Consider the following 44,593-nt stretch of genomic DNA (forward strand, 5'->3'; position numbering starts at 1 on the left):
TGTTTTCGACTCTTATAATATAGATGACGATTTTGAAAACGATTTTTCAAAATATAACTCCGAACAATTTTGGGATAATTTCGACTATAACAAATACAAAACCAAAATTCAAGAACTTGCTGCTGAATTTTCAATGTACGAAATTGACGAAAATTTCGTAACAATTAAGGCGGGTGAATTATATAGCCCTAGATACTACAATTTTGACACTGACAATATTGAATTAACGGTGGAATTTGACAAAGTCAAATTATTAGAAAATTTAGATAAAAATGATTTTAATACGTTTTTGAAAGAAAATTATAGTTATTATGACGGCTTTTACTCGTTTACAGCCAATAACTTTGACGAGTGGTACATTGACTACAAAGACGAAAAAGAAACGGCTATCGGGGCTTTGTTAACGTATTTGTTTAAAGACTCAGAATATCAAGAAAGTTTTAATTTATACGTTTATGAAAATATCGGTTTTTACTCAGACTTTTACATTAACTAAAAATTTATAAAAAATGGAATACATCATCTGGGGACAAACAAACCCGCAAGAACCAGAAAAAATACTTTGTACAAAGGTAGAAAATAAACTAATAACGGATAAAACACAAGCCGAAAAAACTTTGTTTGGTATTTGAATGGTAAAGAGTGGAACGGAAATTTAATAGATATTAATTAATTATGAAATTAAAAGATATTCACAGCAATATAGACGAATCAATTTGGCTATTAAAACAATCTAGTGAATTTGAAACTTTAGCAAGTTTTAAAGAGAAAGTTAAAGAACTTGAAAGTATAAATTTGAAGCGTATGGAGTTAACCTTAAAACAGTTTGGCAAATTGCAAGATTCTAAAAAAGAATTTTTAGACCTTAATAATATTTTAGATATTGAAATTTCAAACATAGATAATCCAATTGCAAAAGCTAATATGCTAAAAACAAAATTTAAAACGTTAAAAATTATTCTTGAAATCGAAAAACAAATTAATAATATATGAATAAAGAAAGAATAATACGATTATATCTCGATTATGTTAATAATTTTATAAGCGTTGACAATTGGCGAGAGTACCACAATTTAACAAAATTAGAAAGCAACTATATATTAAAAAAAGGCAAAAGATTATGCAAGTAAAAAACCCTATAAAAAATACTAAGTTAGTAAGTAAAAAGTATTTTATTGAAGCGTTAAAAATTAGATTTGGATTAACAATTGATAAAGATAGTATTAATAAATATATTGATAATTTCAATTGTAACTCTCACACATATAACGAGGTAAGCCCAAAAGTATTTACAGTCACTTTTAAAGATAGTTTTGGATTTAGCTGGTCTAATACTCAAGGGTGGTTCTATAAAGAACATACAGAGCCAAAGAGTTTATTATTTAAAGAGTTTAAAGAGTTTATAAACTCACATACTTTTATAATTGATAAACACTTTTATGTATGAACTCAGTTAATAGTAAAGTAATACTTAAGAAACTTAACCGTTTAAATAATGTAAACAAATATGCTTATAATTTAGTTATTGATATAAGTAACGGACAAACGGAAATACAACCAGTATATAAAGTCCCCGACAAATTGACTGTTATTGATATATATGATGAACTTATAAGTATATTAATCAAATTAAACATTAACTTTGTAGTTGAGAATAATGCACCACGAAAGGGGCGGATAGGTATAAAAGTAATTATAAAAACTAAAATAGTTAACATACATTGTATGTTAGCTAAAAAAGCTAACACAAATGGAAACAATACAACAAAAATACCAACGATTAAGGGAGGAATTAAGGGCGGAAACGCAAGAGAATTTAATCTTAGCAAAGAAAATATACCTCAAACAATTTGAAATTGATAACAATTTAAACGAAGTTTAATTTATAATAGGAGAACAACTTATAAAATTAACAACAAAATAGGACAACTTTAAACCACGTTAACAGCGTGGTTTTTTTATGCGCAATCGTAGCAAAGTCAGGCGGTGCAAGGCTTTTAGTAGGGTTTAAATGTGGTAAGGGTTGACAAAAACATACAACGACAAAAACCAAAATGTACGCGCGCCCTTAATTACAATTTTGAAGCGAAAACCTTTAAAAGGTTACATTTTATAAGGTTTTACCCTTAAAAGGGTTGCATTTTGTAAGGTTTTACCCTGAAGCGAACACCTCTGAAGCGGGTAACCTTTGCCCTCTTTCCTTTGAAGCGGGTAAATTTTGTAAGAATTTACCTTTGAAGCGATAGCCCCGATAAGGTATAATTTTGTAAGAACCCGAACAAATTAACCCCGATAAGGTATAAAAGTAGCAGCCAATTGCCTTTTTAAAGGTTAAATTAGTACCCCCTACCCCATCGAGATTTGAGAGGAGAGGGGCTTATGACCCCCTATAAAAATTTTTACCACTAAAATACTATTAAGTTATTAACACTTTATTAACAGCAGTTAGTTAAGTTTACTTAATTAACTGAAATCAAATCAATATTTGTAGGAAGATTTTTCCTACATTTTAAAAATAGTTCAGTACACATTAATGTTTCATTAACACTTTTTGCAACGCATTTTAGGTTAAAAATATGTTCTTCAAGACCAAAATCAATGATGACTACTTCTTTTTATCTTTTCCAACTTTAGTTATAAAATACACTAAAAAAGCTATTCTATTTATTTTCAGTACTTTAGCTTTTTAGACAGTACGCATTACGTTGACAATTTGCGTTTTTTAGGGACACCCCCCTTGCTTTTTATATTTTTTAGGGGGGTGTCCCCTAAAATCCACTTTCAATGTAGTAAATGTGTACTTTATATATTTATTTATTTTGTATTAAAAAAAAGAGTATATTTGTAGCAGTAACAATATTATAATTATGGTTTATTCTGAATTAGAGAAGAAAGAGAAAATTGATTTAATAATTGATTTAATAGAAGAAGGTGGTTCTATTCGTTCTATTTTAAGACGACCTGATACTGTTGGTAATAAAACATTTTATACTTGGTTAGAAGCATCTGAGGAATTACAGGAGCGTTATAAAGCTGCTACTAAGAAGAGAGCTGATAATATCTTTGAAGAGTTATTGGAAATTGCTGATAAGCAGTCAGCAGATATGGAAATTAATGAACGTGGCGAACAAGTAATTAATCATAATGTTATCAATCGCTCAAGACTACAGATTGATACTCGTAAATGGATGTTAGGTAAATTGAACCCTACTAAATATGGCGATAAGTTAGATGTAACTTCAGGAGGAGATAAACTTCAAGCTGTGCCAATTGTAGGAATGAAAATTCTGAATGAAGAATAAACAAATAAGTTTAAATGTTCGTGGTAATGTTAAGCAGCTTCAAGCTGTTAAGTATTGGATAGATGATACTACGATTGACATTGCCTACGGAGGCTCAAAAGGAAGCGGAAAGAGTTTCTTGGGGTGTTCACTCATTTGTGCCGATGCACTTATGTACCCAGGGACTCATTACTTCATTGCTAGAAAGACACTGACTGACTTAAGAAAGTTTACAATTCCATCAGTTCACGAGATATTAGATATTTGGGGAATAGGGAAAGAGTACTACAAGTACAACGGTCAGGACAACTACTTCCATTTTCATAATGGATCTAAAATATTTTTATTAGATGCTAAGTACCAACCGTCAGATCCGAACTATATGCGTTTTGGTTCGATGCAGATGACAAGAGGTTGGATTGAAGAAGCTGGAGAGTTTGAGTTAGAGTGTAAGAATAACTTACAGGCTTCTATTGGTCGTTGGAAGAATAAAGAATATAACTTAGCTCCGAAATTACTTCAAACGTGTAACCCTTCTAAGAATTATTTATACAAGGATTACTACAAGTTAAACTTGGAGAATACACTTCCATTTTACAGAAAGTTTATTCAAGCATTACCAAGTGATAATAAGACATTGCCGAAAGAATACATTCCCAATTTGATTAATATCTTATCACCAAATGAAATTCAACGTTTGGTGTATGGGAATTGGGAGTTTGATGATAACCCGTATGCGTTATTTGATTATCAAGATATTTTAGGATTATATACCAATGAGTTTGTTAAGCCTACAGAGGATAGATATATCACAGCAGATATTGCTTATACTGGAGCAGATAAATTTGTGATTATGGTATGGGCTGGATTTGTAGTTGTTAAGATTATTGCTATTGATAAAATTGACGATACAATGGTTAGTAAGAAGATAAATGATTTGAGGATTCAATACCGAGTACCGCTTAAAAATGTGATTTATGATGCTGATGGACTGCAAACCTTTACAAGAAACTCTTCTAAGAGTGGTAATTTAGTAGGAGCTGTAGGATTTCATAATAATGGGGTTCCAGTTCGAATATTAGGAAAGAAAGAGAACTTCAAGAATTTAAAAGCTCAGGTGTACGAATTTTTCGCACAACAAGTTAAAGACTCAAAGGTATTTATTCAAGACACTTCTTTTAGAAAGCAAGTGATTGAAGAGCTGGAGCAAATAAATAAAAATCCAATGCTTGATGATGGTAAATATACATTAGAGCCTAAGAGTAAAGTAAGAGAAAGATTAGGAAGGTCTCCTGATTTTGCTGATGCTTTAGCGATGCGATTCTATTTTGAATTGAAAGGAAGACCTAAGGTAATGATTAGGTGGTAACCTATATAAATTTTCATAATGACGAATATCGTAATTATGTTAATATTTTTTAGTAAATTTGTAGCTTTAAACATAGAAAAATGATTTTCAACACTGACCAAGAAGCGATTGATGCTATCAAAGCCAATCTAAAAATAAACGAAGAGTTCCTTGAAATGCGTGAAAGCTCTGATGAGTTAAAGGCATTAGTAAATGGAGATGACTTTATCGAAGAACTTATCTGTAAGATTGATGGGATTGAAAGCGATAAAAAAGCCTTGGCTAGAGAAAAGTATAGTCGAAGTATTAAAGATTTATTTGAGAGATTGTTTCAACCTATTGATAATATTTACTATGCTACTGGTGGAGTTAAAGACTATGATATTTTAAATGAAAGTATTAAAACTGAGTTCATAAAAAAGATTGCAAGCATTAGAGATAATAAACCACTCTCGGAATGGGTACAGAAAAATGCGATAAAATTAATGAATACTGATCCTAATGGATTGATATTTTTAGAATATACCACAACTCCCACTGTTGACATTTATCCAACTTATAAGTCTATCGAGAAGATTAGATACTACGAATCTAATGGTCAATTAGTGGAGTTTGTGATATTTGAACCAAAGACTAAAGATGGAAGAACATTTTGGAGAATTGTTGATGATTTAAATGATAAAGTATTTGAGCAGATTGGAATGGACTTTGTACTTATTCCTGAATTGTCATTTGAGCATCCATTCGGTCAAACTCCAGCTTTAATCTGTTCTAATATTCAAATACCAGGAGAAGAGGAGAAGTTATCAGCTATTGACGGAATAATTGATGCAGCAAAAGAATATGCTAGAGATCAATCATTTTTGACATTATATAAAATTTATAAGGGAAATCCTATATTTTGGAAGTATGTTCAGTACTGTGGCGAATGTGCTGGAACAGGAAAAAGTGCTGAAGGAAGCTGTTCAGTTTGTAACGGTCACGGTAAGATGGTATCAAAGAATGATGTTACAGATGTTGTTGAGTTACCAGTTCCTGATAGTACAGATGCTCCAATTATTGCGCCTAATATCGCTGGGTTTATATCTCCAGACTTAGATGTTTGGAAACAGTACAATGAAGAGCTTGGAAAATTAGAAGAAAGTATCTATAAAACGCACTGGGGAACATTCTACGGAGTAAGTAAAAACACTGGAAGTATTAAAACAGCTACTGAGGTAATGTTTGATAAACAGCCAATGGAGAATAAACTAAATATGTATGCTGACTTTGTGGAGTATATTGAGTGGAAAATTTCAGAATGGATATTGAATTTTTACGATACAACTAAAGATAAAAATGAAAGTAGAATTACTATCAATTTAGGTCGTAGATATATTATTGAAAGTTATGATACTTTGTTAGAGCGTTATGAAAATGCAGTGAAGTTACAAGATAATAGCGTAGTGCTTGATAAATTATTTGGAGAGTATTTAGGAGCTAAATATAGAAATAATCCTATTGATTTGCATATCAATTTATTGAAAGCGAAATTAGAGCCATACTTGCATTTGAATTTAACAGATGTTATTGCTATCTTTGGACAAGAAGAAGCGCAAAGAAAAGTATTATTTAATAAATGGTGGAAGACCGTTACTGATTACTACAAATCAGAAGAAGAATTGAATACTGAGTTTAATGCTTGGTTCGAGATAAATAAGAAACCTATATCAACACCTACTGCTTAGTAGGTGTTATAACAGATTTATTTAATAACTAAAAACAAAAGAAATGATTGAAACACAAATGGCAGTTTACAAACTGCACAAATTAGCACGTTCAGGTAGTGGATTTGATTTAGCAGTACGTCTTGGATTGGAAAGAGACTTACACGTTGTTCAAACCGAATATGCAAATCAAGTAAATGCGCATTCACAAATGAATGGTTTATACTACGAGAAAGATGAAAGAGCTACTAAGTTATACTTAGAGAAAAAACCTTTTAAAATGGTAAAAGAGTATGTAGAATATGTTGAAGTAAAAGATGAAGAGATTATAACAGAAGAAATCGTGCTTCCAACTATCAAAGATACTACAAAATCTATCGAACAAGAATCACTTCCTAAGACAAGAGATGAGTTAGCTAAAATTTATGAGAAAAAATCAGGAAAAAAAGCTAAACCAATGTGGGGTATCAATAAATTAACTCAAGAACTAGAACTTTTAAAACAATAAGGAAATGGCAGTAGAAAATTTAAATGAAATTGAAACAAGTTTAGGATTAGAGCCTGGTAAACTATCAGAAATGATTACTTCAGAAGAATCTCATACAATTGATTTATCTGAAAGAATTATCCTACCAAAAGAAACGTATGAAGAGCGTATCTCTAATTTGAAAAAAGAAGCAGCTACAGCAGCTATTGAAATTGCAGTTAAAGAGCAAAGAAATGCACTTGGATTAGAATTTCAAGGTAAGACTATTGAGAATTTGGTTAATGCAATTAAAGTTAAAGTAGAGACTGATAGTAAAATTGAGCCTGAAGAAAAGTATAAGAACTTAAAGTCTGATTTTGAGAAGTTACAAAGTAATTTAGTTGAAAAAGAGAATGAGTTTACTACTTTTAAAACAAATATTGAAAGACAAAACTCTTTAGCTGAAATTAAGAATGAATTTACTAAGTATGTTCCTGACAATACATTAGTTTCTAAATCAACTATTTTTGTAGAAGCTAAAGAAAAAGGATTTAGCTTTGAAAAAGAAGATGGAAGAGTAGTTATTAAAGATGCAATGGGTAATGTGATCAAAAATGATAGTACATTATCTCCAGTATCGGTTAAAGAATGGGTTACTGAGTTTGTTACTCCATATTTACCAACTGCTACAGGTGGAAGTGGTAAAAAAGATGAACCAGGAGGAGCTAAAACTGGAAGTTTAGAAGCATTTATGAAAGAAGCTGAAAAACAAGGATGGAATGCCTCTCAACAAAATGAAGAGATGGCAAAAAGAATTGCTAATGGAACTTTAAAATTGTAATATGAAAAAGATATTAGAATTTTTACTATCTTTATTCTTTAGTAAAGAAGCTATAGCACTTGTAAGACAAGAGGCTGCTCATAATGGAAGAACTGCATTAACTAGATATGAAAACAAAAAATATTTGTCTAAATTTCAAACTAAAAAAAGGTACAGAAAAGTACCATCTGTCTAAGTTATGGGTCTAATCAAAGGTTACTCGCAAAAAAGCATCTCAAAAAATATCAAAACTGAGATGAAACACGGAAAAAGCCAACGTCAAAGTGTAGCAATCGCCCTGTCTATTGCTCGTGAAGCAAAAAAGAAAAAGAAATAATCTTAAAGCCTTACATAATTGTGAGGCTTTTTTTTTATTATATTTGTATTTCCATTCTTTCTATAACATTTTTTTTGATTAACCTACAAAATCTATTTTTGTAGGTTTTTTATTTTGCATTAATTATTTTTGTATATTTGCTGACAATGGCGGTATGCTACAAAGAAATTAGTCGGTATGACAACAAAAAATAGTAAAAAATATAATTAACTTTTTAAAATTACAAAATTATGGCGAATCGTGCCTCTTCAAATTTGGTTAAGGCTCAAGCTAGACTGCTTGGTGCTTTTCAATCATCTGAATTAAGATTCAGATACCCAGCTACTTATTTAGCTCTTAAAGCAATGTCTCCAGTTATGTTCCCTAATTACTCTGAATTGAGATTAAGAGAAGATAGAACTGTTGAAACTAACTTCGCTGCTCGTTCATCTCGTGCATTAGGAAGTGCAAGAACTCATAACCATACTGGTGTTAAAGGAGATACTGCAATTCTTACTCCAACTTGGGCAAGCTATACAGACAAATTTAATATGTCTTTGAAACAAGCTGACAAATCTTTGTATAATGCTGATGAGCAAATGTTTCAAGAAATTTCTAATGTAGTTGCTAACTTTATGGAAGGTTATGAAACTGCTGCTACAGCTTACTTGTTTAACAACCGTTCAGGAGTTTCTGCTGCTACAGCTTATGGAACTTTTGATGCTACAAATGATACTTTTGAAATTGGAGAAGCTAATCAAGATACAGCTATTCAAATTACTAAAATTGCAATGGATGCTAACAAATATGTTGGCGCTATGAAAGTTTTCTGTGATTCAGTTTCATTTGCTAAGTTTGAAAAACAAGCTGCTCAAGGTGTTTCTAATGCTACTAATTTATCTTTCCAATTTAATGGTGTAACTTTTGTTCACTCTGTAGAATTAGGTGCTTTAGCTGTTGCTTTGGATGCAACTTACACTAAAGGATTTTGGATTGTAGTTCCTGATGGAACTGTAGCTACATTGCCTTGGATTCCAAAACAAAATAGAGAAGGTGTTGTAACTACTGTTGCTAATTATTCTAGCTTGTTAAACCCAGTTGATGCTGAGTCTTATGCTGTACATACTTATGAAGTAGGTGCTGATGATTCTGCTAATAATGGTTATACTCAAGACGTAGTTACTCAATATGAAGTATCTCAAGATTTAGCTTTCGTTAAAGCTCCTTTAACTGCTGCTGGAGAAACTACTATTCAAGCGTTTGCAATCGTAGCATAATAAATGGTTAATATCAATAAAATACAAACAGCTTTGTTAGGTGTTGTAGGGTTTAAACAACCTTACAACCCTAACTATGCTATTGTAGATAGTGCGAATCAATTAAGTAGCTCAGGGTACTTTGTAACGGATAATCCGTATGCAAAGATTGAGTATATAAAAGATAATCAAGATTATTTGCAAATAAGTAATACTGATTTCAATCTTTTTCTTAAAGATTTAAAGAAATCTGCAATTTCAAATGTATGTAATCAAGTTTTTAATGAATTTGATTTTATTGATAGAACTTTACTTTACAAAAATGCTTCTAATAAAGAACATTTAGAGACTGTACAAGATGCGTTTGTAGGTTATAGAATTAGAGTAACTAAAGATAATGATGTTGCATTCAAAATTAATCGAGTTTTACTTGATTTTCAAGGTGGAGGAGATATTGAATTATTTCTTTGGAATACAGCTAAAAAAGCTGCTATATTCTCTAAGATAATTACTATAACTACAGATCATCAAGAAGAAATTCTTGATTGGGCAATTGATAACTCTGGTTCTACTTATAAGGGAGAATACTATTTAGGATATAATACAGCAACTACATTTACTACTCCATTTAAAAGAGATTGGAATGCAGGTAATGTATTGAGTCATCCTACTAATTTAGAGATTTATCCTATTAAAGTTTTAGGGCATAATACTGATTTGTTATTTGATTTAACAAAGATTCAAGGAATGGGCGAATCAAATGGTCTTAACTTTGATATTACAGTATATGATGACTATACTGATTTTGTGATTAATAATAAAATGTTATTTGCAAGAGCAATTCAATTAGATGCAATTATCAATTGTATTCAATTGTATTTATCATCTTTGAGAAGTAATTCAAACCAGGCTCACTCTGCTCAATTGTATGAAAAAATTATGATTGAATTAGAAGGAACATCTGCTGGAAGTATCGTAAATGTAGTTGGATTAAAAAATCAATTAGTTGGCGAAATTGCTACTATCAGAAGTGAAATTCAAAAGATGAGAATGGGATTTAAAAAAGCGAATCAAATTTTAGTATCAACATTACTATAATGGCAAATAATTTAAAGATAAACCCAATAGGCTTAGATGCAGTAATAGCTAAAATACAAGTAAAATTGTATAATAAGCTAACTACTTTATGGGGAGTAACTTTAGATGGTTATCCAAGATGTTATGAAATTAAAAGAGATAAAAAAACAACTATCGAGCATTTTGTAAATGCTAATGACTATGTTTCTTTAATTCACGTTGATAATAATAAATTCTTTTTTTTAAATAAAAAAGATTACAAACAAAATAGTAATAGAGCTTTTGATACTGAAGTAGAATTATATTTTATTTTAAATGTAAAAGAGTGTAAGGGTTCTATCAATCATCGTGCAGATGAGGAGGTTAGATTAGATGTAATGAATATTTTATCTACAATTGGAAATATAGGAATTGATACTGTAATTTCTACTGGTATAGAGAGTGTTTTCAAAGGATATGATTATCGATTTACTGATGATATGCAACCATACCATTGTTTTAAAATAACAATGTCTGTGAATGATTTTAAACTAAATCAAACAAACTGTAATGGCGAGTAAAAAAAGAAAAACTAATGTTGAAGAGCTAAGCTCTAACATTAAACTTGAAGTAACTGAAAATACAATAGTAGGAATGGGAGATCCTAATCCTAGTTTTAAATTAGAAGTTAAACAAGAGTTCAGTATATTGAAATCATTTACCTTAGATAAGCATTATCATATAGGAGATATAATTTTATTATCTGACAAAAGAGTAATTAAAGAATTAAAAATAAATAAATACATTAAATAAAGATGGCATTAATAGACCAATTAAACGTAGTAGCTTGTTCTCAAGGAGATTTGTTAGGAACTGGTATGGAAGGTTGTACTTTTGACTGGAATAGAGTAGCAACAATTGAATTGTCTCCAAGAGGTTATGCTTACACTGCTGAGCAAAACTTAGCTAACATTAAAGAAGGACAACAAAAAGGAGACTTGATTATCTTACAAGGTATCAAATCTTTTGCTTTAGTTCCTGTAGATCCAAATATCAATACTGCTGATGGTTCAGGTTATAAAACTGTAACTGGAGAGATGCCGTATGAGTATGATGTAATGTTTGATAACAATGGTGTAAACTATTGGAAAGCATTGCGTATGTTAAACTCAAAAGACCGTTATAATGTAGCTTTTTATGATATTGAAGGTAATAAAATCTTCACTCAAAATAAAGCTGGAGTTGTAAAAGGATTTGGAGTAAAAATGTTGTTCGTAGGACAATATAAAGGTAAAGAAGGAAATAATCCTGCTGAGGTTAAAATGCAATTGCAGTTAGCTGATTTTTCAGAAATGGAAAGACAGTCTTGGATTTCTGGAGACACTTTAGATTTCTCTGCTGAAAGTGACTTAGAAGGTGTTAATGATGTTAACCTAATCGCTAGTCCTTTAGCTATTGGAGCAACTGAATTAGTGGTTTCTGCTTTATTGTTAGATAAATCTCACTTTGTTGATGGATTATTAGCATCTAATTTTATCGTTAAGAAAAATAATGTAGCAGTTGCTATTTCTGGAGCTGTAGCTGATTCTAACGCTAAGACTTATACGCTTACTATTCCAGCGGCTGAAGCTGCTACATATACTGTAAGTACTTGGGATGCTACTTTAAGCACTCCAATTATTTTAAGTGCTGGAAGTGGATTGCTTTACAAATCTAATATCGCTACCGTAATCGGAGACTAATCAAATAGATTAATAAACTAAAGACCGTAATATTCTTACGGTCTTTTTTTATATCTTTGTATTTATGGCAGGCACTGTTAGTGATTATATGGAACGATTAATTCGAGTTCAATCTCAACTTGGGAATGAAGTCGATGATATTATTGTTAGTAAGGAAGAGCAGATATTAAATCTAAATAGAGAAGATCAATTATTTAACAAAGGAATTGATATAAATGGTTCGTTATTAGGTAAATATAGAAATACATTAAATGGAAGTGGAAGAGGTTATCCTAAAACAGCTGGAGACCCATTTAATTTTTATGATACTGGAAGTTTATTTAGTAATTTTAGTTTATTATCACAAGGAAATGCTAATAAAGTAGTTATTAATAACTCAGATAGTAAGGTAAACTTACTAACTACTAAGTATGGAGATTTTATAGGGCTTACTGAAGAAAATAAATATAGATTGAATTACGAGATAATATATCCTGAATTAATGGCATTTATAAAACAATACTTATAGAAATGGGAGTACCTTATAAAAACGGAAAAGAAACAATTGAATACTACGAAAGTATTAAAGAATTAATATTATGGTCTTGGGATAGATATTTAGCTACAAAAGATAATAATTTTTTTATAGTTGGATATGATGGAAGGCAGCCTAAAATAATTAATGAAAAATTAATTTCCTTAGAAAAACAACTTCAAGATGAGTATTTTATAGAAGTTGATGATAGAGATTTTAATAAGAAGATAGAGAAGTGGATGAAGATAGACAATCTTCAAACAAAATATACGGTAATTAATATGATGCTTGATAGAATGTGGATAGGATTTCCTGATTCACAAATGGATATTAGAGCTGCCTATATTAATAAATTGAATAGATTAGGATTTAAAATGTCTCTTATTAATACTGCTATTGGAGATGCTGAAGAAATACTTCGCATTAGAGAGGAATTGAAAGGCATTATAACACAAATAAAAATAATTAAGGATGAACTAAAGACAGATGCAGTTGTAGAGCATAGAAGCCTTAATTTACAGCTTAAAATTATGTCTAAAGCAATGGAGTTTGGGTTTCAATTAAATCCTAAGGAATTAACTGTTTCTGAATGGATTGAATTATGTAAAGAACTTAAAACTTTATCGCAAAAGAATTAAAATAATCACTACATTTGTAATGTTAAAGGATTAACACTCGGGGATTGATGTAATATACGTCAATCCCCTTTTTAAATTAAAAGATTATGGCAGATAATAGTATAGATTTAGTAGTAAGTAAGGTTGCCTTTGAGCAACTTGATAGATTACTTAACGAGATAAAATTAGCAGATGCAGCAATTACAGCATTAAATGAAAATGCAGGAAAGGCTAAAGCTACTCCAAGTGGTGCTGAAGGTAATGCTGCTGCAAATGCTGCACTCGTTGCTCAAATGAAAGCACTTACTGCTGAGATTGATAAGCAAGCAGCTCAAATTCAGAAATTATCAGAAGCTAAAAAGGCATACAATAGAGAAGTAACTCAAGATTCCGTAAATCAAACTATAAAAAATCAAAAACTAAGAGAGGAATTTAAAGCTACTAGTGACCAAATTGATAACTATCAAAGACTTGATGCTGCTTATAAAAAAGCAGTAAAATCAGCTCAAGATTTAGGAGCGCAATATGGAGCTAATAGTAAGCAATTTTTGACTGCTGCTAACGCTGCTAAAGAACTCGATAGCAAATTAAAGGCTATTGACGGGGCTGTTGGTAAATATGGAAGAAATGTAGGTAATTATGCTAGTGGATGGAATGGATTAGCTAACTCAGTTAATCAATTAACTCGTGAAGCTCCTGCGTTTGCAAATAGTTTGAATACTGGGTTTATGGCATTATCTAATAATATTCCTATATTAGCTGATGAAATTAATAATTTAAAAATAAAAAATGAAGAGTTAGCAGCGAGTGGTAAACCCACGTTATCTGTTACTCAATCTCTTATAAGCGCATTTTTCAGTTGGCAAACCGCTCTTTCCGTTGGTGTTACTTTATTAACTGTTTATGGCGGTAAATTATTAGAATATATTTTTAACACTAATGGTGCTAAAGAATCTACAGACAGATTAACAAAATCGTTAAAAGATAAAGAAGACCAATTAACTAAAAATATTAAACAAATAGAATATGAGGGAGAAATAGACCTTCAGATTGCTAGAAAAAGAGGTGCGTCTGATAAAGAATTATTAGATATAAAAAGAAAAACTGGTGTTCAATTAGTGAATGAATACGAAAAGAATTATGATGAAATAATTAAAAAAATTGATTCTTTTGATAGATATGAAGCATTAAGAGCTGAAGATAAAGGAAAAGCTCTTTTATTTTTACAAAAAAAATATAATGGAGATATAGTAAAGGCTAGAGATGAATATATTAGACGTGAAAAAGCTTATACTAAAGAAAATAGAGATTTATTAGTAGAAGAAAGAAAAAAATTATTAGAAAAACTTAAAAATCAAAATGATAAAAATATATTAGATGAATTAACTAATGAAGCTGATTTAGCTAATAAGAAAACTAAAATAAGAAGAGAGAGATTAACTTTAGACTTTACTGAACAAAAGTCTTTAGCTGCCTTACGAGTTGCTGAATATGAAAAAGAAAAGCAATTAATAGTTGATAAATTAAATGCGTATAAGATTTCTTCAGTAGAGAAATTAGCTTTAGAACAAGAGTTACAAGATAAAACTTATGATGTTTTAGTAAAACAATTTGAAAAAGAAAAAATTATTGCGCAAGAAAGAGGAGATAAAGATAAAGAAAGAAATGATTTACAATTAAAAAATAGTCAAAAAACATCTAAGGATTATGCTTTACATAAATCAAATATTGCCGCAATTGATAATAGAGTCAATAATGAAATAGCTACTGCTCAAGCTAATCTTGATACTAAAAAAGAAACTCAAAATGCTGAGTCAGCTAAAAGAATTGCTGCTTTCAATGCTAAAATGAATGAGCAAAACTTAAATTTAAGAATTGCTTATTTAGATAAAGAAATTGCTGCTAATAAATTAATAATTGATGATGCTGTAAAAGGACAGCATCAAACTTTTGATGATAGACAAAAGGCTTTTAATACTTATATGGTAGAAACTAAGTTGAAAATTGAAGCTGAAAAACAACTAAAATTAGCTCAAGCAACTGATCCTAAAGAAAGAGCAATAATTGAAGAGCATTATAAAGCTATAGCAGCCGCTTTAGATAATATTAAATCTCCAGCTGATAATGCTAATGAAGCTATGAGACAATTAGCAATATCATTTGCTGAAACTTTCTCTTCTTCATCTATATCTCCTACTTTTTTAAAAATGTTTGAAGGAGATAATTCTTTATTTAAGAGAATACAAAAAGGTTCTGCATTTACTAAGGAGTCTTGGATGGCAGATACTAATCAAATAATGGAGGCTACGCAAGAGATGTACAATTTTATATCAAATGCTTCTCAAGAAAATTTTAATGCAGAATATGCTCGTTTAGAAAAGCAAAAAGAAGTAGCTCTTACATTTACTGGAGATAGTGAAAGTGCCAAAGCTAAAGTTCAAGAGGATTATGATAAAAGAAGAAAACAAATAGCCGAAAGAGAATTTAAAGCCAAGAAACAACAATCTATGGTTAATATTGCTATTGATACTGCTCAAGCTATTATTGGAGCTATAGCTTTATCTCCTTTAACATTAGGTATGCCTTGGGCTGCGGCAATTGCTGCATTAGGTGCAGTTCAGTTAGGTGTCGTTGCGGCTCAGGAAATTCCTCAATATTTTGAAGGTACTGATAACCATCCTGGAGGACTAGCCTTAATTAATGACGGCAAAGGAGCTAACTTTAAAGAGACGGTTGTAACTCCTGATGGTAAGGTAAGACAATTTAGCGGAAGAGATGTAGTAATTGATGCTCCTGCTGGAACACAAGTATTTACACACGACCAATGGAATAATGAATTGAATACAATGATGAGAGAGAAAGGTATTTCAATGTCTAATTCATTCACTAGTAAAAGCGGTTTAACATATCAAGAAATGGACTCTATTATTGCTAAACATTTCTCTAAAATTACAACGCAATCGACTACTATAGATAAGAATGGTTTTAATACCTTTGTATCAAACGGAAATAGCAAAACAATTAGAAACCAATCTCGCTATTCGGGTACGGGATTTTCAGTATAAACTATGGGAGAAATATTTTATTTAGACTTTAAAAATGATAATAGTGGAAAAGTTCAAATTGATGAACCAATTGGTTATGCAGAAATGGATTTCAATTTGCAGCAAAAAGATAAAGGATATGGTAGAGATATATCTTTTTCTGGCGGAGAGGCGCAGTTTAATTTCGTTGACTATAGAACTCATTATTTGGATAAGTTACTTTATTTCAATCATTTTTACGGATTTGAAAGTAAAGTAGATTTAATTATTAGTCAAGAAGGCTATGATGATGTTATAGCTGAACTTGATTTTGCTTCTGCAATAACTGATGAGTTTCAGTATTTTAAATGTAAAGTAATTCAACAATCTTCTCTTCAAATTATAAAGAGAAGAAAATCAGTTAAGGTAGATTTATTTAGTAATAAAGATATTGATGGAAATCCTATTATGCCATTAGTTCCTGAGAATATGTTACTTTTAAATAAGCCTACTTTTCAAACATCAATTTGGCAACAAACAAGCCAATATGATTTTGGATTACGCTCTACTGCTACTGAGAAATATTTTATTAATCCAGCTCAGAATATTACACAATCTGATATAGATGGTACTGAGACTCCATTTGATATTGAACAGCAAGATTTTGAAGGAATGCAGTATTTAGAGGCAACTACTAATCTTAAAAAGATAACTATTAAATTGAATGGTTGTAGCGGTATTATATCTCGTGATACTGATAATGGAGGTACTGGATATATTGCTTTTCAATTAGTAGTTGCTTATGGAGCTACATTTGGAAACTTTAGAGAAGAAAAAATATTAACTTCTGCACTTATAGAAGCTAGTCATCCTTATTATTCGTTACCACATACAGATTATACGGTAACTATCGATAATATGGATAGAGGTGATAAATTATGGATTGGATATTATTTTAGATTAGAGGAAACCTCGTTATTTGGTAGATTAGAAGCTTTTGGATATATGAACTTAGAATCTATTAAGATAACTGCTGAGTCATCTTCTTATAACTCTATAACTCCATCGTTTCGATTAATTGATGTAATGAAACAAGTAGTTAAATCTACTTCAGGTTTAGAAGTGACTGCTCCTCGTTTTGAAGCTGGAGGAGAGTTCTATAATAACAGATTAATCAATGGTAATTTTCTTAGAAATGCTTTGTATAATACTGATGGAACTAAAAAGCCTTTCTATATTTCATTAGAAGATATTGAGAAGTCAATTACTGAAATGAATGCTGATCACGAGATAAATTCTAATGGAGATATTTTCTTTGGTATTGAAGATGATTTTTATACAACTTATGAGTCAGGATTCTTTGATAATACACAATTCTCAGAAATGACTAAGATATTTAATCCTCGTTTCTCTGTTAATGAATTTTCATATAGTTATAAGAACTTCCAAGCATTAAAAGAAAATGAAGAATTAAACTCAGCTGATAATATTCACGGAGAGTCTAAATATGTCTTTACTAATAAGATGGTAGAGAATAAAAAAGAAGTTTCTATAGAGTGGGTTCGTGACGCATTTTTAATTGAATCAAATAGACGTAAAGCAATTGAAGTATCTACTGATACTGCTTCTCAAAATGACGATACTATATTTGCTATTGATACGATAAATACAGTAGGAGATATGGAATTTACTGAATCTTCATTTCTACAACATTCCTTTGATGCAAATACTAATAAATTAATACTTAGAAGTAATGGAGAAGTAAATTTTAGAGCATTAGGTATTTTCCCTGGTAGTAACTTTAGTATTTTAGCTCCTGATAATAATGCGGGTAATTATACTGTAGAAGCAAATGCAAAATCTCAAGGATCTACTATTAATGATATTGTATCAAATACTTCTTTATTATTAATACGAACTTCTCCAGGTATTATTGGAGATAATAATAATGGAGAGCGAGTTACTAAATATATTTATCGATTAGATGATGCTGTAGTTCCTTTTACTAATTATACGAATCAAGAATTTAGTTCTATAGCAAATCTAAATGCTTCTGAAAAATATAGTAATCTACGTTATTCTATAGGTAGAAATATTAATACCTATTATCAATCATACTTGGCTACTTGTAATTTGTATCATAAAACAGATACAATAAAAAATACTTGGTATAAGAATAATGGAAAATGTATTACAACTTATAGAGGTGTTACTATAGAAGAGAGTAAATCATTTGTTCCTATTAATCCAATATTATCTCCATTTATGTATGATAATATTGTATTTGCTAATGTAGAATTTACTGATTTTATTGCTTTACAAAATAGTATTAGAAGTTATAGAGGATATATTAGAACAATTGATAATAATAATAGAGTGATTAAGGTATATCCTATCACTATGAAATATGAGATATTAAGTAAAGAATTAACTATAAAGGCAGAAGAGAAATACGAGCCACGAACGATGACTATTAATACTTCAGCTCCATTTATTTTAATCAATAATGAAACGTATGTAAATAAAATTGATTGGGAGTTACGAGATAATAAGGTATTTATTTTTGATAAGAGAAGACAATTATTATATAATGGAGTATTTTTCAATAACGTATCTATTAATGGAGCATTAACAGATGATGTAGTAGAGTTCAAAAATCGTATGAAATTGCTTGAATAAATTTAGTATATTTGTAAGAATATGACACAGCCAATAATTAACATATATAGAACAACCGAAGAAGCTTTTTATTTTGAAAATAGTCAAATGAATCGCTTCTATTCTTTCAATGGAGTACAATTACTTCCGTTTAACGAAACTAAGTATGTTCAAGTAACAAATACCCCTAATGGTATTAATTTAGAAGATTGGATTGTATATGTTGTTGATATGTGTACGGGAGTAAAAACAGATATTACTCCTTCGTTTTTAGTTCAGTCTTTAACTAATTCAGATAATGGAGATCCTCAATTTTATTGGTCATTAACTAATGTTCAGTATGATTTTGGAATGAATTTGATTTACTTAGAGATACATCAATCTTTAGGAGAAACATTTTATTCAACACCATTTTTACTAACAAATGAAGAAGTCGAAAAAACAACACAGTTCCATTACAAAACTAAAAGAACAGATACTTTTCAAAGCATTGGTTTTCAGACTTGGTTTAGACAGAATACAAAACAAACTGAACTTACAACATATTATGAAGCTTCTACGAAGCATACTGTAACACAGGCAGTTAAGACTAATAAAATCTCTAAGTTTGTTTCTGAAATTATGGAAGTTGAGCAGTTAATAGCTTTGACTGATGTTTTAGAGAATCCTTATTTATATATTAATAAAGTAAGAGCTTCACTATATGAAGCTATAGAAATACCTGAGGTAACATCACAAGAGAATTTTGGAAGTATTAAATTTAATGTATCATTTAATCATAATGATATTTTCGCTGGAGATTATGTTACTCCAGCTACTCCAATTGTCCCTGATTACTCATCATCACATTATTCATTAATAGACTATTATACATTATGACACCATCAGAAATAAGAGCGTTAATTAGCTCAAACTTAGCAGATAATTCAGCTATTACAGCAGTTAAACATAGAGCAGTAGAGAATGAACTTATTAATTACTCTGAAGGGGTAAGTACTCAGGTTGAAGCATTATCTACAGCATTTTTAGCAACATTGCCTAAGAATATAGGATGGGTTGGTAATTTTAATCCTGGTAGTTCAACTACTTTAACTTTTGGAGGTAATGTAACTAATGCTGTTATAGCAAATGTTGCTGAGTCTATTATTTCAGTGACAGTACTTAACGCTATGCCTTCTATGAATTATTTAGTAAAAGGATATGTAGAGAGTATGGGTGGATTATCTGAAGATAATACAGTTGGAGCAGTAGTATTTAAAAAAATAAGTACTTCTCAATTTCAAATATCTACTGGAGAATTTGATAATGAAAATCAGAATTTAAAAATACATTTAGAAGTAAAATCTTTAGACTAATATGGCAAATTTACTATTAATAGAAAAACAACCTGGCGGTTATTTTAAGTTTACTTTAAATGGAGACTCAGCTAACGCTGTAACCTCTATTCAAAATGACTTACTTGCCGTAGGAAATCAACTTCATTTCAAAACTGGTAATGGAGCTAATATTATTAAAGAGCAATTTATTTATCCTGAAGATGTCACTATTATAGCTGGAGGTACTTATACCTTCACTACAGTAGCGCAAGTATGGACTAAATTAATTGATATTGATTACTTTGCTTGGTTAGGTACTGGAGGTAGCGGAATAATTGATAGATTTAGCGAATTAATTGATACGTTTCAATACGTTGGAAATGCTGGTAAAGCAGTAGTAGTTGATAATTCAGAATTAAAGTTAGTTCCAGTTACTCTTCACAACGTAAGTACATTTACTGAATTGACCGATACTCCTGATGCGTTAGTACCTAACAAAATGGTAGTAGTTAATACTACTGGAGATGCACTTATTTTACAGGATCAGCCAACTCCTCCTGAGAACTTTTTGAACTCAGTAGGATATTTTGATTATAATGATTTAGTTACGCAAACAACTCCTTTAACGGCGGTTGCGAATGTACCATTAAAATTAACGAATGATACTGCTGGAGCTAATACAAATACATCACAAAATCCGTATGGAGTTTCCTATGTTTGGGATACTACTACGAATCAGTTTCACTTTGCTGAATTATCAATTGGAGATACGATTGATATTAGAGTTCACGTTCAAGTAACTACTACAGCTGCAAATCAAAAAATAAGTTTAAAAGCTAAATTTGGTATAGGATCAGCTTATCAATTTGAAAACTCTATTTATTCAGGACAGTTTAAAACTGCTGGATTAAATGAGATTAGTTTTGTAGCACCATTTTATATCGGTTCAACATTAATTAGAGATTATCCTGCTGAATTAACATTAATTACTGATGCAGGAGCTGCTGTAAAAGTAGATGGTTGGTATGTGCGAATTTTACGAAAAAATATTAATATAATTACAGTTGATTATACTGTTCCTGACGCTACTACTTCCGTTAAAGGAATTGTTCGTTTAGGCGGAGATTTAGGCGGGACTGCAAATACTCCAACCGTACCAGAGTTAGCTAATAAAGTTTCTAATACAAGAACTGTAGGAACAACTGCTCCATTATTAGGCGGAGGTACGTTAAATGGGGACTTAACATTGAGTATTCCTCAAGCTAATTCAATTGACTCAGGGTATTTATCCTTTGGAGATTGGACTCATTTTAATGAAGCTTATAATGATAAGGTAGTAAGTATTGCGGTAAGTGGAACTACTACTAAAACATTGACTATCACTCAGCAAGATGGTGGTACTTTAACTACATCTTGGACTGATATTAATACAGATGCTATAACTTCAGTATTTGGAAGAACTGGAGATGTAGTTTCTGCTAATGGAGATTATACCACTTCTCAAGTTACTGAGGGTACAAATTTATACTATACAAACACTCGTGTTTCAGCTAATACTGATGTAGCAGCTAATACAGTAGCTCGTCATAATGCTGTAACTTTAGGAACTGCAAATGGATTATCATTAAGTACTCAAGTATTATCTTTAGGATTAGCAAGTGGTTCAGCTAATGGTGCTTTAAGCTCTACCGATTGGAATACATTTAATAATAAACAATCAGCTTTAGGATACACTGCTGCTAATGATGCAAATGTAGTTCATTTAACTGGAGCTGAAACTATTACTGGTACTAAATCATTTAATAGTACAACTGGTATTGGTATTCGCTCAAATAATAGCGGTTCAAGTTATGGTATTTATAGCGATAATAGTTCAACAGGAGTTGGAATGTATGTTGCAAATAGTGGTTCAGGTAAAGGATTTCAAGTAGCTAATGCTTTAGGTTCTTTTGGTAATTTATTTGAAGGTTCATATAATGGTACGATAGGATTTTCAGTTGCTTATGATGGTCAGGTAAACACTCAAAAATTAGTTACTAATTTATTGCAAGTATCTACATTTGGTGCAGGTATGGCTTATAGTGATTCTTCGGGTAATGTTGGAACTTTAACAGGAACTTCAAATAGTTTAACTTATTGGAGTAGTGCAAGTACAATCGGAAGTTTATCTACATCAACCTATCCATCATTAACTGAATTAAGTTATGTTAAGGGAGTTACAAGTTCAATACAAACACAATTAAATAGTAAACAAGCTACTTTAACCAATCCAATTACAGGAACAGGAACAACAAACTACCTATCTAAATTTACAGGAACTGGAACTTTAGGAAATAGTTTAATTTATGATAATGGTACTAACGTAGGTATAGGGACTACGAGTCCTAACAATCTTTTAACACTAAATTCAAGCGGTGCTGCTGGAGATTCAACATCAATTGGTTTATTTAGCACTTTTAGCCAATCTACTAATAGAAATTGGTCAATTGGATTAAACTTATACGCTTACGGAGATTTTGCTATAAGAACAGGTAGCACACTAAATGGTAATCCTGATACGACAAGATTTTTAATTAACCCATCAGGCAACGTAGGTATAGGTACAACTTCACCAAGTGAGAAATTAGAAGTTCAAAGTGGTGCTGCAGGTGCTAAAATTAAAGTAAGTAATTCAGGCGGTGGTTATGCAAGTTTAGAATGTTCTTCAAATGCTACTTCTGTGGCTCAATTAAATTTTACAAATCAATTATCATTAATCGGTGGCAACGTAGGAATTGGGACTACGAGTCCTATTGAAAAATTAGAAGTAATTACAGGAGGAGCATTTACTAATATATATGCTGGAGCTAACGGAAATGGGTCTGCTGGTATAGCATTTTCAACAGATAATAGAGCAAACACTTGGTTTGTTGGGTCAAGAAAAGATGCAGTTGGTGGGTCAATTGGTACTGACAGATTTAACTTATTATATGGAACTAATTCTATACTAACAGCTACAACATCAGGCAACGTAGGAATAGGTACTACAAGTCCAAATTATAAATTATCTGTGTTGTCTGCTAATAATGTTTCTTGGTTAGAAGACACAAGTGGAGCCAGCGGAGCTACATTTATTTTGTTTTCAGCACCAGGAAATACAGGAATAGGTAGTATTTCTAGAGTTGGTACTACTTCTGCAATAGCTTATAACTCAACGTCAGACTATCGTCTAAAGGAAGATTTGAAACCGATAAATGGATTAGAAAAAATATCAAAAATAAAGGTTTATGATTTTAAGTGGAAAAACCATACAGATAGAATGGATGGAGTTATTGCTCACGAATTACAAGAAGTAGTACCTTATGCAGTAACAGGAGAAAAAGACGCAGAACAAATGCAATCAGTTGATTACTCTAAATTAGTACCTATTTTAGTACAATCAATACAAGAACTAAAAGCAGAAATAGAAATTTTAAAAAACAAATAATATGATAAATTTTGAATGGAATATCAATCCAATGGATTGCATTATTGATGATGATGGAATGATAAATATTATTCAAACAGTTCACTGGAGATTAATAGGAACAGACGAGAACGGAATTAGCAGTGATGTTTATGGAGCACAAAGTTTTCCTAAACCAAGCGAAGGGGGTTTTATCCCTTTTGAAGAATTAACAAAAGAAATAGTTGTTAGTTGGTTAGAAGCTACTTTAGATGTTCCAGCTTTAGAAAAAAATATTGAAGATGCTATTTATTTAATTAATAATCCAGTAATGGTTCAGTTAACAATAAATTAGTATCTTTGTAATTATAACTAAAAAAAATTATTATGAAATTAGATTTGAACTTTGATTTAAAAGACTTAAATGGACAAGTAATTGAAAATGCTAATGTTGGTAAATTAATCGCTAATACGTTAATCTCAGAAACAAAAGGAGACGCTTTGAAGTATTGGGATTGGGCAAACAAATTAAACAATGGTAAAGTATTGGATATTGATTTATCTGATGCTGAAGTATTAAAAAACTTCATTAAACAACACGAAGGATTTACAGTTTTATTAAAAGCTCAAATTCTGCCTCTATTTAAGTAATGAAGTATTTGAATTACATATTTGCTTCATTAATTCTATTATTCGTACCTATCTACGGCTTATTAATAGCTGTAGGTAGTGCGATATTCTTAGATACCTTTACAGGTATTTTCAAATCAGTAAAATTAAATGGGTGGAAATCTATCAGAAGCCGACCACTATCCAATGTAATATCAAAAATGGCACTATACGAAATATGTATAGTTTTTTTGTTTCTAATTGATAAATTTGTCTTGAATGAATTTGTTAAACACGCATTTGGATTTGATTTTATGTTTACTAAAATATGTTCTATTACTTTAATATTTGTTGAATTGGTTTCTATTAAAGAGAATATTGAAGAAACTTTTAAAATAGATATTTGGCAATTACTTAAAAAAGCATTCAATAGAGCAAAAGAAATAAAAGCAGATTTCAATGAAATTAAATGATAAAGGTTACGATTTAATTAAGAAGTTTGAAGGGTATTCAGATAAACCATATAAATGTCCCGCTGGGATTCCTACTATTGGATATGGTAATACTTATTACCCTAACGGAGTAAAGGTCAAATTAACTGATAAGCCAATTACTAAAGAATATGCAAATGAAATATTAGCTTTTATAGCTGATAATTTCGCTAAAGACGTATTAAAAGTTGTTAAATCTAATATATCGGTTAATCAATTAAACGCTTTAACTGCTTTTGCTTATAATTTAGGAATGACTAATTTTAGAAATAGTAGTTTATTAAAGTTGGTTAATCATAATCCAAATGATGCTAACATTGCTAAAGAGTTTCTTAAATGGAATAAAGCAAATGGAAAAGTATTGAATGGTTTAACTAATAGAAGAATCGCTGAGTCAGCATTATACTTCACAAAATGAAAAAAGACATAATACTTGGATGTTTATTACTATTAATAACTTCTTGTGCTTCAAGAAAAGTTAATATTGTAAAAACTGACACAAAAATTACATTAGACTCTACTGCTATTGTAAAAACCGATAGTACTTTTACAATTAATAATAATATAGTTCTAACAAACAATTCTGAGGAATTAGAAATTAGCCCAGTATCTGATACGGTTCCAATGATTGTGAATGGAGTATCATATAAAGGAGCTATTTTGAAGTATAAAAAACAGCGTAGTACTTATGTAGATACTTCTAAAAAAGTAGTTGCTAAGACTATTTTTAAACAAGATATTAAGAAAAAAACTACAACAACGATTAAAAAGGATAAGGTTATCGATAAGAAAGCAAACTATTTTGTATATCTTTGGTTATTACTTATTCCAATTGGTATGTATATCTATAGACAAATAAAGTTATGGCTGTAAAACAAACAAGCACAGAGAAAAAGACTAAAGTTAAGGTTAGCAGACCTGGTATCCACGCAAAATCGGGTTCGTCTAAATTAAAGACAAGTAAGAACTATAAAAAACCCTATGCTGGTGGGGGAAGGTAAACTATGAGATACAGAATTAACAGAAACATCGCATTGCAATTAGGTTTAACACCAAATAAATCTAATCGGTATAGAATTGACCAAGAAACTGAGAAGAGGTATTTAGAACTTACCCAAGACTCAACAACCAACTCTAATAATTATAAATCTAAAGGACACTTTACTGCTATTGCAGATGATGGTAGTTTGATGGATATTGAAGCCTATTGCGAACATTATGCTTTGGATTATACTAAGATTAGAAGTTGGAAACTAATTACTCATACTGCTATTCCATTTTATAACGTAGTATTTTATGAGAACTTCAAAGAAGAAAAAGATTCTTTTAGAGAAGACTTGATTAAAGACTTACAGCAATACTCTCCTAAGTTTCCAAAATTAGAACGTATTGAGAATAATGATAGCTATCTATTAGTTATTGATCCAGCCGATATTCATATAGGTAAATTAGCTTCGGCTTTTGAAACTGGAGAATCTTATAATAACCAAATTGCAGTACAACGAGTACTCAGTGGCGTTCGTGGTATTTTAGAGAAAGTATCATCATTTAAAATTGATAAAATTCTATTTATTGGTGGTAATGATATTCTACATATTGATAATCCTAAACGAACTACTACAAGTGGAACTCCTCAAGATACTGATGGAATGTGGCATTCTAATTTTTTAATTGCTAAACAATTATATGTTGACACCTTAGAGATGCTATTATCTGTAGCAGATGTACATTTTACATTTAATCCAAGCAATCACGACTATATGAATGGATTCTTCTTAGCACAAGTAATCGAAGCTTATTTCAAGAATTGTGAGAATATTACATTTGACTGCTCTATTGCGCATCGTAAAGGATTTAGGTATCATAATAATTTAATTGGCACTACTCACGGAGATGGAGCAAAACAAGACTTGCTTCCACTATTAATGGCTCAAGAATTTCCAATTGAATGGAGTCAAACCAAACATCGATATATTTATACGCACCACGTTCATCATAAAACCTCTAAAGATTATATTGGAATTACGGTAGAGAGTTTGAGAAGTCCAAGCGGAACTGATAGTTGGCATTCTAGAAATGGCTATCAACACGCACCTAAAGCAGTAGAAGCATTTTTACATTGTAAAACTCACGGACAAATCGCCCGAATTTCCCATCTTTTTATCGCAATAATATCAATAATGCTTTGGTAAATATTTAAAGAAAAAAAAACAACACGAGTGTTATTTAATTTATTATCTTTGAATGTTTCATAAGTTTTTTCTGGTTCTTTCGGATCGACCCCTATCTCAAGTAGGGGTCTTTCTTTTTATAACACATTTATAAATGTGTTATTCAATGTCAATTCTATGTCCGTAGCGTTTTTCAAACACTACATCCATTGTTTCTTAGATTCTAATAATTTAATATAATCTTCTTTGATAATAATCGCCTCTTCTAATCGTTTCTTAATTAATTCTATCATATCTTCGTCTCTTTCAACGATAATTGTGTGATGATATACTTTACCGTCTAACTCTAAATAGTTGAAGAAATAAGCTCTTTTACGACATGTAGCTAACATTTGCATCTGCATTTGAGCGATATATACTTTATCGATATTTTCTTCAGCTACTAATCTAAAGAATTTCTTTCCTTTAGGGCATTTAATCTCTAAAACGGCATCATCATCTACTAATCCATCAGGAGATGCTCCTGCGTGCTCTCCGTAAGCGAAAAATGTGCAGTTTTGTACTTTAAGATTTGGATGTACCTCAACAAATTTAGCAAAAGCAGTTGGTTCTAAATCTATACCACGTTGCATATCTTTGGATGTAAATCCTTCTTCTACCTCTCCAAATAATTGTTCAATTGCTCTTTCCACAGCGTATGTTTCTCCAGTTAGTCCTAATCCTTTAATTCCTAGTAAGTCATTAATCTTACTGGCTGTAAATTTCCCATACCTATCTTTGTACCACTCTTCGCTGCGTTGCTCAGATTGTTTAGGCTGAAATGTGTCATAAACTACTTCTTTCCTCATAACTTTTAATTTCTTGTTTAATAATATCCTTAATTACTGGTTCTTTAATGGAATCGGAGAAGTTCTTGATGTGCTCAATCACTCTTCTAAGCTCATTCACTTCTTGGTGTAAATTATGAACTTTTGCTTCTAATCTATGTACTTCGTTACTCATTATGTAAATATTTAATACTACAAATTAACACATTATAGATTAAACCTGCAAATATCTATGTTATTTATAATGAGTATAAATAGGTAATAACTATTGCGAGAGTAAAATATTATCTTTTACTTTGTCAAATGAAAAATGCAGAAATAAGTCAAATACTACGCTACTGTGGTGTCAAAGAACATCGCTTGTGGGATTTACCTCGCCCTAAATGGACTGAGGATGATTTTAATGAACTAAAACAAATATTATGGAACTACGAGTCAGAGAGATTATCAGAAGAGAAACAGGACTTGATATAACTGAGAAATGTAGGCGGGAAGAATATGTAGAACTACGAGCTTTGTATTATACCGTACTAAAAGAAATGGGTTATAGTTATTGCCGAATAGCACGAACAGTTGGTAAACAACACGGAACAGTAATTCACGGGTTAAATCACTACAAGAATATCAATTCAAGTAAAATAAATAAACTAGAACAATTAATTATTAAAGAACTATTATGAAACAGTATTTATGTATTAAAGAATATGCTACATTATCAGGAGATATAGCATATAAAGAGGGTAAAATTTATGATTTAGATAAGAATAATAGATTAGTATCTGAAATATCTTATATTGCCTTAAAAAAAGGAACTCTATTTTTTAAAGAAAATTTTAAAAAGCATAAACCATTAAAATCATTTGGAGGCAATGGGTTGTATGAACTACCTCAATCTAACTTACGTGCAAATGGGATGTGGACGGGAGAAGTCATAACTGGATTGGGAAAGGTACAAACTAATGACCCTATTGTTTATTCAGTAATTACTAAATTCCAACAAAGATCTGCTATTGGTATTGAAAAGTATGGAACTACTTTAGCTGATAATAATACAGATGACTTTCTAACTCATGCGATTGAAGAAAGTATGGATTTTATTTTGTATTTGCATAAGATAAAAGCTATTTTAAAGAAAAAAGGTCTTACTAAACTAGAAGAAATATAATGAAAAATAGCGTAGAATTATTAGGATATTATGGTTCAGACCAAATCCACGCACAATCAGCTTGGACTTCAACTTCAAGAGATTTAACCGAAGAGAAGGTCAATAGAATACCAAATCTATTAAATATGTTGGCATCGGAAGGACATCATACTCCATTCGAGAAGAGTCAATTACATTTCTTAGTTACGGTAGACCAAGCTACACATATTCATTTACTCAAACATAGGATTGGTGTTTCTATTAATGGAGAAAGTGCTAGGTATAAGGAATTGAAAGAAGATAAGGCTTATTTACCAAAAGATTGGGAAGGTATAGATGTTGAAGGTCAAAACTTTGATTGGTTAACTGAACTTAAAATATTTACAAGGACAAGCAATATGTTGTATCATAAATGTCTTGAAGATTTAACACCAATACTAGGTCGTAAAAGAGCAAAAGAATCAGCTAGGTTTTTCAAGACTATGAATAGTCAGATTACATTGGATATTTCATTCAATTGGAGGAGTTTTGCATACTTTCAAGGATTAAGAAATTCGGAACATGCACAAGTTGAGGTTAGAGAATTAGCTCAAGAGATGTTAGAGTTGGTTAAGAACATTGAAGGAAATCCATTTGAACACACAATTAAAGCGTTTAAACTATGAAACTATTACCTAAAGAACATTATTCCACGGCACAAATAGCAGATATGGCTCGTATAAGCGTATCATCTGCTAAGGAGCGAATCAGACGATTAGAGATATTCCCTGATTTTATAAAAGGAAAAGCTAGGTATTTTAATGCTGAGAAAGTACAATGTATTATATCTCAGATAAAATACTACAAAAAAACTTATTATTTAATACTAGAATCAAAAATGAATTATGATAACTAAATTTGAACAAGAATTTGGATATGTACTATCCGATAATAATAGATTACCCTATACTTCACTTATTAAGAAGTATTTTGTAGAGCGTATGTATGCTGAAGGATATTCTAAAATAGCTATAGCCGATAAGTTTAGCTTAAAGCGAGATACCATTAATAAGATATTAGCTACAGAAAAATGTATTCATTATAAGCGTATTGCTGAATTAATAAGTAATCACAATGTAATTACATTTAATCAGGAATATCCATACATTAAGCCTGAAAAGATTGAAGTTGAAAAGACAGCTACTCGCTTCTCATTATTTGAAACAATTGCTATACTTAGAAAAGACCCTAAGTGCCGATTATGGAATAAGCAATTTAATACATTTACTAATAAAGATTGGTTAAAAATTAATAAGATATATGAAACAAAGTCCGCTCCAGCGTATAATTAAAGTAATGAACTATTACTACAGACAAGGCGCAAATAAAGAATCAGTAAATAACGTATATAGAAACATTTTAAAAAAGAAGTATGAAATACAGAAAACTAGAACAATTAGTAATTAATTGGGCAGATGAGAAAGGAATATTTGATAAAGGCACTCCAACTGGTCAAGCACTTAAAACATTAGAAGAGTGTAATGAACTTATCGATGCTATTGATAAAGAAGATAGAGAAGAGATTATTGATGCTCTGGGAGATATTCTAGTAACTATAATTATCCAGGCAGAAATGCAAGGATTAAGATTAGAAAATTGTCTTGAAAGTGCATACAATGTGATTGCTAAACGTACAGGTAAAATGGTAGATGGACAATTTTGTAAAGAATAATTTGGTAGTTCCAAATAAAGTATTACTTTTACCATATTACAGAGGTAAGGATTGAGCCTCTTCATTTCAATCCATAAATACATTATATTATGAGTTCAAATAGAACAAAGGCTTTTAGCCAACCGTTATCAAACCCAGCAAAAAGATTTCTTGAGTGGAAGTCAAATGACAAATGTTTCTCTTACTATGATAAAGAGAAAAAAGAAAATATTTTAGTTCAATTACCTTTTAAATTCTTAGTCCTAGACCAACTCCACACCGTAAGTGGATGGAATGATGCAACATCAAGTGGTATTTATTCTAATGAGGTTAAGTTTATCTCTAAACAAGTAATGACTGTTAAGCCATTTAAAGGAAATGAGATTGCTAAAGGATTATATGCTGACATTAAGGATAAAGTTAAGAATGCTGGTGGGCATTATGTTAAGTCTATTTACATTATGTTAGAAGATGGAACATTAGCTAATATCCAATTAAAGGGATCTGCTGTTCAGCAATGGGGAGAATTTACTAATAAAACTTTATCAAGACTTCCTGAGGAATGGGTTGTAGTAGATAAAGCTGTAGAAGGTAAAAAAGGAGCTGTTAAGTTCACAACTCCAGGGTTTACATTTGGAGGCTCTCTAAGTGATGAACAAGCCAACCAAGCTGATTTAGTATTCGATGAGTTAGAAACGTACTTAAAAGCGTATCTAATTAAAGAAGAAGCGCCAGTTGAAGTAGCTGACTTAGACCAAGCTAATGTTGAAGAAGACGATTTAGACTTCATTTAATCAATAAATAACACAACTTATTAAACCCTATCTAATGGTAGGGTTTTTTAATACTCATAAAGATTTATCTTTATGAGGGCTACGTGATAATTTATTATTACGTAAGCTATGCGTCAAAATGACACAGTACACATTTCGTTGACTTTTTGCATTTTTTAGGGACACCCCCCTTTAAAATGTAAAAACAATAGGGGTGTCTCTCAAAAACCACTTTTCTCAACGTAATGCGTACTTTTATTTAGATACATTATAAATAGATAAAAGAGTATTGTGTATTTAAAAAAGAGTATATACCTTTACAGGGTAATTATTTAATTAATATAAAAGAAAAAAACTATGAATGTATTATCATTATTTGATGGCATAAGTGCTGGTCAATTGGCTTTAGAGAAAGCTGGAATTAAAGTATCAAACTATTACGTATCTGAAGTGGATAAGTTTGCTATTCAGATAACAACTAAAAACTTTCCAAACACAATACAACTTGGAGACGTAACTAAATGGAGAAATTGGGATATTGACTTTTCTTCAATTAATTTAGTAATCGGAGGAAGTCCTTGTCAAGGATTTAGTTTTGCTGGTAAGCAATTAAACTTTAAAGATGAAAGAAGTAAACTCTTCTTTGATTATGTGGATATATTAAACCATATTAAATCATTAAATCCAAATGTAAAATTTTTACTTGAAAATGTAAGAATGAAACAAGAATATCAAGATGTAATATCTGAATATTTAGGAGTTAAACCAATAGTTATTAATAGCTCTTTAGTTTCAGCTCAAAATAGAGTTCGATATTACTGGACTAATATTGAAAATATTGAGCAACCTGAAGATAAAGAGATAGTATTGAAAGATATAATATATGAATTTGTTGAAGATAAATATTATTTAACAGCAAAGTCTATTGATTATATGTGTAGATTAAGAAATGGAAAACCTAGATGGGAATATCATAAAAATCCATTAGATGGTAAATCAGCATGTCTTACAGCTAATATGTATAAAGGAATTCCTTATGGAGTATTAAGAATACCTGAAGCGACAAAAAAAGGATTTGTAGAGTTAAATGAAAATGAAGGGATAGATCTTACTTTTATCGGTTCAAAAACTAGAAGAGGTAGATTAATGAAAGATAAATCTAATTGTCTTACCGCTGCAAATTATGATTATTGTTGGTATGATGGATATATTTGTAGAAAATTAACTCCAATTGAATGTGAAAGACTACAAACTTTTCCTGATAATTATACCGAAGGAGTTAGTGATACTCAAAGATTTAAGGCATTAGGTAATAGTTGGACTGTAGATGTGATAACTCATATATTTAAAAATTTATGCTAAAAGAGAATGTCCTGATTGTTGGAACGGATTACAAAAAATTTGTTGATAAGACAAAAGAAATAACTAACGGGTTATTTGTAGTTTGGTATGAAAAGATTTATTTTAATGATAAATTTAAGTTTACCAAATGTAGATTGGAGACTCAAGTAATTGTTCTAAAGCGATTACGAAGTAGGAACGACATAGTCAGGTGGTTTAGGTTATCACGATATGGTATAATAGTGGAAAGAAAGCACGGTCTAATGTACCCAATATATCCAAAGATGATATTCAACTGCCCTCCTAACCTATACAAACTATTACCATATAATATTAAAATAAAATGTAAGACTTATATATTATGAAAGAACAAGATTTAATAGATTTAGGATTTGAAATAAATCACGATGAAGAGAATGGCAAACCATATCATTACTATACTTATGATATAGGTAAATATGATTGTTTAATCTCTAATACAAATGATGAAGGAAATGTATGGTATGTAGAGTTATTTGAATCGGATGAAATTCGATTTACTAATAAGGAGGAACTGAAATTGTTTATAGACTTAATTAATAGAAATAAGAAATGAAAATAAGCGTATTTAAAAATTTATTTAAGTCAAAAGACGTTCCTTATTCTATGGACTTAGATAAAGTTATCGCTCGTATTCGAGTAGGTAAGTCTAAGGAAATTGTAGATAGGGTTCGTGCTGGAGATAAAAATGCAAAGAATGAGCTTCCGTGTATCTTGTTTGCTGGAGAGTTTACAGAGCGTAACTCTAACTCTCTTGTTAAGCACTCTGGATTAATGGTAGTGGACTTTGATAAGTATCCTACAGAAGATGAAATGAATGAACATTTAGAGGAATTAAAACAAAATCCTCATTTTGTGCTATTATTTATTTCTCCAAGTGGTAAGGGTATTAAAGGAGTAGTTAAAATCCCTGAATCAGATAAGCATACTCACGTGAAGTACTTTAAAGCATTCAAACAAATGTTCTTTAAAGAGAATAAATATTTTGATAATGCCAATAGTAATGTAGATAGAGTATGTTATGAGTCTTATGATCCAAACATCTATGTAAATAAAGAGGCTGAGCTATTTGATGCGGAGCTAATTGATGAAGGGTTTAAGACTTCTGAAAAAGTACCACTTCTTCCAATTAATGACGAGTCATCTATTATTGACCGTATTATGAAGTTCAACTGGAAGCGAGGATTTAATGATGGAGAGCGCAATGCCTTTATCTTTGATTTAGCGGGAGCATTCTGTGAGTATGGAGTATCTGAATATACTGCCGAGGGGTATATTCTAAATAATGTAGTTATTGGAGACTTTCCAGAATCAGAAGCGATAACTGCTATTCGTTCTGCCTATCGTAAACGCACTGCTAATAGTAAGTTTTTTGAAGATTACACCAAGTTAGACCGAATTAAGTCTGATTTAAAGATGGGTAAAAAGGCAGTAGTAGAAAAATATAGTATTTCGGAGGGTACTTACGATGAGATAAAGGAAGAAAGCGACCACAGCGTTTTTTGGTCTATAGACGAAAAGGGTAAGGTACTTATTAACTCGCTGAAATATAAGACCTTTTTAGAGCGTAATGGCTTTAAGAAATACTACCCAGCTGATACACAACACTCTAATTTAGTATATGTATTTGAGAATAGAGTAATTGAAACTTCTAAAGAGCGTATTAAAGACTTTGTACTCGATTACTTAATGACCCGTGGAGAGATTGAAGTTTGGAATTACTGCGTTAAGTACCATAATTTATTTAGTGAAGAGTTTTTAATTATGCTTGATACTATTGAATTAATGATGCTTAAAGATACTCGAGATAAGTCATTTATTGCTTATAAAAATGGAGTATTAGTAGTTAGTAAAGATACAGCTGAATTAGTTGAGTATATCGAAGTAGGGGGATATGTATGGGAGCGCCAAATTATCAATAGAGATTTCGTTAAATTAGACACTTATGAAAATGATTATAAGCACTTTATTAATAATGTATCTAATAAAGAGCCGCTATCTTTAGAGTCTGTAACTGGATATTTATTATCTAATTATAAAAATAAATCTAAGAATAGAGCGATTATCTTAAATGATGAGACTATCTCAGATAATCCTGAAGGAGGTACTGGTAAAGGAGTATGGGTACAAGGAGTAGCTCAAATCAGAAACACAGCAGTTCTTGACGGTAAGACACTGAAAGATGAAAAGTTTGATTATCAGACTGTATCTACAGAAACCCAAATATTAGTATTTGATGACGTAGTACGTAACTTTAACTTTGAGTCTAAATTTAGTCTAGTCACAGAAGGTATTACTTTAGAGCGTAAGAATAAGGATGCGATTAAGTTATCAGTTGAAGATTCGCCACGAATGGTTATCTCTACTAACTACGCTATTAAAGGAGAAGGAAATTCACACGATAGAAGACGTTTTGAGGTAGAGTTTGCTCAGTATTATGGCAAGAACTTAACTCCAGCAGATGAGTTTGGAAGACAATTATTTGATGATTGGGATGAAGAGGAGTTTAGTAGATTTGATAATTATATGGTATATTGCCTACAAACTTATTTGAAATTAGGACTTGTACCTCAAAACGCTAAAAATATTAAGTTACGTAAATTTATTGCTGAGACTTCTATGGAGTTTAAAGAATGGATAGATGATAGAGATAATGTAGCATTAGATTGTAGATTGGATAAACAAGTATATTACGATAGATTTACTAATGAATACCAAGACTTTAAGAAATGGTTGACTCGTAAGAAATTTAATATTTGGATGCAGAAATACTGCACATTTATGAATTATGAGTATGTTGATGGTATTTCAAATGGTAGTAGATGGTTTATTTTAAATACAAAACAAGGAGTATTAATCGATGAAGATGATTTTTAATTATGAAAGAAAAAATTTTAGACATTTTAGTACAAACAGGATGGGATAAAAAGTTGAATGACATTCAACAAATGGCAGACGATTATGCTATTGAGTTTGAAGAGTGGTTAAGAATTAATTATTATGATAATGGAGAATTTTGGACAAAATGGAATAGTGATGACAATACTCATTCATCAAAAGAACTATTAGAAATATTTAAAAAAGAAAAATATGTTTAAAATTTGCAAAACTTGTTGTGTAGAAAAAGAAGATGTTGATTTTTCTAAAAATAAAAATAGCAAAGATAGTCTTCAGCCATCTTGTAAAAAGTGTATGTCAGAAAAGTCTAAGTATTGGGCACTAAGCAATAAAGAAAAGGTAAAGATAAACAAGGCTAATTATTATGCTAAAAACATAATAAAAAAATCGGATAGTATTAAAGAATATATGCAAGAATGGAGATTAAACAATAAAGATAAAACTTCTAAATATAATAAAGATTGGGCATTAAAAAATAATTACTATCAAAAGGAATATAGAAAGATTAATAAAGAATATATTTCAAAAAAATATACAGAAAGATTAGGTAATGATTTTATTTTTAAATACTCTCATAATATTAAAAATTTAATAAGAGGCTCTTTCAAAAGAGGGTGTAAGGGTATTTATAAAAAAGGATTAAAAACAGAAAGTATTTTAGGTTGTTCTATTGATTATTTTTTACGATTTATATCAGAAAAATTTAGCGAAGGAATGAGTATAGAAAATCACGGTGAATGGCATTTAGACCATATTATTCCTATTTCTTTTGCAAAAAACGAAGACGACTTAATAAAGCTAAATCACTATACAAACTTTCAGCCATTATGGGTAAATGACAATCTTAAAAAAGGAAATAAATTAATTAAAGAAAAAGGATTATGATACCAAAAGAAAAAGCAAAAGAGTTAGTAGATAAATATTATAATTTATTTTCTGTAGAATTAGAAAATACAATAGATTATAGAGAAGCTAAACAATGTGCATTAATAGCAGTTGATGAAATATTAGATAAAGATGGATATAATAATAATTATTGGCAAGCAGTTAAACAAGAAATTGAAAAGTTATGACACTAAACTATAGAGAAGTTGCGTTTGTTTTGAACAAACCTTCTACAGAGATTAAGAACAAGTTTCAGGAGTTATTGAAGTTAGACAAAATAACAATGAAAGATGAAATTCACACCGATAAATTATCGTGGGAGTTTGGGCTGATTAAATCAGTAGATAAGCGTTATGATGGACTGCCGCTATTCCCATTTTATATGAGAGAATGTAAGAAGTCATTTCGTAATTACTTGAATGAGAAGTCAAATATCAAAGCAAAGAAATTTACTGGAGGAAAGACTGTCTTTTACAAGATATTAACTCCTGAAGAGATTGAATTTTGTAACACTAACTTAGCCTACAAATACAAAGAAGTATTTGGTAAATCGATATGAGTACAAAGTTTGGAATATTAGCAGAAAATATTGAGCATTCAAAATTAGTAGATGAGGATGGAGATTTGCATTACTATATATCTACAGCTATTTTTGAACCTGTATTTTTTAGAGGAACAAATAGTAGGTGGTTAACTAATTTCGGCAAGTTTTTACCTGATGATATGAGAGTATATGCTTTAGACAATACACAGCAAGGTATATTTACTATAAAAGATTGTAAGGATTTTTTAAATAAAGAACTAGATGAAACAGCTTCGTGATTACCAGCAGGATATAGCAAACCAAGCGGTTAAGATACTTACTGATAAAAAGATAGTGTACCTCAACTGTATGGTTCGTGTAGGAAAAACACTTATGGCTTTAGAGACTGCTAAGTTATATGGAGCTAATAAAGTTCTATTTATTACTAAAATTAAAGCCTTTTCATCTATACAAGGAGATTATAATGATTTCGGATATACTTTTGATTTAACCATAATCAATAAAGAGTCTATACATAAAATAGAGTCAAATGATTTTGATTTGATTATATGTGATGAAGCCCACGGTTTATTTGCTGCCTATCCGAAGCCAAGCGGATTCGCTAAGATTTATAAAGGCAGATTCTCTAAAGTACCTATGGTTTTGATGTCAGGAACTATGAACCCTGAGTCATATAGTCAAATATACCATCAGTTTTGGGTATCGAACTATTCTCCATTCAAGCAGTACATCAAATTTTATAAGTGGGCGAATGATTATGTGAACGTCAAGCTAAAGAACTTAGGATATGCCAAAGTCAATGACTACAGCGATGCGAAGTATGATAAAATATATCCAATTATTAAGCCATATATCATAACCTTTACCCAAGAACGAGCTGGATTTACTACAAAGGTAATTGAGCATATTATCCCAGTTGAGATGCAACCAGTTACTTATAACGTAATTAATAGATTAAAAAGAGACTTAGTAGTTACTGCATCAGATGGTCGAGTGATATTAGCCGATACTTCAGTTAAGTTACAGCAGAAGATACACCAATTAGGCAGTGGTACGATTAAGTTTGAAGATGGAACAGCTAAAATTATTGACTATTCTAAAGCAAATGTAATTAAAGAAAAGTTCTCTGAGTACAAAATAGGGATATTCTACAAGTATAAAGAAGAACTTACTATGCTGAAAGAAGTGTTTGGAGACAAATTAACCACTGAGTTGGATGAATTTAACCAAACTGATAAATGGATAGCTTATCAGTATTTAAGTGGCAGAGAAGGCATTAATTTAAGTAAGGCAGATTATTTAGTTATGTTCTCAATTGACTTCTCAGCGACTACTTACTTCCAGGCACGTGCAAGGATGGCTACCAAAGACCGAGAGAAGAACGAAATTTTTTGGTTATTAAGTAAAAATACTTTAGACGCTAAGATTTACAAAGCAGTGATGAACAAAAGAAGTTATACTAACGATTTGTTTAAGAAAGAAATAGAAATCACAATACCTAAAAGAAATGCTAGAAAGTAAAATACAATCCAAAATTGTAAAGAAGTTAACCGAAGATGGTTGGCTTGTAATAAAATTAATTCGCACAAGTATTGCAGGTGTACCTGACTTAATGGCACTAAAAGAAGGTAAGACTATTTTTATAGAAGTTAAGCAACCTAAAGGAGTTTTGTCGGAAATTCAGCACTATAGAATAGCTGAGTTAAGAAGTAAGGGTTTTGAAGTATATATATGGACTGATTACCAAGTAGATTATGAATTTAAACATAAAGACAAAGATGAGATGTGGTTTTAGAGAATACAAAGGAAAAATGATTCCGCAGAACGTAACTATCTACAAAAGTAAGAGTGATAGAGAGTTTTATGTATCAGGATTTAGCTACTTAGAAAATAAATTTATAGTTAAATACATTGATACTGAGGAGTTTAAAGAAATAAATTATGAAATAATAAAAAAATATTTGTAGGAGTAAATATTTATTTATAAGTTTGTCCTGTAATCAAGCAGAGAGCTTGAATACGTTATTAATTAATATTTTATTATGAAAACAACAATTGAGATTAAATCAATCTTTGGTAAAGTACTATTTACCTACACAAATGAAAATGCAACTATTAAAGATGCAGTAGAACAAGCTATAAAAGAAAAGGTTAGTTTAAATCATGCCGACTTACGTTCAGCCAACTTGTGTTCAGCCAACTTGTATTTAGCCGACTTGAGTTCAGCCGACTTGCGTTCAGCCAACTTGAGTTCGGCCGACTTGTGTTCAGCCAACTTGAGTTCAGCCGACTTGAGTTCGGCCAACTTGAGTTCAGCCGACTTGAGTTCAGCCGACTTGAGTTCAGCCAACTTGCGTTCAGCCGACTTGTGTTCAGCCAACTTGAGTTCAGCCAACTTAAGTTCAGCCGACTTGAGTTCGGCCAAAAATAAAGAAAAGTCTCATTTACCTATTTTTTGCAAGTGGACTCACTCTATAAAAGGAGATTTAATTCAAATAGGTTGTAAAGAAAAAACAATTGAAGAATGGGATAGTTTTTTTAAAAGTGAAGAAGTTTATTCAACCGAAAGAGATACTGATGACTTTAAACAAATTCAAGCGGTATATGAATCGTATAAGGCTTACTTAAACTTTTTAAATAAATGCTAGACACTTACGATGAGTGGAACTCACTCAACCCTATCAACCAAGAAGAATTAGAACCATTATCTGAGTTTGAGCAACTACAAGAAGACTATTTAGAACTTCGAGGTCGCTATACTTTACAGCGTAATCGAATCAATCAATTAATTGAAGAATTAAGTGGTCTTGAATCACAAACTTATGTAATTAATAAATTAAAGAAGTTATGACACCAAAAGAAAAAGCAGAAGAGTTAGTTGAAAAGTTTGATGAGTTATTAACTTATCTAGAAAGCAAGACAAAAACAAAAAAATGTGCATTAATAGCAGTTGATGAGATAATAAGAGTTTGTCCTTATTTTGATTTAAAAATTCGAGAAACAGATGACCAATTGTCCGCATTTGATTTTCAATTTATATCTTATTGGCAAGAAGTTAAGCAAGAAATAGAAAAGTTATGACACCAAAAGAAAAAGCAGAAGAACTGCATTATATATGTAGTAAAGAGGTATATAAGGGTACTTTAGTTTATAGTGATAAAACTGCTAGAAAACTTGCTTTAATAGTAGTTAATGAGATATTAAAAGATTGCGAGGTTGAAAGATATAGGTTTTGGTACGAAGTTGAACAAGAAATTATAAAGCTATGAGAGACGCAATAGAAAGGTTTATATTTAGTTTATGTCAATCAGAGAAAGTAAGAGTTGATATTACGGTAACAAAAGAGCAATTAAACTCTTTAGGAGTAGATAAGATTAGAGAATTAGCAACTACATTAATTAATAGAGAATATGAAAAGAGAAACAATTTGGGAGTACAAAATCCGAGTAAAGCAAGAAGCTAAAGATGTATTAGCTTTAGCAAAGAAACAAGAAGCAGAACGTTTAGCAAAAAAGAAACAAAATGAGCAAAAGTAAGGCAGCCTTCCCATTAGTACAAGTACCTGGAGCGAACTTCAATCCAGGTATTTCAGAGAGAACCTATATCGCAGTTCAAGCAATGCAGTCACTTATTACAAGTGGATTATATGAACAGATAGATATTCCTAGAATAGCGTATCGATATGCAGATAGTATGATAACTTATAACTCAAAGTAGTATGGAATTATTAATAGAATGTGTACAATTTTTATTAAATGGATTAGCTGCAATTGTACTTTTTACTTGCTGGAGATTATTATTAACGTATCTATTACTATATATTCCTCAATCAATAATAGATAATAAGAAAATTAATTAATTATGAAAAACATCCACGTATTACCAACAGAAAATGAAAGTAGGATATGCTACAATAGTTTTAACAAAGTTTATGAACTATGTGAATTTCCTAAATATCACACAGATATTAAATCTGCCCATAACATCTACATCACTTCTGATGAAGAAATTGAAGATGGAGATTGGGTTTATTTTATTTCAACTAATGAAGTTATAAAAGTTCCCTTAGGTGGTTTTAAAGGAAAAGTTTGCAAAAAAATCATCTTAACAACAGACCAATACTTAATCAAAGATGGTGTACAAGCTATTGATGATGAGTTTTTAGAATGGCTTGTTAAGAATCCAAGTTGTGAGTGGGTTTATGTTAATGAATCTCCAATAACTAATGACCCAATGGGTTATAAATCTTTTTACAAAATAATCATTCCAAAAGAAGAACCTAAACAAGAAACACTTGAAGAAGTTGCTGAAAAATGGGTATTTGAAACAAATAATCATAAGTGGTCAAATAATGACGATACTGCTGGGGATAATTATAATTCATTTAAAGAAGGTGCTAAATGGCAAATAAACAATCAAGATAATTTTGCTATTGAGTTTGCAGAGTGGTTAAGAATTAATTATTATAATAATGGAGAAATTTGGATAGAATGGAATAGCGATGACAATACTCATTCATCAAAAGAACTATTAGAAATATTTAAAAATACTCTACTACGTTAAATGGCAATTAAGAAATATATTGTATATTTGTATTCTAATAAATATAAATTATGAAAGAAGTTTGGAAAGATATGCTTGGATATGAAGGATTGTATCAAGTAAGCAGTAATGGTAATATAAAAAGCCTATCAAGAACAATAACAAAGGGTAAAGTTGTTTATGTAACTAAAGATAAAATTTTAAAACAATCAATAGATTCTGTAGGTTATCCTTATGTAAATTTATCAAATTATAAAAAACAAAAAACGTTTAGAGTACATCAATTAGTATCTATAGCTTTTTTGAACCATATTCCTAATGGATATGATGGTTTAATTGTAGACCATATTGACGGTAATAAACTTAACAACTTTACAAATAATCTTCAATTAGTTACAAATAGAAAAAACTCAAGTAAGGACAGGAAAAACAAAACTTCTAATTTTACAGGTGTTTCTTGGCATAAACAAAGTAATAAATGGTTAGCACAAGTTAGAATAAATGGTAAGGTTAATTATTTAGGTGTTTTTAAAAAAGAAGAAGATGCTTATTTAGCTTATACTAACTCTATAAAATCTAAAAGAATGTATAGTGAGAAAGATTTACATGATTCTTTTTTCAATGGTTGGATTTATAGAGGAGATGAAAAATATAAATTTCAATTTTCACAAGCTAAAAAAGAATGTTTTGAACGATTTAAAAACAAGTCAAAGTGATAAATCACTTTAAAAAGAAATAAGATATGATAGATCAAGATTTATTAAATGAAATTATGCAAGATACTTCATTTAATGGTAAATATTGTAGACTTTATGAAATGCTGCAAGACGAACTGGATAATTATTCTGATAGTAGAATTGAGCAAATGAAAGATACATTAAAGTTTGTACGTCCTTACTTATCGAGTAAGATTGATTCGTACGATAAAATGAAAGTATTATATGAATATTCAAACCTAATTTAATTAACTATGAAAATCAAAAATGGAAGATGGGTAAACAATCAAGGCGAGGCTTTGACTACTCCAGAAGAACACAATCAATTTCAAGACACGTTAACTCGTGTTAAATTATTCTCAAAAGGTAAAGGATTGACTTATAAAAAAATACAAGTCTTATTCAATATCTTGAGTACCAATAACGATATGGATAATGCCTTAACTAACGTGCTATCTATGGATAATCAACAACTTAAAAGATTATTTTAGTATGAGAAACTTAGAACTAAGCCAAGAAACAGCTAAGCGCTGGTATGAAGGCACAGATGAGGAATTAAAAGGATTGGCACTACAAACCTATCCTGAGTTAGGTAAGAATAAATTACCAATTACTTGGAATGGATTAGAACAAGTTAATGGATATTATATAAATAATGATAGCATAATTTATAAAGATTGTGGTTATGTTAACGATAGAAATAGAAATTTCTTCGCAACAAAAGAACAAGCCGAAGCATTAATAGCACTTGCGCAGTTAAGTCAATTAAGAGAGGTATATCGTAATGGGTGGATACCTGACTGGAGTAAAGATGAAAACAAATTTGTAATTATATTGAGAGATGGAATGATAATTGATGATACTAATATTAAATATAATAAGTTCCTTTCCTTCCAAGATAGAGAAACAAGAGATTTATTTCTTAAGAATTTTAGAGATTTAATTGAGAAGGCAAAGCCACTTATGTCCTAAAAAAAGATTAAATTCGTGACAAAATATAACGCAAATGATTGAGTGGTGTAATTGGTTGACACCCTCTATAATGGAATAAAATGAACTCGAGATAGTTTTATTCTTTGAGGATTGCAGGTTCGAGTCCTGTCTTAATCATTAAAAAGGCTATCAGAAATGGTAGCCTTTGCTTTTGCATATAAAAGGGCAATATAAGACATAATTATATGCGCAAACGTATAGATTTACCAACAGTAAATGCTTTATACATCATTAATGATTGTTATTTCACACAAAACAAGCTATTTTGATTGAAATTTAATACATACTCGCCTAACGGATAAGCATTCAGCTTCGCTTGAATAGTTGCCTCGGTGGGGTTGAGCCGTTTTACACTCGCATAAATGCTGAGTGGTTGCCTCGGTGGGGTGCTATCACTTTCAGTCGATAGGTTGCCTCGGTGGGGTACACTCGTTTTCAACTGAGTGGTTGCCTCGGTGGGGTCTGATCATTTTTTATCCCATAGTTGCCTCGGTGGGGTCGGGCTGTTTTGCTATCGGCTAAAGCCTGATAGGTTGCCTCGGTGGGGTCGAGCTACTTTGTAACCTTTATCCTACTAATCCGATAGGGTTTATATGCTGATGTCAATGTGTCAAAATAACGCAATGATATTTTGTTTAATCCAGTAAAAAACAGAACTTATATATATATATTACAAAGATTGAGATATTAACACAAAATTTGTATTAATAAAGTGAGTTTGTTTTTATTATTTTAGTTTTTTGAGTGTTCACAAGCCCAGTAAATATGTTTAAAATGTTAAAATTATGTTAAAATTTATATAAAAACTTGCACAACCTAAAAAGCTGATATATATTTGTACCATCAAAATGAAACAAAATTTAACCTTAAAAAAAATACAAATTATGAACAAATTAAAGGCATTACTAGCTATCGGAATATTATTGGTATTCGCCTCAATATTAACTGTAAATATCTATATTCTAGGGGTTGCCGAATTAGTGACAATCCCTACAATTGTCTTATTAATAATTAAAAACTTTAATAAAAAAAAATAATTATGTACACTTACAACATCATTGACGAAAAACACGGAAAATTAGTAGCTAAAATAGTTTTATCAAATTCCGAAACGCCTGAAGAATGGAAATTTCCAAATCAAAAAAACCTAAAAGATGGCTTGATAGAAGCGGGTTATATCATAGAATAATAAAAACAGAGGTGTGTATGTAACGCACAATATCAGAATTTGAACAAATTTTATAAAAAATAAAACCATGAAAACACTAGAAAAATTTATCGACTTTATTAGCGTATTATTATACGGAACTCAAAAAGGTATAACTCAAAAACATTTTTAATTATGATTAATTTATTTATTATTTTATTAGCATTTGTTCTTTTCTTT

Annotated in this window: 59 protein-coding genes and 1 tRNA gene; 58 read left to right on the top strand and 2 right to left on the bottom strand. The window is 30.6% G+C overall.

The genetic code is table 11. The features are described 5' to 3' along the window. From Q0L65_RS02930 to Q0L65_RS03070, 29 genes are all read left to right on the top strand, one after another. Positions 1-496, top strand: a 496-nt coding sequence (locus tag Q0L65_RS02930; RefSeq protein ID WP_296683278.1) for a hypothetical protein, incomplete at its 5' end; no start/stop codon positions are given. Positions 497-509: 13 nt separating this feature from the next. After that, a complete protein-coding gene (locus Q0L65_RS02935) occupies positions 510-632 on the top strand; it encodes a hypothetical protein (protein ID WP_296683281.1) in 123 nt (40 codons plus the stop codon). A gap of 43 nt (positions 633-675) precedes the next feature. Continuing rightward, a complete protein-coding gene (locus tag Q0L65_RS02940) occupies positions 676-993 on the top strand; it encodes a hypothetical protein (protein WP_296683282.1) in 318 nt (105 codons plus the stop codon). A gap of 127 nt (positions 994-1,120) precedes the next feature. After that, positions 1,121-1,447 carry a hypothetical protein gene (locus tag Q0L65_RS02945; protein WP_296683285.1) on the top strand — a complete coding sequence of 109 codons (327 nt, stop codon included), beginning with the start codon at positions 1,121-1,123 and terminating at the stop codon, positions 1,445-1,447. After that, the gene (locus tag Q0L65_RS02950; protein ID WP_296683287.1) at positions 1,444-1,854 is read left to right on the top strand and encodes a hypothetical protein; all 411 of its coding nucleotides are present in this window, start codon (positions 1,444-1,446) and stop codon (positions 1,852-1,854) included. Before Q0L65_RS02945 ends, Q0L65_RS02950 begins: the two co-directional genes overlap by 4 nt. 1,013 nt (positions 1,855-2,867) lie before the next feature. Continuing rightward, on the top strand, positions 2,868-3,302 hold the full coding sequence (locus tag Q0L65_RS02955; RefSeq protein ID WP_296683289.1) for a hypothetical protein: 435 nt from the start codon (positions 2,868-2,870) through the stop codon (positions 3,300-3,302). Further along, positions 3,292-4,650: a terminase family protein gene (locus Q0L65_RS02960; RefSeq protein WP_296683292.1), complete on the top strand. Its 1,359-nt coding sequence runs from the start codon at positions 3,292-3,294 to the stop codon at positions 4,648-4,650. Before Q0L65_RS02955 ends, Q0L65_RS02960 begins: the two co-directional genes overlap by 11 nt. Positions 4,651-4,730: 80 nt before the next feature. Continuing rightward, positions 4,731-6,356 (top strand): hypothetical protein, encoded by a 1,626-nt coding sequence (locus Q0L65_RS02965; protein WP_296683294.1) that lies wholly within the window; start codon positions 4,731-4,733, stop codon positions 6,354-6,356. A 43-nt stretch (positions 6,357-6,399) separates the two neighbouring features. Beyond that, positions 6,400-6,843: a hypothetical protein gene (locus tag Q0L65_RS02970; protein ID WP_296683297.1), complete on the top strand. Its 444-nt coding sequence runs from the start codon at positions 6,400-6,402 to the stop codon at positions 6,841-6,843. Positions 6,844-6,847: 4 nt separating this feature from the next. Continuing rightward, positions 6,848-7,642 carry a hypothetical protein gene (locus tag Q0L65_RS02975; protein WP_296683298.1) on the top strand — a complete coding sequence of 265 codons (795 nt, stop codon included), beginning with the start codon at positions 6,848-6,850 and terminating at the stop codon, positions 7,640-7,642. Between the two features lies 1 nt (position 7,643). After that, positions 7,644-7,817 (top strand): hypothetical protein, encoded by a 174-nt coding sequence (locus Q0L65_RS02980; protein ID WP_296683300.1) that lies wholly within the window; start codon positions 7,644-7,646, stop codon positions 7,815-7,817. 371 nt (positions 7,818-8,188) lie between these two features. Next, a complete protein-coding gene (locus Q0L65_RS02985; protein WP_296683302.1) occupies positions 8,189-9,214 on the top strand; it encodes a hypothetical protein in 1,026 nt (341 codons plus the stop codon). A gap of 3 nt (positions 9,215-9,217) precedes the next feature. Continuing rightward, on the top strand, positions 9,218-10,291 hold the full coding sequence (locus tag Q0L65_RS02990) for a hypothetical protein (RefSeq protein WP_296683305.1): 1,074 nt from the start codon (positions 9,218-9,220) through the stop codon (positions 10,289-10,291). Then, positions 10,291-10,830 carry a hypothetical protein gene (locus Q0L65_RS02995; protein WP_296683307.1) on the top strand — a complete coding sequence of 180 codons (540 nt, stop codon included), beginning with the start codon at positions 10,291-10,293 and terminating at the stop codon, positions 10,828-10,830. The genes Q0L65_RS02990 and Q0L65_RS02995 overlap by 1 nt, the downstream gene beginning before the upstream one ends. Beyond that, positions 10,820-11,062 carry a hypothetical protein gene (locus Q0L65_RS03000; RefSeq protein ID WP_296683310.1) on the top strand — a complete coding sequence of 81 codons (243 nt, stop codon included), beginning with the start codon at positions 10,820-10,822 and terminating at the stop codon, positions 11,060-11,062. Before Q0L65_RS02995 ends, Q0L65_RS03000 begins: the two co-directional genes overlap by 11 nt. Before the next feature lie 2 nt (positions 11,063-11,064). Then, positions 11,065-11,991: a hypothetical protein gene (locus Q0L65_RS03005; RefSeq protein WP_296683312.1), complete on the top strand. Its 927-nt coding sequence runs from the start codon at positions 11,065-11,067 to the stop codon at positions 11,989-11,991. Positions 11,992-12,055: 64 nt separating this feature from the next. Continuing rightward, complete coding sequence (locus tag Q0L65_RS03010; RefSeq protein ID WP_296683314.1) at positions 12,056-12,499, top strand: hypothetical protein; 444 nt, start codon at positions 12,056-12,058, stop codon at positions 12,497-12,499. Positions 12,500-12,501: 2 nt separating this feature from the next. Beyond that, entirely contained in the window at positions 12,502-13,143 is a 642-nt protein-coding gene (locus Q0L65_RS03015) for a hypothetical protein (protein ID WP_296683317.1), read from the top strand. Between the two features lie 86 nt (positions 13,144-13,229). After that, positions 13,230-16,187, top strand: a complete 2,958-nt coding sequence (locus tag Q0L65_RS03020) for a hypothetical protein (RefSeq protein ID WP_296683319.1) — start codon at positions 13,230-13,232, stop codon at positions 16,185-16,187. 3 nt (positions 16,188-16,190) lie between these two features. Beyond that, positions 16,191-18,824, top strand: coding sequence for a hypothetical protein (locus Q0L65_RS03025; protein ID WP_296683322.1), 2,634 nt, complete (start codon positions 16,191-16,193; stop codon positions 18,822-18,824). 21 nt (positions 18,825-18,845) lie between these two features. Next, a complete protein-coding gene (locus Q0L65_RS03030) occupies positions 18,846-19,682 on the top strand; it encodes a hypothetical protein (RefSeq protein ID WP_296683325.1) in 837 nt (278 codons plus the stop codon). Continuing rightward, entirely contained in the window at positions 19,679-20,158 is a 480-nt protein-coding gene (locus Q0L65_RS03035) for a hypothetical protein (protein ID WP_296683329.1), read from the top strand. Before Q0L65_RS03030 ends, Q0L65_RS03035 begins: the two co-directional genes overlap by 4 nt. A gap of 1 nt (position 20,159) precedes the next feature. Continuing rightward, positions 20,160-23,585: a tail fiber domain-containing protein gene (locus tag Q0L65_RS03040; RefSeq protein ID WP_296683331.1), complete on the top strand. Its 3,426-nt coding sequence runs from the start codon at positions 20,160-20,162 to the stop codon at positions 23,583-23,585. A 1-nt stretch (position 23,586) separates the two neighbouring features. After that, entirely contained in the window at positions 23,587-23,898 is a 312-nt protein-coding gene (locus tag Q0L65_RS03045) for a hypothetical protein (protein ID WP_296683334.1), read from the top strand. A 32-nt stretch (positions 23,899-23,930) separates the two neighbouring features. Then, positions 23,931-24,194: a hypothetical protein gene (locus tag Q0L65_RS03050; RefSeq protein ID WP_296683336.1), complete on the top strand. Its 264-nt coding sequence runs from the start codon at positions 23,931-23,933 to the stop codon at positions 24,192-24,194. Positions 24,195-24,202: 8 nt separating this feature from the next. Beyond that, a complete protein-coding gene (locus Q0L65_RS03055) occupies positions 24,203-24,625 on the top strand; it encodes a phage holin family protein (RefSeq protein ID WP_296683339.1) in 423 nt (140 codons plus the stop codon). After that, positions 24,612-25,061, top strand: a complete 450-nt coding sequence (locus Q0L65_RS03060; RefSeq protein ID WP_296683340.1) for a lysozyme — start codon at positions 24,612-24,614, stop codon at positions 25,059-25,061. The genes Q0L65_RS03055 and Q0L65_RS03060 overlap by 14 nt, the downstream gene beginning before the upstream one ends. Next, a complete protein-coding gene (locus Q0L65_RS03065) occupies positions 25,058-25,516 on the top strand; it encodes a hypothetical protein (RefSeq protein ID WP_296683342.1) in 459 nt (152 codons plus the stop codon). The genes Q0L65_RS03060 and Q0L65_RS03065 overlap by 4 nt, the downstream gene beginning before the upstream one ends. 131 nt (positions 25,517-25,647) lie before the next feature. Beyond that, the gene (locus Q0L65_RS03070; protein ID WP_296683345.1) at positions 25,648-26,835 is read left to right on the top strand and encodes a hypothetical protein; all 1,188 of its coding nucleotides are present in this window, start codon (positions 25,648-25,650) and stop codon (positions 26,833-26,835) included. A 179-nt stretch (positions 26,836-27,014) separates the two neighbouring features. Here Q0L65_RS03070 and Q0L65_RS03075 read toward each other — a convergent pair whose 3' ends face one another. Further along, the gene (locus Q0L65_RS03075) at positions 27,015-27,662 is read right to left on the bottom strand and encodes a lambda exonuclease family protein (RefSeq protein WP_296683347.1); all 648 of its coding nucleotides are present in this window, start codon (positions 27,660-27,662) and stop codon (positions 27,015-27,017) included. After that, the gene (locus Q0L65_RS03080; protein ID WP_296683350.1) at positions 27,640-27,816 is read right to left on the bottom strand and encodes a hypothetical protein; all 177 of its coding nucleotides are present in this window, start codon (positions 27,814-27,816) and stop codon (positions 27,640-27,642) included. The genes Q0L65_RS03075 and Q0L65_RS03080 overlap by 23 nt, the downstream gene beginning before the upstream one ends. A gap of 247 nt (positions 27,817-28,063) precedes the next feature. Between Q0L65_RS03080 and Q0L65_RS03085 the strand changes: the two genes are divergently transcribed. The 29 genes from Q0L65_RS03085 (at position 28,064) to Q0L65_RS03225 (ending at position 44,395) form a co-directional block, all read left to right on the top strand. Next, entirely contained in the window at positions 28,064-28,321 is a 258-nt protein-coding gene (locus tag Q0L65_RS03085; RefSeq protein WP_296683353.1) for a hypothetical protein, read from the top strand. Beyond that, positions 28,318-28,806 carry a hypothetical protein gene (locus tag Q0L65_RS03090; protein WP_296683354.1) on the top strand — a complete coding sequence of 163 codons (489 nt, stop codon included), beginning with the start codon at positions 28,318-28,320 and terminating at the stop codon, positions 28,804-28,806. Before Q0L65_RS03085 ends, Q0L65_RS03090 begins: the two co-directional genes overlap by 4 nt. Beyond that, a complete protein-coding gene (gene thyX, locus Q0L65_RS03095) occupies positions 28,806-29,450 on the top strand; it encodes an FAD-dependent thymidylate synthase (protein ID WP_296683357.1) in 645 nt (214 codons plus the stop codon). Before Q0L65_RS03090 ends, thyX begins: the two co-directional genes overlap by 1 nt. After that, positions 29,447-29,680, top strand: a complete 234-nt coding sequence (locus Q0L65_RS03100) for a hypothetical protein (protein ID WP_296683360.1) — start codon at positions 29,447-29,449, stop codon at positions 29,678-29,680. The genes thyX and Q0L65_RS03100 overlap by 4 nt, the downstream gene beginning before the upstream one ends. Beyond that, entirely contained in the window at positions 29,670-30,116 is a 447-nt protein-coding gene (locus Q0L65_RS03105) for a hypothetical protein (RefSeq protein WP_296683364.1), read from the top strand. The genes Q0L65_RS03100 and Q0L65_RS03105 overlap by 11 nt, the downstream gene beginning before the upstream one ends. Before the next feature lie 80 nt (positions 30,117-30,196). Beyond that, positions 30,197-30,496 (top strand): MazG-like family protein, encoded by a 300-nt coding sequence (locus tag Q0L65_RS03110; RefSeq protein WP_296683366.1) that lies wholly within the window; start codon positions 30,197-30,199, stop codon positions 30,494-30,496. A gap of 89 nt (positions 30,497-30,585) precedes the next feature. Further along, a complete protein-coding gene (locus Q0L65_RS03115; protein WP_296683369.1) occupies positions 30,586-31,269 on the top strand; it encodes a hypothetical protein in 684 nt (227 codons plus the stop codon). 336 nt (positions 31,270-31,605) lie between these two features. Then, positions 31,606-32,610, top strand: a complete 1,005-nt coding sequence (gene dcm / locus Q0L65_RS03120) for a DNA (cytosine-5-)-methyltransferase (protein ID WP_296683371.1) — start codon at positions 31,606-31,608, stop codon at positions 32,608-32,610. Between the two features lie 340 nt (positions 32,611-32,950). After that, positions 32,951-33,184 (top strand): hypothetical protein, encoded by a 234-nt coding sequence (locus Q0L65_RS03125; protein WP_296683163.1) that lies wholly within the window; start codon positions 32,951-32,953, stop codon positions 33,182-33,184. Beyond that, a complete protein-coding gene (locus Q0L65_RS03130) occupies positions 33,181-35,505 on the top strand; it encodes a BT4734/BF3469 family protein (RefSeq protein ID WP_296683373.1) in 2,325 nt (774 codons plus the stop codon). Before Q0L65_RS03125 ends, Q0L65_RS03130 begins: the two co-directional genes overlap by 4 nt. 2 nt (positions 35,506-35,507) lie before the next feature. After that, on the top strand, positions 35,508-35,726 hold the full coding sequence (locus tag Q0L65_RS03135; RefSeq protein ID WP_296683375.1) for a hypothetical protein: 219 nt from the start codon (positions 35,508-35,510) through the stop codon (positions 35,724-35,726). After that, on the top strand, positions 35,719-36,411 hold the full coding sequence (locus Q0L65_RS03140; RefSeq protein ID WP_296683378.1) for a hypothetical protein: 693 nt from the start codon (positions 35,719-35,721) through the stop codon (positions 36,409-36,411). Before Q0L65_RS03135 ends, Q0L65_RS03140 begins: the two co-directional genes overlap by 8 nt. Then, positions 36,408-36,599, top strand: a complete 192-nt coding sequence (locus Q0L65_RS03145) for a hypothetical protein (RefSeq protein WP_296683379.1) — start codon at positions 36,408-36,410, stop codon at positions 36,597-36,599. Before Q0L65_RS03140 ends, Q0L65_RS03145 begins: the two co-directional genes overlap by 4 nt. Next, the gene (locus Q0L65_RS03150) at positions 36,596-36,970 is read left to right on the top strand and encodes a hypothetical protein (protein ID WP_296683382.1); all 375 of its coding nucleotides are present in this window, start codon (positions 36,596-36,598) and stop codon (positions 36,968-36,970) included. The genes Q0L65_RS03145 and Q0L65_RS03150 overlap by 4 nt, the downstream gene beginning before the upstream one ends. After that, entirely contained in the window at positions 36,967-37,233 is a 267-nt protein-coding gene (locus Q0L65_RS03155; protein ID WP_296683385.1) for a hypothetical protein, read from the top strand. Before Q0L65_RS03150 ends, Q0L65_RS03155 begins: the two co-directional genes overlap by 4 nt. Further along, positions 37,217-38,476 carry a hypothetical protein gene (locus tag Q0L65_RS03160; protein WP_296683388.1) on the top strand — a complete coding sequence of 420 codons (1,260 nt, stop codon included), beginning with the start codon at positions 37,217-37,219 and terminating at the stop codon, positions 38,474-38,476. Before Q0L65_RS03155 ends, Q0L65_RS03160 begins: the two co-directional genes overlap by 17 nt. After that, entirely contained in the window at positions 38,463-38,750 is a 288-nt protein-coding gene (locus Q0L65_RS03165; protein ID WP_296683389.1) for a VRR-NUC domain-containing protein, read from the top strand. Before Q0L65_RS03160 ends, Q0L65_RS03165 begins: the two co-directional genes overlap by 14 nt. Positions 38,751-38,997: 247 nt before the next feature. Continuing rightward, the gene (locus Q0L65_RS03170; protein WP_296683392.1) at positions 38,998-39,603 is read left to right on the top strand and encodes a pentapeptide repeat-containing protein; all 606 of its coding nucleotides are present in this window, start codon (positions 38,998-39,000) and stop codon (positions 39,601-39,603) included. Then, positions 39,597-39,806 carry a hypothetical protein gene (locus Q0L65_RS03175; protein WP_296683395.1) on the top strand — a complete coding sequence of 70 codons (210 nt, stop codon included), beginning with the start codon at positions 39,597-39,599 and terminating at the stop codon, positions 39,804-39,806. Before Q0L65_RS03170 ends, Q0L65_RS03175 begins: the two co-directional genes overlap by 7 nt. Further along, a complete protein-coding gene (locus Q0L65_RS03180; RefSeq protein ID WP_296683397.1) occupies positions 39,803-40,036 on the top strand; it encodes a hypothetical protein in 234 nt (77 codons plus the stop codon). The genes Q0L65_RS03175 and Q0L65_RS03180 overlap by 4 nt, the downstream gene beginning before the upstream one ends. Then, complete coding sequence (locus Q0L65_RS03185) at positions 40,033-40,224, top strand: hypothetical protein (protein ID WP_296683399.1); 192 nt, start codon at positions 40,033-40,035, stop codon at positions 40,222-40,224. The genes Q0L65_RS03180 and Q0L65_RS03185 overlap by 4 nt, the downstream gene beginning before the upstream one ends. 141 nt (positions 40,225-40,365) lie before the next feature. After that, on the top strand, positions 40,366-40,491 hold the full coding sequence (locus tag Q0L65_RS03190; protein ID WP_296683402.1) for a hypothetical protein: 126 nt from the start codon (positions 40,366-40,368) through the stop codon (positions 40,489-40,491). 325 nt (positions 40,492-40,816) lie between these two features. Further along, positions 40,817-41,518, top strand: coding sequence for a hypothetical protein (locus Q0L65_RS03195; RefSeq protein WP_296683404.1), 702 nt, complete (start codon positions 40,817-40,819; stop codon positions 41,516-41,518). Between the two features lie 50 nt (positions 41,519-41,568). Beyond that, a complete protein-coding gene (locus Q0L65_RS03200) occupies positions 41,569-42,213 on the top strand; it encodes an NUMOD4 domain-containing protein (protein ID WP_296683407.1) in 645 nt (214 codons plus the stop codon). Positions 42,214-42,239: 26 nt separating this feature from the next. After that, positions 42,240-42,461 carry a hypothetical protein gene (locus Q0L65_RS03205; RefSeq protein ID WP_296683410.1) on the top strand — a complete coding sequence of 74 codons (222 nt, stop codon included), beginning with the start codon at positions 42,240-42,242 and terminating at the stop codon, positions 42,459-42,461. Positions 42,462-42,467: 6 nt separating this feature from the next. Further along, positions 42,468-42,704 (top strand): hypothetical protein, encoded by a 237-nt coding sequence (locus Q0L65_RS03210; RefSeq protein ID WP_296683413.1) that lies wholly within the window; start codon positions 42,468-42,470, stop codon positions 42,702-42,704. Position 42,705: 1 nt separating this feature from the next. Then, positions 42,706-43,185, top strand: a complete 480-nt coding sequence (locus Q0L65_RS03215; RefSeq protein ID WP_296683415.1) for a hypothetical protein — start codon at positions 42,706-42,708, stop codon at positions 43,183-43,185. 36 nt (positions 43,186-43,221) lie between these two features. Further along, positions 43,222-43,323: transfer RNA gene (locus Q0L65_RS03220), tRNA-OTHER, on the top strand. A 922-nt stretch (positions 43,324-44,245) separates the two neighbouring features. Beyond that, the gene (locus Q0L65_RS03225; RefSeq protein WP_296683416.1) at positions 44,246-44,395 is read left to right on the top strand and encodes a hypothetical protein; all 150 of its coding nucleotides are present in this window, start codon (positions 44,246-44,248) and stop codon (positions 44,393-44,395) included. The last annotated feature ends 198 nt before the right edge of the window (positions 44,396-44,593 follow it).

This window comes from Flavobacterium sp. (genome assembly GCF_024642105.1).
In the GTDB taxonomy this organism is placed as follows: domain Bacteria; phylum Bacteroidota; class Bacteroidia; order Flavobacteriales; family Flavobacteriaceae; genus Flavobacterium.

What these genes read in the sequence shown, in the direction of transcription:
- Q0L65_RS02935 (WP_296683281.1), top strand. Translation starts at nt 510, where the DNA reads ATGGAATACATCATCTGGGGACAAACAAACCCGCAAGAACCAGAAAAA.
- Q0L65_RS02940 (WP_296683282.1), top strand. Translation starts at nt 676, where the DNA reads ATGAAATTAAAAGATATTCACAGCAATATAGACGAATCAATTTGGCTA.
- Q0L65_RS02945 (WP_296683285.1), top strand. Translation starts at nt 1,121, where the DNA reads ATGCAAGTAAAAAACCCTATAAAAAATACTAAGTTAGTAAGTAAAAAG.
- Q0L65_RS02950 (WP_296683287.1), top strand. Translation starts at nt 1,444, where the DNA reads ATGAACTCAGTTAATAGTAAAGTAATACTTAAGAAACTTAACCGTTTA.
- Q0L65_RS02955 (WP_296683289.1), top strand. Translation starts at nt 2,868, where the DNA reads ATGGTTTATTCTGAATTAGAGAAGAAAGAGAAAATTGATTTAATAATT.
- Q0L65_RS02960 (WP_296683292.1), top strand. Translation starts at nt 3,292, where the DNA reads ATGAAGAATAAACAAATAAGTTTAAATGTTCGTGGTAATGTTAAGCAG.
- Q0L65_RS02965 (WP_296683294.1), top strand. Translation starts at nt 4,731, where the DNA reads ATGATTTTCAACACTGACCAAGAAGCGATTGATGCTATCAAAGCCAAT.
- Q0L65_RS02970 (WP_296683297.1), top strand. Translation starts at nt 6,400, where the DNA reads ATGATTGAAACACAAATGGCAGTTTACAAACTGCACAAATTAGCACGT.
- Q0L65_RS02975 (WP_296683298.1), top strand. Translation starts at nt 6,848, where the DNA reads ATGGCAGTAGAAAATTTAAATGAAATTGAAACAAGTTTAGGATTAGAG.
- Q0L65_RS02980 (WP_296683300.1), top strand. Translation starts at nt 7,644, where the DNA reads ATGAAAAAGATATTAGAATTTTTACTATCTTTATTCTTTAGTAAAGAA.
- Q0L65_RS02985 (WP_296683302.1), top strand. Translation starts at nt 8,189, where the DNA reads ATGGCGAATCGTGCCTCTTCAAATTTGGTTAAGGCTCAAGCTAGACTG.
- Q0L65_RS02990 (WP_296683305.1), top strand. Translation starts at nt 9,218, where the DNA reads ATGGTTAATATCAATAAAATACAAACAGCTTTGTTAGGTGTTGTAGGG.
- Q0L65_RS02995 (WP_296683307.1), top strand. Translation starts at nt 10,291, where the DNA reads ATGGCAAATAATTTAAAGATAAACCCAATAGGCTTAGATGCAGTAATA.
- Q0L65_RS03000 (WP_296683310.1), top strand. Translation starts at nt 10,820, where the DNA reads ATGGCGAGTAAAAAAAGAAAAACTAATGTTGAAGAGCTAAGCTCTAAC.
- Q0L65_RS03005 (WP_296683312.1), top strand. Translation starts at nt 11,065, where the DNA reads ATGGCATTAATAGACCAATTAAACGTAGTAGCTTGTTCTCAAGGAGAT.
- Q0L65_RS03010 (WP_296683314.1), top strand. Translation starts at nt 12,056, where the DNA reads ATGGCAGGCACTGTTAGTGATTATATGGAACGATTAATTCGAGTTCAA.
- Q0L65_RS03015 (WP_296683317.1), top strand. Translation starts at nt 12,502, where the DNA reads ATGGGAGTACCTTATAAAAACGGAAAAGAAACAATTGAATACTACGAA.
- Q0L65_RS03020 (WP_296683319.1), top strand. Translation starts at nt 13,230, where the DNA reads ATGGCAGATAATAGTATAGATTTAGTAGTAAGTAAGGTTGCCTTTGAG.
- Q0L65_RS03025 (WP_296683322.1), top strand. Translation starts at nt 16,191, where the DNA reads ATGGGAGAAATATTTTATTTAGACTTTAAAAATGATAATAGTGGAAAA.
- Q0L65_RS03030 (WP_296683325.1), top strand. Translation starts at nt 18,846, where the DNA reads ATGACACAGCCAATAATTAACATATATAGAACAACCGAAGAAGCTTTT.
- Q0L65_RS03035 (WP_296683329.1), top strand. Translation starts at nt 19,679, where the DNA reads ATGACACCATCAGAAATAAGAGCGTTAATTAGCTCAAACTTAGCAGAT.
- Q0L65_RS03040 (WP_296683331.1), top strand. Translation starts at nt 20,160, where the DNA reads ATGGCAAATTTACTATTAATAGAAAAACAACCTGGCGGTTATTTTAAG.
- Q0L65_RS03045 (WP_296683334.1), top strand. Translation starts at nt 23,587, where the DNA reads ATGATAAATTTTGAATGGAATATCAATCCAATGGATTGCATTATTGAT.
- Q0L65_RS03050 (WP_296683336.1), top strand. Translation starts at nt 23,931, where the DNA reads ATGAAATTAGATTTGAACTTTGATTTAAAAGACTTAAATGGACAAGTA.
- Q0L65_RS03060 (WP_296683340.1), top strand. Translation starts at nt 24,612, where the DNA reads ATGAAATTAAATGATAAAGGTTACGATTTAATTAAGAAGTTTGAAGGG.
- Q0L65_RS03065 (WP_296683342.1), top strand. Translation starts at nt 25,058, where the DNA reads ATGAAAAAAGACATAATACTTGGATGTTTATTACTATTAATAACTTCT.
- Q0L65_RS03070 (WP_296683345.1), top strand. Translation starts at nt 25,648, where the DNA reads ATGAGATACAGAATTAACAGAAACATCGCATTGCAATTAGGTTTAACA.
- Q0L65_RS03075 (WP_296683347.1), bottom strand. Translation starts at nt 27,662, where the DNA reads ATGAGGAAAGAAGTAGTTTATGACACATTTCAGCCTAAACAATCTGAG.
- Q0L65_RS03080 (WP_296683350.1), bottom strand. Translation starts at nt 27,816, where the DNA reads ATGAGTAACGAAGTACATAGATTAGAAGCAAAAGTTCATAATTTACAC.
- Q0L65_RS03085 (WP_296683353.1), top strand. Translation starts at nt 28,064, where the DNA reads ATGGAACTACGAGTCAGAGAGATTATCAGAAGAGAAACAGGACTTGAT.
- Q0L65_RS03090 (WP_296683354.1), top strand. Translation starts at nt 28,318, where the DNA reads ATGAAACAGTATTTATGTATTAAAGAATATGCTACATTATCAGGAGAT.
- thyX (WP_296683357.1), top strand. Translation starts at nt 28,806, where the DNA reads ATGAAAAATAGCGTAGAATTATTAGGATATTATGGTTCAGACCAAATC.
- Q0L65_RS03100 (WP_296683360.1), top strand. Translation starts at nt 29,447, where the DNA reads ATGAAACTATTACCTAAAGAACATTATTCCACGGCACAAATAGCAGAT.
- Q0L65_RS03105 (WP_296683364.1), top strand. Translation starts at nt 29,670, where the DNA reads ATGATAACTAAATTTGAACAAGAATTTGGATATGTACTATCCGATAAT.
- Q0L65_RS03110 (WP_296683366.1), top strand. Translation starts at nt 30,197, where the DNA reads ATGAAATACAGAAAACTAGAACAATTAGTAATTAATTGGGCAGATGAG.
- Q0L65_RS03115 (WP_296683369.1), top strand. Translation starts at nt 30,586, where the DNA reads ATGAGTTCAAATAGAACAAAGGCTTTTAGCCAACCGTTATCAAACCCA.
- dcm (WP_296683371.1), top strand. Translation starts at nt 31,606, where the DNA reads ATGAATGTATTATCATTATTTGATGGCATAAGTGCTGGTCAATTGGCT.
- Q0L65_RS03125 (WP_296683163.1), top strand. Translation starts at nt 32,951, where the DNA reads ATGAAAGAACAAGATTTAATAGATTTAGGATTTGAAATAAATCACGAT.
- Q0L65_RS03130 (WP_296683373.1), top strand. Translation starts at nt 33,181, where the DNA reads ATGAAAATAAGCGTATTTAAAAATTTATTTAAGTCAAAAGACGTTCCT.
- Q0L65_RS03135 (WP_296683375.1), top strand. Translation starts at nt 35,508, where the DNA reads ATGAAAGAAAAAATTTTAGACATTTTAGTACAAACAGGATGGGATAAA.
- Q0L65_RS03140 (WP_296683378.1), top strand. Translation starts at nt 35,719, where the DNA reads ATGTTTAAAATTTGCAAAACTTGTTGTGTAGAAAAAGAAGATGTTGAT.
- Q0L65_RS03145 (WP_296683379.1), top strand. Translation starts at nt 36,408, where the DNA reads ATGATACCAAAAGAAAAAGCAAAAGAGTTAGTAGATAAATATTATAAT.
- Q0L65_RS03150 (WP_296683382.1), top strand. Translation starts at nt 36,596, where the DNA reads ATGACACTAAACTATAGAGAAGTTGCGTTTGTTTTGAACAAACCTTCT.
- Q0L65_RS03155 (WP_296683385.1), top strand. Translation starts at nt 36,967, where the DNA reads ATGAGTACAAAGTTTGGAATATTAGCAGAAAATATTGAGCATTCAAAA.
- Q0L65_RS03160 (WP_296683388.1), top strand. Translation starts at nt 37,217, where the DNA reads ATGAAACAGCTTCGTGATTACCAGCAGGATATAGCAAACCAAGCGGTT.
- Q0L65_RS03165 (WP_296683389.1), top strand. Translation starts at nt 38,463, where the DNA reads ATGCTAGAAAGTAAAATACAATCCAAAATTGTAAAGAAGTTAACCGAA.
- Q0L65_RS03170 (WP_296683392.1), top strand. Translation starts at nt 38,998, where the DNA reads ATGAAAACAACAATTGAGATTAAATCAATCTTTGGTAAAGTACTATTT.
- Q0L65_RS03175 (WP_296683395.1), top strand. Translation starts at nt 39,597, where the DNA reads ATGCTAGACACTTACGATGAGTGGAACTCACTCAACCCTATCAACCAA.
- Q0L65_RS03180 (WP_296683397.1), top strand. Translation starts at nt 39,803, where the DNA reads ATGACACCAAAAGAAAAAGCAGAAGAGTTAGTTGAAAAGTTTGATGAG.
- Q0L65_RS03185 (WP_296683399.1), top strand. Translation starts at nt 40,033, where the DNA reads ATGACACCAAAAGAAAAAGCAGAAGAACTGCATTATATATGTAGTAAA.
- Q0L65_RS03190 (WP_296683402.1), top strand. Translation starts at nt 40,366, where the DNA reads ATGAAAAGAGAAACAATTTGGGAGTACAAAATCCGAGTAAAGCAAGAA.
- Q0L65_RS03195 (WP_296683404.1), top strand. Translation starts at nt 40,817, where the DNA reads ATGAAAAACATCCACGTATTACCAACAGAAAATGAAAGTAGGATATGC.
- Q0L65_RS03200 (WP_296683407.1), top strand. Translation starts at nt 41,569, where the DNA reads ATGAAAGAAGTTTGGAAAGATATGCTTGGATATGAAGGATTGTATCAA.
- Q0L65_RS03205 (WP_296683410.1), top strand. Translation starts at nt 42,240, where the DNA reads ATGATAGATCAAGATTTATTAAATGAAATTATGCAAGATACTTCATTT.
- Q0L65_RS03210 (WP_296683413.1), top strand. Translation starts at nt 42,468, where the DNA reads ATGAAAATCAAAAATGGAAGATGGGTAAACAATCAAGGCGAGGCTTTG.
- Q0L65_RS03215 (WP_296683415.1), top strand. Translation starts at nt 42,706, where the DNA reads ATGAGAAACTTAGAACTAAGCCAAGAAACAGCTAAGCGCTGGTATGAA.
- Q0L65_RS03225 (WP_296683416.1), top strand. Translation starts at nt 44,246, where the DNA reads ATGTACACTTACAACATCATTGACGAAAAACACGGAAAATTAGTAGCT.